General features: G+C 42.7%; 51 protein-coding genes and 2 pseudogenes (2 of these 53 cut by a window edge). 34 read left to right on the top strand and 19 right to left on the bottom strand.

Going from position 1 to position 57,671, the window contains the following annotated elements:
* The 7 genes from pcaC to F896_RS07665 form a co-directional block, all read left to right on the top strand.
* Nucleotides 1–194 carry the final stretch of a 4-carboxymuconolactone decarboxylase gene (pcaC, locus tag F896_RS07635; RefSeq protein ID WP_016164111.1) on the top strand. Its footprint begins 220 nt before the window's first position, so the window shows 194 of its 414 coding nt (coding positions 221–414); its start codon lies beyond the left edge, outside the window; the stop codon is at nucleotides 192–194.
* 10 nt (nucleotides 195–204) lie between these two features.
* Complete coding sequence (gene pcaH, locus F896_RS07640) at nucleotides 205–930, top strand: protocatechuate 3,4-dioxygenase subunit beta (RefSeq protein WP_016164110.1); 726 nt, start codon at nucleotides 205–207, stop codon at nucleotides 928–930.
* Nucleotides 931–942: 12 nt separating this feature from the next.
* Nucleotides 943–1,572: a protocatechuate 3,4-dioxygenase subunit alpha gene (gene pcaG, locus F896_RS07645; protein WP_016164109.1), complete on the top strand. Its 630-nt coding sequence runs from the start codon at nucleotides 943–945 to the stop codon at nucleotides 1,570–1,572.
* A 293-nt stretch (nucleotides 1,573–1,865) separates the two neighbouring features.
* Entirely contained in the window at nucleotides 1,866–2,705 is an 840-nt protein-coding gene (gene aroD / locus F896_RS07650; RefSeq protein WP_016164108.1) for a type I 3-dehydroquinate dehydratase, read from the top strand.
* Nucleotides 2,706–2,727: 22 nt separating this feature from the next.
* A complete protein-coding gene (locus tag F896_RS07655) occupies nucleotides 2,728–4,188 on the top strand; it encodes a right-handed parallel beta-helix repeat-containing protein (RefSeq protein ID WP_016164107.1) in 1,461 nt (486 codons plus the stop codon).
* Between the two features lie 45 nt (nucleotides 4,189–4,233).
* Nucleotides 4,234–5,535 carry a carbohydrate porin gene (locus tag F896_RS07660; protein WP_416201942.1) on the top strand — a complete coding sequence of 434 codons (1,302 nt, stop codon included), beginning with the start codon at nucleotides 4,234–4,236 and terminating at the stop codon, nucleotides 5,533–5,535.
* A 16-nt stretch (nucleotides 5,536–5,551) separates the two neighbouring features.
* Nucleotides 5,552–7,975 carry a glucose/quinate/shikimate family membrane-bound PQQ-dependent dehydrogenase gene (locus F896_RS07665; protein WP_016164105.1) on the top strand — a complete coding sequence of 808 codons (2,424 nt, stop codon included), beginning with the start codon at nucleotides 5,552–5,554 and terminating at the stop codon, nucleotides 7,973–7,975.
* Nucleotides 7,976–8,036: 61 nt separating this feature from the next.
* Here the strand turns inward: F896_RS07665 and F896_RS07670 are convergent, their stop codons facing one another.
* A complete protein-coding gene (locus tag F896_RS07670) occupies nucleotides 8,037–9,161 on the bottom strand; it encodes a linear amide C-N hydrolase (protein WP_016164104.1) in 1,125 nt (374 codons plus the stop codon).
* A gap of 346 nt (nucleotides 9,162–9,507) precedes the next feature.
* Between F896_RS07670 and uraD the strand changes: the two genes are divergently transcribed.
* The 5 genes from uraD (at nucleotide 9,508) to F896_RS07695 (ending at nucleotide 14,646) form a co-directional block, all read left to right on the top strand.
* Nucleotides 9,508–10,008, top strand: a complete 501-nt coding sequence (uraD, locus tag F896_RS07675) for a 2-oxo-4-hydroxy-4-carboxy-5-ureidoimidazoline decarboxylase (RefSeq protein ID WP_016164103.1) — start codon at nucleotides 9,508–9,510, stop codon at nucleotides 10,006–10,008.
* Entirely contained in the window at nucleotides 10,008–10,343 is a 336-nt protein-coding gene (gene uraH / locus F896_RS07680; protein ID WP_016164102.1) for a hydroxyisourate hydrolase, read from the top strand. Before uraD ends, uraH begins: the two co-directional genes overlap by 1 nt.
* 50 nt (nucleotides 10,344–10,393) lie before the next feature.
* Nucleotides 10,394–11,761 carry a nucleobase:cation symporter-2 family protein gene (locus tag F896_RS07685; RefSeq protein WP_016164101.1) on the top strand — a complete coding sequence of 456 codons (1,368 nt, stop codon included), beginning with the start codon at nucleotides 10,394–10,396 and terminating at the stop codon, nucleotides 11,759–11,761.
* Nucleotides 11,762–11,959: 198 nt separating this feature from the next.
* On the top strand, nucleotides 11,960–13,255 hold the full coding sequence (locus F896_RS07690) for an OprD family outer membrane porin (protein ID WP_016164100.1): 1,296 nt from the start codon (nucleotides 11,960–11,962) through the stop codon (nucleotides 13,253–13,255).
* 17 nt (nucleotides 13,256–13,272) lie between these two features.
* A complete protein-coding gene (locus F896_RS07695; RefSeq protein ID WP_016164099.1) occupies nucleotides 13,273–14,646 on the top strand; it encodes an 8-oxoguanine deaminase in 1,374 nt (457 codons plus the stop codon).
* Nucleotides 14,647–14,705: 59 nt separating this feature from the next.
* Here the strand turns inward: F896_RS07695 and hpxO are convergent, their stop codons facing one another.
* Together hpxO and F896_RS07705 are read right to left on the bottom strand one after the other, a co-directional pair.
* On the bottom strand, nucleotides 14,706–15,863 hold the full coding sequence (gene hpxO / locus F896_RS07700; protein WP_016164098.1) for an FAD-dependent urate hydroxylase HpxO: 1,158 nt from the start codon (nucleotides 15,861–15,863) through the stop codon (nucleotides 14,706–14,708).
* A 182-nt stretch (nucleotides 15,864–16,045) separates the two neighbouring features.
* Complete coding sequence (locus tag F896_RS07705; protein WP_016164097.1) at nucleotides 16,046–16,762, bottom strand: FadR/GntR family transcriptional regulator; 717 nt, start codon at nucleotides 16,760–16,762, stop codon at nucleotides 16,046–16,048.
* A 164-nt stretch (nucleotides 16,763–16,926) separates the two neighbouring features.
* Between F896_RS07705 and alc the strand changes: the two genes are divergently transcribed.
* The 3 genes and pseudogenes from alc (at nucleotide 16,927) to F896_RS0119935 (ending at nucleotide 19,455) form a co-directional block, all read left to right on the top strand.
* Nucleotides 16,927–17,931, top strand: a complete 1,005-nt coding sequence (alc, locus tag F896_RS07710; protein ID WP_016164096.1) for an allantoicase — start codon at nucleotides 16,927–16,929, stop codon at nucleotides 17,929–17,931.
* Nucleotides 17,932–17,998: 67 nt separating this feature from the next.
* On the top strand, nucleotides 17,999–18,535 hold the full coding sequence (locus F896_RS07715; RefSeq protein ID WP_016164095.1) for an ureidoglycolate lyase: 537 nt from the start codon (nucleotides 17,999–18,001) through the stop codon (nucleotides 18,533–18,535).
* A 149-nt stretch (nucleotides 18,536–18,684) separates the two neighbouring features.
* Nucleotides 18,685–19,455, top strand: a pseudogene (locus F896_RS0119935) (hypothetical protein).
* A gap of 73 nt (nucleotides 19,456–19,528) precedes the next feature.
* Here the strand turns inward: F896_RS0119935 and F896_RS07720 are convergent.
* On the bottom strand, nucleotides 19,529–20,542 hold the full coding sequence (locus F896_RS07720) for an isopenicillin N synthase family dioxygenase (protein WP_016164093.1): 1,014 nt from the start codon (nucleotides 20,540–20,542) through the stop codon (nucleotides 19,529–19,531).
* A 784-nt stretch (nucleotides 20,543–21,326) separates the two neighbouring features.
* Nucleotides 21,327–22,492 (bottom strand): IS3-like element ISAba21 family transposase gene (locus tag F896_RS07725; RefSeq protein ID WP_085940850.1). Its coding sequence is split into 2 segments (ribosomal slippage): nucleotides 21,327–22,234 and nucleotides 22,234–22,492, totalling 1,167 coding nucleotides; the frame shifts between segments, so codons are not numbered across the junction.
* Between the two features lie 45 nt (nucleotides 22,493–22,537).
* Here F896_RS07725 and F896_RS07735 point away from each other — a divergent pair.
* The 4 genes from F896_RS07735 to F896_RS07750 all read left to right on the top strand — a co-directional run bounded on the left by F896_RS07735 (nucleotide 22,538) and on the right by F896_RS07750 (nucleotide 26,616).
* Nucleotides 22,538–23,479 (top strand): ABC transporter substrate-binding protein, encoded by a 942-nt coding sequence (locus F896_RS07735; RefSeq protein WP_050576726.1) that lies wholly within the window; start codon nucleotides 22,538–22,540, stop codon nucleotides 23,477–23,479.
* Nucleotides 23,480–23,556: 77 nt separating this feature from the next.
* The gene (locus tag F896_RS07740) at nucleotides 23,557–24,378 is read left to right on the top strand and encodes an ABC transporter ATP-binding protein (protein WP_016164091.1); all 822 of its coding nucleotides are present in this window, start codon (nucleotides 23,557–23,559) and stop codon (nucleotides 24,376–24,378) included.
* On the top strand, nucleotides 24,371–25,165 hold the full coding sequence (locus F896_RS07745) for an ABC transporter permease (RefSeq protein ID WP_016164090.1): 795 nt from the start codon (nucleotides 24,371–24,373) through the stop codon (nucleotides 25,163–25,165). Before F896_RS07740 ends, F896_RS07745 begins: the two co-directional genes overlap by 8 nt.
* Nucleotides 25,162–26,616 (top strand): amidohydrolase family protein, encoded by a 1,455-nt coding sequence (locus F896_RS07750; RefSeq protein ID WP_016164089.1) that lies wholly within the window; start codon nucleotides 25,162–25,164, stop codon nucleotides 26,614–26,616. The genes F896_RS07745 and F896_RS07750 overlap by 4 nt, the downstream gene beginning before the upstream one ends.
* Nucleotides 26,617–26,899: 283 nt before the next feature.
* Here the strand turns inward: F896_RS07750 and F896_RS21385 are convergent.
* The 5 genes and pseudogenes from F896_RS21385 to F896_RS07765 form a co-directional block, all read right to left on the bottom strand.
* Nucleotides 26,900–28,073 (bottom strand): annotated as a pseudogene (locus F896_RS21385) (OmpA family protein).
* Nucleotides 28,074–28,207: 134 nt separating this feature from the next.
* Nucleotides 28,208–28,453, bottom strand: coding sequence for a zinc ribbon domain-containing protein (locus F896_RS20475; protein WP_016164086.1), 246 nt, complete (start codon nucleotides 28,451–28,453; stop codon nucleotides 28,208–28,210).
* A 224-nt stretch (nucleotides 28,454–28,677) separates the two neighbouring features.
* On the bottom strand, nucleotides 28,678–29,238 hold the full coding sequence (locus F896_RS07755) for a dihydrofolate reductase family protein (RefSeq protein WP_016164085.1): 561 nt from the start codon (nucleotides 29,236–29,238) through the stop codon (nucleotides 28,678–28,680).
* 100 nt (nucleotides 29,239–29,338) lie between these two features.
* Nucleotides 29,339–30,289: an allantoinase PuuE gene (gene puuE / locus F896_RS07760; protein WP_016164084.1), complete on the bottom strand. Its 951-nt coding sequence runs from the start codon at nucleotides 30,287–30,289 to the stop codon at nucleotides 29,339–29,341.
* Between the two features lie 128 nt (nucleotides 30,290–30,417).
* Nucleotides 30,418–31,350: a LysR family transcriptional regulator gene (locus F896_RS07765; protein ID WP_016164083.1), complete on the bottom strand. Its 933-nt coding sequence runs from the start codon at nucleotides 31,348–31,350 to the stop codon at nucleotides 30,418–30,420.
* Between the two features lie 164 nt (nucleotides 31,351–31,514).
* On the opposite strand from F896_RS07765, the gene F896_RS07770 reads away from it, so the two are divergent.
* From F896_RS07770 to F896_RS07810, 9 genes are all read left to right on the top strand, one after another.
* Complete coding sequence (locus F896_RS07770) at nucleotides 31,515–32,570, top strand: aromatic ring-hydroxylating oxygenase subunit alpha (protein WP_016164082.1); 1,056 nt, start codon at nucleotides 31,515–31,517, stop codon at nucleotides 32,568–32,570.
* A gap of 148 nt (nucleotides 32,571–32,718) precedes the next feature.
* Complete coding sequence (gene hutC / locus F896_RS07775; RefSeq protein WP_016164081.1) at nucleotides 32,719–33,471, top strand: histidine utilization repressor; 753 nt, start codon at nucleotides 32,719–32,721, stop codon at nucleotides 33,469–33,471.
* Nucleotides 33,468–34,049, top strand: a complete 582-nt coding sequence (locus tag F896_RS07780) for a HutD/Ves family protein (RefSeq protein WP_016164080.1) — start codon at nucleotides 33,468–33,470, stop codon at nucleotides 34,047–34,049. The genes hutC and F896_RS07780 overlap by 4 nt, the downstream gene beginning before the upstream one ends.
* Nucleotides 34,050–34,287: 238 nt before the next feature.
* On the top strand, nucleotides 34,288–35,964 hold the full coding sequence (gene hutU, locus F896_RS07785) for a urocanate hydratase (RefSeq protein WP_005204526.1): 1,677 nt from the start codon (nucleotides 34,288–34,290) through the stop codon (nucleotides 35,962–35,964).
* A gap of 84 nt (nucleotides 35,965–36,048) precedes the next feature.
* Complete coding sequence (gene hutH / locus F896_RS07790; protein ID WP_016164079.1) at nucleotides 36,049–37,587, top strand: histidine ammonia-lyase; 1,539 nt, start codon at nucleotides 36,049–36,051, stop codon at nucleotides 37,585–37,587.
* 64 nt (nucleotides 37,588–37,651) lie between these two features.
* Entirely contained in the window at nucleotides 37,652–39,064 is a 1,413-nt protein-coding gene (locus F896_RS07795; protein WP_016164078.1) for an amino acid permease, read from the top strand.
* 51 nt (nucleotides 39,065–39,115) lie between these two features.
* Entirely contained in the window at nucleotides 39,116–40,321 is a 1,206-nt protein-coding gene (gene hutI / locus F896_RS07800) for an imidazolonepropionase (protein WP_016164077.1), read from the top strand.
* Nucleotides 40,322–40,355: 34 nt separating this feature from the next.
* Complete coding sequence (gene hutG, locus F896_RS07805) at nucleotides 40,356–41,276, top strand: formimidoylglutamase (RefSeq protein ID WP_016164076.1); 921 nt, start codon at nucleotides 40,356–40,358, stop codon at nucleotides 41,274–41,276.
* 32 nt (nucleotides 41,277–41,308) lie between these two features.
* Nucleotides 41,309–42,580 (top strand): Glu/Leu/Phe/Val family dehydrogenase, encoded by a 1,272-nt coding sequence (locus F896_RS07810; RefSeq protein ID WP_016164075.1) that lies wholly within the window; start codon nucleotides 41,309–41,311, stop codon nucleotides 42,578–42,580.
* Between the two features lie 66 nt (nucleotides 42,581–42,646).
* On the opposite strand, the gene F896_RS07815 is transcribed toward F896_RS07810, so the two are convergent.
* Together F896_RS07815 and F896_RS07820 are read right to left on the bottom strand one after the other, a co-directional pair.
* On the bottom strand, nucleotides 42,647–43,474 hold the full coding sequence (locus tag F896_RS07815; RefSeq protein WP_016164074.1) for an SDR family oxidoreductase: 828 nt from the start codon (nucleotides 43,472–43,474) through the stop codon (nucleotides 42,647–42,649).
* A 36-nt stretch (nucleotides 43,475–43,510) separates the two neighbouring features.
* Nucleotides 43,511–44,227 (bottom strand): enoyl-CoA hydratase/isomerase family protein, encoded by a 717-nt coding sequence (locus F896_RS07820; RefSeq protein ID WP_016164073.1) that lies wholly within the window; start codon nucleotides 44,225–44,227, stop codon nucleotides 43,511–43,513.
* A gap of 118 nt (nucleotides 44,228–44,345) precedes the next feature.
* Here F896_RS07820 and F896_RS07825 point away from each other — a divergent pair, with 118 nt between their 5' ends.
* A complete protein-coding gene (locus F896_RS07825) occupies nucleotides 44,346–45,428 on the top strand; it encodes an AraC family transcriptional regulator (protein WP_016164072.1) in 1,083 nt (360 codons plus the stop codon).
* Here F896_RS07825 and F896_RS07830 read toward each other — a convergent pair.
* From F896_RS07830 to F896_RS07840, 4 genes are read right to left on the bottom strand one after another with little or no spacing between them, the layout of a single operon-like run.
* Entirely contained in the window at nucleotides 45,389–46,819 is a 1,431-nt protein-coding gene (locus F896_RS07830; RefSeq protein ID WP_032882264.1) for an aminotransferase-like domain-containing protein, read from the bottom strand. The genes F896_RS07825 and F896_RS07830 overlap by 40 nt on opposite strands.
* A 59-nt stretch (nucleotides 46,820–46,878) precedes the next feature.
* On the bottom strand, nucleotides 46,879–47,001 hold the full coding sequence (locus tag F896_RS21340) for a hypothetical protein (protein ID WP_004654187.1): 123 nt from the start codon (nucleotides 46,999–47,001) through the stop codon (nucleotides 46,879–46,881).
* Nucleotides 47,002–47,014: 13 nt separating this feature from the next.
* Nucleotides 47,015–48,019 (bottom strand): cytochrome d ubiquinol oxidase subunit II, encoded by a 1,005-nt coding sequence (cydB, locus tag F896_RS07835; protein WP_016164070.1) that lies wholly within the window; start codon nucleotides 48,017–48,019, stop codon nucleotides 47,015–47,017.
* Nucleotides 48,012–49,457, bottom strand: coding sequence for a cytochrome ubiquinol oxidase subunit I (locus F896_RS07840; protein WP_016164069.1), 1,446 nt, complete (start codon nucleotides 49,455–49,457; stop codon nucleotides 48,012–48,014). The genes cydB and F896_RS07840 overlap by 8 nt, the downstream gene beginning before the upstream one ends.
* 363 nt (nucleotides 49,458–49,820) lie before the next feature.
* On the opposite strand from F896_RS07840, the gene F896_RS07845 reads away from it, so the two are divergent.
* The 5 genes from F896_RS07845 (at nucleotide 49,821) to F896_RS07860 (ending at nucleotide 55,357) form a co-directional block, all read left to right on the top strand.
* Complete coding sequence (locus F896_RS07845; RefSeq protein ID WP_212750011.1) at nucleotides 49,821–50,639, top strand: hypothetical protein; 819 nt, start codon at nucleotides 49,821–49,823, stop codon at nucleotides 50,637–50,639.
* A 43-nt stretch (nucleotides 50,640–50,682) separates the two neighbouring features.
* Nucleotides 50,683–50,856 (top strand): cbb3-type cytochrome oxidase assembly protein, encoded by a 174-nt coding sequence (locus F896_RS21030; protein ID WP_016164067.1) that lies wholly within the window; start codon nucleotides 50,683–50,685, stop codon nucleotides 50,854–50,856.
* Between the two features lie 229 nt (nucleotides 50,857–51,085).
* Complete coding sequence (locus F896_RS07850) at nucleotides 51,086–53,494, top strand: FdhF/YdeP family oxidoreductase (protein WP_032882413.1); 2,409 nt, start codon at nucleotides 51,086–51,088, stop codon at nucleotides 53,492–53,494.
* A 78-nt stretch (nucleotides 53,495–53,572) separates the two neighbouring features.
* A complete protein-coding gene (fdhD, locus tag F896_RS07855) occupies nucleotides 53,573–54,331 on the top strand; it encodes a formate dehydrogenase accessory sulfurtransferase FdhD (protein WP_016164065.1) in 759 nt (252 codons plus the stop codon).
* Nucleotides 54,332–54,415: 84 nt separating this feature from the next.
* Nucleotides 54,416–55,357 (top strand): Dyp-type peroxidase, encoded by a 942-nt coding sequence (locus tag F896_RS07860; RefSeq protein ID WP_016164064.1) that lies wholly within the window; start codon nucleotides 54,416–54,418, stop codon nucleotides 55,355–55,357.
* A gap of 44 nt (nucleotides 55,358–55,401) precedes the next feature.
* Here F896_RS07860 and F896_RS07865 read toward each other — a convergent pair whose 3' ends face one another.
* From F896_RS07865 to F896_RS07875, 3 genes are all read right to left on the bottom strand, one after another.
* Nucleotides 55,402–55,797 carry an acyl-CoA thioesterase gene (locus tag F896_RS07865; protein ID WP_016164063.1) on the bottom strand — a complete coding sequence of 132 codons (396 nt, stop codon included), beginning with the start codon at nucleotides 55,795–55,797 and terminating at the stop codon, nucleotides 55,402–55,404.
* A 78-nt stretch (nucleotides 55,798–55,875) separates the two neighbouring features.
* Nucleotides 55,876–57,381 carry a flavin-containing monooxygenase gene (locus F896_RS07870; RefSeq protein ID WP_016164062.1) on the bottom strand — a complete coding sequence of 502 codons (1,506 nt, stop codon included), beginning with the start codon at nucleotides 57,379–57,381 and terminating at the stop codon, nucleotides 55,876–55,878.
* A gap of 55 nt (nucleotides 57,382–57,436) precedes the next feature.
* A protein-coding gene (locus F896_RS07875; RefSeq protein WP_016164061.1) for an alpha/beta fold hydrolase crosses the window boundary here: on the bottom strand, nucleotides 57,437–57,671 show its 3' end. Its footprint extends 662 nt past the window's final position; only the last 235 of its 897 coding nucleotides appear in the window; its start codon lies off the right edge, out of view; its stop codon occupies nucleotides 57,437–57,439.

The raw sequence follows: 57,671 nt of genomic DNA, 5'->3' as shown, positions 1-57,671 counted from the left end.
AAGACGAACTCAGAATGCATTTGCGTGCTTGCTTCAATAACGGTGTTACTAAAGATGAATTAAAGGAACTGATTTTACATAGTTCTTTATATGCAGGTTTGCCAGCAGCCAATGCAGCGATGCATATGGCCGAAGAAGTCTTTAAAGAACTTGGCATCGACGTGCAGCCCATTGCAGCACAACCACAGGATTAAGGAGACAGGCATGTTAAAGCATACATTAGGTGCATACCCACAACGTAATACCGATGATCATCCGCCAGCATATACACCTGGTTATAAGACCAGTGTATTACGCTCGCCAAAGAATGCATTGATCTCAATTAATGAAACCCTGACTGAAGTCACTTCACCGCATTTTTCACCGAGTATTTTTGGCCCTAAAGATAATGACCTGATCTTGAATTACGCCAAAGAAGGTTTACCTGTGGGTGAACGTATCATTGTGCATGGGTATGTGCGTGATCAGTTTGGCCGCCCTGTAAAAAATGCCTTATTGGAAGTGTGGCAGGCCAATGCATCAGGTCGTTATCGTCATCCAAATGACAAATTTATTGGTGCGATGGACCCTAACTTTGGTGGCTGTGGTCGTACTTTAACCGATGAAAATGGTTTCTATATTTTCCGTACCATCAAACCCGGTCCTTATCCATGGCGTAACCGAATTAATGAATGGCGTCCAGCGCATATTCATTTTTCCTTAATCGCAGATGGTTGGGCGCAGCGTCTGATTTCGCAATTCTATTTTGAAGGCGATACCTTGATTGATACGTGCCCGATTTTAAAAACCATTCCGTCTGAAGATCAGCGTCGTGCCTTGATCGCGTTGGAAGATAAAAGCAATTTTATTGAAGCAGATAGCCGTTGCTACCGCTTTGATATTCATCTTCGTGGTCGTCGTGCGACTTATTTTGAAAATGATTTGACTTAAGGGAGACCAACAATGAATGCATGGAATTTTCAAGAATTGAAGGAAACCCCATCACAAACGGGTGGTCCTTATGTTCATATTGGTTTACTACCGCAACAAGCCAATATCGAAGTGTTTGAGCATAATTTCAATCACCAGTTAGTCAATGAGCAAACGCAAGGTCAACGGATTCGTCTGGAAGGTCAAGTGTTTGATGGGTTGGGTTTGCCATTACGAGATGTATTGCTGGAAATCTGGCAGGCGGATGCCAATGGTGTTTATCCAAGTCAGGCAGACACCCAAGGTAAAACTGCCGATCCACATTTTCTTGGATGGGGCCGTACAGGAGCCAATTTTGAAACAGGCTTCTGGCGCTTTAATACGGTAAAACCGGGCGCTGTTGCTGGGCGTAAAGGTTCAATTCAAGCACCGCATATTGCTGTCGCAGTTTTTGCCCGCGGTATCAATATTGGTTTACATACCCGTATTTATTTTGAAGATGAAGTAGATGCCAATGCCAATGATCCTGTTTTAAACAGTATTGAATGGGCAGTACGACGCCAAACGCTGATTGCCAAACGCAGTGAGGTGGATGGTGAAGTGGTTTATCGCTTTGACATCCGTATTCAGGGTGATGATGAAACTGTGTTTTTTGATATTTAAATATATTAAAGAAAGGTATGTAGAAATTAGCTACTCGGGAATGTCATCTGCAACCTGAGCGAAGATAAACAAAGCAACGCTTTGTCTGAGCGCAAGACGAGTAGCTATGCTACGAATGTGGTATCAGAAGTGAACCTTACGGGATGACAATGCTTTTGCCCTTACGAAGCTTCAAGCGCTTCTCAGGGCGAAACCAAAGTAAGTCCAGCTGAAAGCTTATCCGAAAATTGGATGAGAACTTAGCAAGACGCCGCAGTGTAACAACACAATAATTTTGGCTAAGGAAAATATTCATGGATATGAAAACATTGGCAGCGTTAATGCTGTTGGTCAGCCCTTTATTTACGGTTCAAATGACCCAAGCGCAAGATCATCAGCAAAAGCAGGTTGAGTTAGCTGAACTGGCAAAGCTGCCTGTGAAAACCATTGTGCCCATTACTGCCAAAAACAGAGAGCAGGCGATTGCTCAGGCAAAAGTGATTGCAGCGAATCCAGATGCTGATCTCGCGGAGTTTCGGATTGATTTACTAAACTTTGCAAATGATAGCAAGCAAGTGATTGCCTTGGGCCAAGAGCTAAAACAGATTCTCGGTGCTAAACCAATGATTGCCACTATTCGTACTCATAACGAAGGTGGGCAATTAACAATTAGCGATGCAGATTATGGCAAGACCTATCAAGCGTATTTACAGCAGCCATTTATGGACATGCTCGATGTGGAAATGTTCCGTGATCAGCAAATTGTGAAGAATACCGTTAAATTGGCGCATGCGAAAAAAGTGCTGATTGTGATGTCCAATCACGATTTTCAAAAAACACCACCTGAGGCTGAAATCATCCAGCGCTTACTTAAGCAAGATGAGTTAGGCGCCGATATTCTTAAAATTGCAGTGATGCCGCAAAACAAACAGGATGTATTCACCTTAATGAATGCGACCTTAAACGTCAGTCAACAGTCCAAAAAACCGTTACTGACCATGTCGATGGGTAAACTCGGCACGATTTCCCGCATTGCCACTGCCAACATGGGCGGTAGCTTTAGCTTTGGCATGATTGGTGAAGCATCGGCACCCGGTCAGATTGACGTGACCCAACTGAAACAGTTTTTAAAAACGGTTCAACCGACACAATAATTTAAAAAGGATTTTTTTAGACATGAAAACAACTTATGTACGTTTAAGTACTTTAGCCATCGCTATGGCCGTTTCGGGTTGGGCAGCAGCAGAAACTTATATCGTCGATCGTTATCAAGATGACACGGATAAAGGCACTTTACGTTGGGCGATTGAACAAGCCAATAGCAAACCGACAGAAGCCAGTGAGATTCTGATTCAAGCGGTGGGGAAAGCGCCTTATGCAATCAAGGTCAACAGTCCATTACCTGAGATCAAAGCACCTGTAAAAATTATTGGGATGCAATGGGCAAAAACAGGTGAATTTATCGTGGTCGATGGGTCAAATTATATTAAAGGCACCGGGGTTGAGGCCTGCCCAGGTGCTGTCGAAGGACAATTCGGGACCAATGTCCGTACAACCACTTTGCCGGGTATCGTATTACGCGACATCAATGGAGTCACCATCCAAGGCTTGGAAATTCGTCATTTCTGTATTGGTATCTTGATGAACCGTGCCAGCAATAACCTAATTCAAAACAACCGTATTATGCATAACTATGGTGGTGCAGGGGTGATGTTGACGGGTGATGATGGCAAGGGCAATCCAACAGCGACCACGACCAATAACAACAAAGTATTGAACAACTATTTTCAAGACAATGGTGACGGGCTGGAACTGACTCGTGGCGCAGCATTTAACTTAGTTGCCAATAACCATTTTATTTCTACAGCTGCAAATCCTGAACCTTCACAAGGGATTGAGATTCTGTGGGGCAATGACAATGCGGTGGTGGGCAATAAATTTGAAAATTACTCAGATGGCTTACAGATCAACTGGGGCAAGCGCAACTACATTGCCTATAACGAACTGACCAATAACTCCAATGGTTTTAACCTGACGGGTGACGGCAACATTTTTGACAGCAATAAAGTACATGGTAATCGGGTGGGGATTGCGATCCGTTCTGAAAAAGATGCCAATGCACACATTACCCTGACCAAAAACTTAATCTGGAATAACGGCAAAGACATTAAACGTTGTGAGGCGGGTGGAAGTTGCGTACCGAATCAACGCGTCGGCGCGATTATCTTTGATATTCCAGGTTTAGAGCATGCACATTTTGTGGGTTCACGTGGTCATGGGGTCAAGATTGATCCTGCAAACTTGCAAAAGACCTGCAACAAACCAGATGAGCAAGGCTGTAATGCACAACCGAACCAGAATATTCAGGCACCAAAATTAACCTTGTCCAAAGGACAAATTGCAGTCGGAGTCAAAGGTCAGCCGAACCAACGTTATCAGGTCGAGTTTTTTGGCAACGCATCGGCCAATTCAAATGAAGCAGAGCTTTATTTAGGTTCAGCTGTTGCTGCAACCAATGTACAAGGAATCGCAACGCTGACTTGGAAACCAACAACCCAAGTGGCTTCAGTGACAGCAACGATCACTGACCGTGTAGGTGCAACATCTGAACTCAGTTCAGCTGTAAAACTGAAATAAACGGCAAGGAGGCCGAATATGAAGTCGAATGCATTATTGCTCAAAATGAGCTGTTTGGCAGTTACTATATGTGCTGCTCAATCTAGTTTTGCGGATCAGCCGTGGTCACAGGATCGTCAATGGCTACTCGGTAACTGGAACGGTCAGCGTCAACAACTGGAAAAAGAAGGCTATAAATTTACGGCCTCGATCATGAGTCAAGCTGCCACCAATCTGGATGGCGGCTATAACGATGACAATGCTTTTAAAAATGCTGCACAACTGTCGCTAGGTGCCAATTTCGATTTAGAGAAAATTGCAGGCTGGAAAGATACCAGTGCTAGCCTTTTAATCACCAAACGTGATGGTAATGCCTTAACCTTGGATCGAATTAAAGACCCGCGTTCTAGTGCGTTAAGCAATTCACAGGAAATCTATGGGCGCGGAAAAATCTGGCGTTTAAGTCAGGCATGGGTGAAAAAGGGCTTTGTTGATAATACGGTACAGTTCAAGATTGGCCGTATGGGTATGTCAGAAGATTTTAATGGCTCGCAATGCGAATTTCAGAACCTGTTACTGTGTGGTGGTCAGCTTGGGAAGTCGATTGGTTCAATCTGGTACAATTTACCTGTTGGATTATGGGGCGCCAATGTTAAGTATCAATTCGCACCTGAATGGACACTGGGCGTAGGTGTCTACGAAGTTAATCCAGATAATATTAAAACTGACCGCAATCGTGATGGTTTTAATCTAGATATGGATCATGTCAAAGGTGCGACCATTCCTGTCGAGCTGGCATGGCGACCAAAACTTGCAGCCTTTAATGGCTTATCAGGTGAATATAAAGTCGGTGCACTCTATTCAACAGCCGAAGCCAATGACATCGCCACAGTCGGCAAAGTACATGATGGCAAGCATAGTTTTTGGCTCAATGCACAACAACAACTCAGCCAAAAAGGCGACGATCCAAAACGTGGCTTGTACGTCAGTTTTAATGCCGTAGTGAATGATAAAGCCACTACAGCAGTCAACAGTACCCAGCAACTGGCACTTTGGTACAAAGGACCTTTTGATAGTCGTCCAAATGATTCAATTGGTTTTGGTATTGCCAATTATCTCGTCAATGATCGTTATAAAGATCGTCAAATTGCACTCAATGAAACTCGCGGTTATGGGCAATACGATGCGTTTGCAGTCGATTATGTTCCTGTCCAGCGTGATGAGCTCAATGTCGAATTGAATTACACCTATCAGTGGTCACCTGCGGTGATGTTAAGACCGAACCTGCAATATATCCATCAACCTGCGGGCGTTAAAGAAGTGGATGATGCATGGGTTGCAGGCCTGAGCATACGCGTGAATTTCTAATACAGGAGTATGACAGATGTCTGAATCTTCAAGCTCACAGACCATACTCAAAATATGGTGCTTTATTTTGGCCTTAGTTTTGTTGCTGACAGGGCTGTTTTTTACCATCGGTGGCGTAAAGCTGGCAACCTTAGGCGGATCATGGTATTTCGTGATTTCGGGTGTATTTACACTGCTTGCTGCTATTTTTATTTTTAAGAAAAAAGCATTGGGTGTCTGGTTATTCAGTCTGGTTTTTATAGGAACAATCATCTGGTCATTGATTGATGCAGGTTGGGAGTTCTGGCCTTTATTTTCAAGACTGATGTTCCCAGCAGGTTTATTTGCTGCACTGATGTTTACTTTACCTGCCATCCGTCGTTATCAATTTCAACCGAGTACTGATCTACCTGCTTATGGTTTGGGAATATTGACGGCTATCGGCATGGTAATCGGTTTTTATCAGATGTTCCAGCCACACCCAACGGTTGCCGCATCTGGGCAGGCCTTGCCTTTAATTCCTGTAAAAACCGATATGAAGCAGACCAACTGGCAGCATTATGGTCAGGATGCAGGCGGAAGTCGTTTTGCGGCGCTGGATCAGATCACACGGGATAATGTGCATCAATTAAAAGAGGTTTGGCGTTTCCGTACGGGTGATTTCACCACAGGTTCGGGAAATGGTGCAGAAGATCAAATGACGCCGCTACAAGTGGGCAATAAGATTTTCCTGTGTACCCCGCATAACAACATTTTTGCGTTGGAAGCGGACTCTGGTAAACAACTTTGGAAAGCCGAAGTCAACTCCAAGTCGGATGCTTGGGAGCGTTGCCGAGGGGTTGCTTATTTTGATTCTACCCAAGCCTTGGTGCAGCCAACCTTAGCAGGTGCGACACCTGTTCAAGCTGTCGCTAACAATAGCTCATGTCTGCGCCGTGTTTATACCAATACACCAGATGGTCGCTTAATTGCCGTTAATGCAGATACAGGTGAACGTTGTACAGACTTTGGGGTAAATGGCACGGTTGACCTACTCAAAGGTTTAGGTGAGGGAACCACTGCACCACGTTTTGAGGTGACTTCTGCGCCAACTATTGCGGGGACAGTGATTGTAGTGGGAAGTCGTATTGCTGATAACTTTGCTGCCGATATGCCGGGTGGGGTGATTCGTGCATACGATGTCATTACAGGTGAATTACGTTGGGCCTTTGATCCACGTAATCCAGATCCAAACCATGTGTTAAAAGAAGGTGAAACCTATAAGCGCAGTTCTGCCAATTCTTGGGCAGCCATGTCTTATGATCCGCAAATGAACACAGTATTTTTGCCAATGGGTAGTTCATCTGTGGATGTCTGGGGCGGTAATCGTCAACCCTTAGATCATAAATATAACTCTTCTGTTCTGGCTTTGGATGCAACCACAGGCAAGGAAAAGTGGGTCTATCAAACGGTTCATAATGACCTTTGGGATTTTGATTTGCCAATGCAACCAAGCTTGGTGGATTTCCCAATGCAAGATGGCAGCAATCAACCTGCTGTGGTGATTGGCACTAAATCAGGCCAGTTCTTTGTGTTGGATCGTGTAACTGGCCAACCACTGACTAAAGTGATTGAACAGCCGGTCAAACCTGCCGATATCAAAGGTGAGCAATACAGTCCAACTCAACCTCGTTCGGTGGAAATGCCGCAGATTGGCAATCAAACCTTAACTGAATCGGATATGTGGGGCGCAACGCCATTTGACCAGTTGATGTGCCGAATTAACTTTAAATCGATGCGTTATGAAGGTTTATTTACTGCACCTGGCAAAGATAAATCTTTAAGTTTTCCGGGTTCTTTAGGCGGCATGAACTGGGGTAGCATTGCCTTTGATCCAAGTCATCAATATATGTTCGTCAATGACATGCGTTTAGGACTGTGGATTCAGTTGATTGAACAGACCCCTGAAGACTTGGCTGTTCAAGCCAATGGCGGAGAGAAAGTCAATACAGGTATGGGCGCAGTGCCGATGAAAGGCACACCTTATAAAGTCAACAAAGATCGCTTCTGGTCGAAGTTGAATATCCCATGCCAAAAACCACCTTATGGCACCATGACCGCAATTGATATGAAAACCCGTCAAATTGCATGGCAGGTTCCAATGGGAACTGTGCAAGATACTGGTCCTATGGGCATCAAAATGGGGCTTAAAGCACCGATTGGAATGCCAACCATCGGTGGACCAATGGCAACTCAAGGTGGGGTGGTCTTCTTTGCTGCAACTCAGGATTATTACTTGCGTGCATTGGATTCATCCTCGGGCAAAGAGTTATGGAAAGCGCGTTTACCTGTAGGGAGTCAAGGCACACCAATCAGCTATGTATCTCCGAAAAACGGTAAACAGTATGTGCTGATTACTGCGGGCGGTGCACGTCAGTCGCCTGATCATGGTGACTATGTGATTGCATATCGTTTGAATTAAACTGCAATTGAAATAAACAAAACGGCAATCACTGAGATTGCCGTTTTTCATTGATTTAGTTTTAAGTTGCTGCAGTTAAAACAGGCATCTGTACAGCATCAGAAATCACGGCAAATTGTGGTTGAGCATTTTGCCCCAGTTGATAATCCGAGAAGTTAACTTGCCAGAAACCCAAGCTTGCGGTTGTTGCGATATAGAAAACCTGATTGCTGTGATCACGAACGATTTCCCATTGAGTATAGTCACCTTTGATATTGCCATTTTCATCAATACATTGTTCGCGAGTGACATAAATGCCTTTAATCACATTCATCACATGTGCAATCGCAGCAGTGTTACTTGGGCGTTGAGTTTGGTTTAACCAAGGAATTGAATAATTCAGGGTGAATGCTGTACGCAGGAATCGATCAGAAGGCAATGCGGAAGAAGAAAGCCCAATCGAACCACCACCATTACCAGCTTTACTTACATTTAAGCCAATGATGGTTTGATTGTCAGTTTCAACATTGGTGACCCCTAGATAATTTTCTAAGTTGGTACGATGCCATTCAATAAATGGCGTATTGGTCATGACACCAATATCGGTGTTGTCCGTAATCGACAATTGCCCATCACGAAACTCAAGTACCAGACTTGCCCCCGTTTTATCGTGAAATTGGAAATGAATTGGGATTAAGTTTTTGAGTTCATCCGTGTGATTAAACTCGCTGTGCTCAGAAAATTGTAGCGGATCCCAAAAATATAAAACTTCCCCCAGAGAAGTGGGCTGTCCTTGCTGAATGGCGTATAAATCCTTTTTTAAGGTTTCAACTGAATTGTAGTTAGACGCAGCCCAGCCACAAATATCCAAAGCTGAAATGAGTTTGGCATTTGGTGGCGCATCGGCTTTTTTAGGATAACGGGAAGGTGGTAACCATAGTGCAGCTGCCGAAAATCCTTCTGTATTCATGGCATCACATAATTTGGTATCAAACAGATTTAAAGGGAGCTTAATCCCGATCCCCATAAAACCATATTTTGCATTCCAGTGATAAGCAGGTGTATTCGAACTTAAGGTATCAATTGCCTTTAAGGGCGTTGCCAATGGGATTGCTGCCAGTTGCCAAGTAAATGTGGCTGCAAAATCCATAGTACGCCCAGAAATACGATAGCCTGTTGCTTGAGGTAAAATAAACTCGGTACACATATTATTTTCTCTTTTGATTGTTAAAATAAATCATGATTTTTGGTTTTTATTTGATCTTAAATTATTATGTAAGTGCTCTAAATATATAAGATCGTTTGAGCATATAAAAAGCTAGCAGAGGATATTTTGATAGTCAAATAGTTTTAATATAAATATAGGGTTCTATTTTTAAATATTATTTAAAATAAAAATAAATAATTAGATGCTGTATTTTCTAGTTTAAATCATTCGTACATCACAGTCAGAAAGTCGATATTGCGTGTGGGTAAGTAGAGTTGGCATATTCATTGCTTCATTTATGATATCTGGTCTGACCAGTCAGACAATGCGTTAAATTGGAGCAGCAATGCAACTCGAAACATTCAATCAGCTAGATTCAGGTGAAGCCCAACGGGTTTTGCAAAGCTGTGCGCACATTCCCACTTGGATTTCTGAACTGCTACAGCAACGTCCTTACAGCTCGAAAGAACAGCTTTATCAAACTGCGCTGGCACAAGCGCAAACCTGGCAATGGCCTGAAATTTCTGCGGCCTTGGAGCAACATCCACGGATTGGTGAGAAAAAAGCGGCAGCGGTGTTGTCTGAAAAAGAACAACAGTTTTCACAGCAAGAACAAGGGCAGATCCAAACCGATGCAGTCCTGCAACTGGCACTTTATCAGGGCAATTTAGATTATGAGCACAAATTTGGGTATATCTATCTGATCCGTGCGGCAGGGCGTTCAGGACAGCAGATACTGTCCGAACTGCAACGCCGACTCAAAAACACAGCAGAACAAGAGCAGGCCGAAGTGAAGCAGCAATTAGGGGAAATCGCACTGCTTCGTTTAAATCAGGAGATTCAATAATGGCGGGTGTCAGCACACATATTTTAAATGCATCACTGGGCCAGCCTGCATCAAAGGTTCTGGTGAAGTTACTGCAACAAGTGGATCAGGATTACATGTTATTGGATCAACAAGTTACCGATGCAGATGGTCGTATTAAAACATTCAACTTCGATGTATTTGTGCAGAGCAATTACCAATTAATTTTTGAAGTTGCCGATTATTTTCAAGCTTTAAATACCGAAAGTTTTTATCCACGCGTATGTATTGATTTTAAAGTCACTGATATTCAACAGCACTATCACGTGCCGTTATTAATCAGTCCGTTTTCATATTCAACCTATCGTGGCAGCTAAACCAACTCAAGCAATGTGGACATTATGAATTTAATTTGAGGAATTAACCCATGCAGCAAGACAACCTAGACCGTGAGGCTCACGGATCAGCAGAACATCAATATTTAGGCATGAACAAAAACCTCATTTATGGTTTGCAACATGTCTTGACCATGTATGGCGGCATCATTGCACCGCCGTTAATTATTGGCGCTGCGGCGGGCTTGCAAGCCTCTGAAATTGGACTATTGGTGGCGGCTGCATTATTTGTTGGGGGAATTGCCACCGTTTTGCAAACTGTTGGTTTCAAGCATTTCGGCGCAAAATTGCCGATTGTTCAGGGCGTCTCTTTCGCAGGTGTCGCCACCATTCTCGCTATTGTAACCACAGGTGGTGGTTTGGCATCGGCGTTTGGTGCTGTGATTGTAGCGTCGATTATTGGTCTGTTGCTTACGCCATTTTTCGCAAAAATTATCCGCTTCTTTCCACCCGTGGTGACTGGTTGTGTAATTACCATGATCGGTATTTCGCTGACGCCTGTAGCAATCCGCTGGATTATGGGCGGCAATCCAAAAGCTGAAAACTGGGGTGATCCAGCCAATGTTGGTTTGGCATTAATGACCTTAGCGATTGTGATTATTTTTAGTATGTTACGCAGTCAAATCTTGCGTCGGCTTGCGATTTTGATTGCCATTGTGTTGGGAACCGTACTGGCTTATTTTGCAGGATTCACTGATTTTTCCAATGTCGGTTCAGGTTCTATTTTTGCTTTGCCGAGCTTTTTCCACTTCGGTTCTCCTGTCTTTGAGTTTTCTGCCATTCTTTCCATGGTGATTGTGACATTGGTGGTGATGACGGAAACCACCGCAGATATTATTGCGATTGGTGAAATCGTGGGCAGCAAAGTCGATTCCAAACGTATTGGGGATGGTTTACGTGCCGATATGCTATCGAGTGCAATCTCACCGATCTTCGGCTCATTTATGCAAACGGCATTTGCACAAAATGTTGGACTGGTGGCGATTACTGGAATTAAAAGCCGATTCGTGGTGGCAACAGCAGGCGGAATTCTGATTGTTTTAGGTTTGCTGCCGATTGTGGGGCGTTTAGTCGCATCCATTCCGATGCCGGTATTAGGCGGAGCGGGGATTGTCCTGTTTGGAACAGTCGCAGCCAGTGGAATTCGCACTTTAGCGAAAGTGGATTATAACGAGCATAAGAACCTGATTATTGTCGCAACCTCATTGGCGATCGGCATGATTCCGATTGTAAATCATGAGTTTTATGCGCAATTCCCTGTTTCTGTGCAGATGTTATTACACTCTGGGATCAGTTCGACCTGTATTACCGCAATTTTACTCAACATCATTTTCAATCATCTTCCATTCACTAAAAAATCAGTTGAAGTGGCAAGCTTGCCCTTAAATTCAGGGCATTGATCATCACGGATTCAGACTTGAATATTCAAACTGAATCCTGCTTTTTACCTGCACATCGTTAAAAGTCGCTTATTTAATTTTGAATAGGTCTGGGGGCGTTTTGGCTTTAAAAAGTGCAAAGCACGATTTTTAAGGCATCAGAAGGTCAGTTTTAAAGGTTTTAAATCAATTTTTAGATCAAAGATCTAGGGGATATCTATGCAAAAAATTCGCTTAACATCGGTTGCTTTCGTAGTGGCTATGGGGACAACGCTACCTGCATGGGCTGCTGATACCAGCTTAAATGCTTTATTCAATTTGCAACAAGATTGTCAGCCTCAGGACAATTCAATTGAATCGATTTCCGCTGTATTTGCCTGTGGTAGCGTGCATGGTGTGGTCAAGTCTACGTATTATTCACTCAATAATGGTTATTTTGTGAATAATTTAAATCAAGATACCGCGGTGATTGGCGGTTATATCAAATATGAAACAGCGCCTTTTTATGGGGTACAGGCAGCGGTTGGTTATGATATTCAGCGTCGTTTAGATGAGAAAGATAATAAGGCTGAAGTCGATGAGCTCAAGGAAGATGGTGATGGTTTAGCAGAAGCCTATTTGACATGGAAAAATGATTTGGCTCGGGTGACCGTCGGTAATCAGCGTCTCAATTTGCCTTTTATGGGAGATTATGCGGACCGCCGTGTCTTGATGTTCTTATATCAAGCTGCAGATGTACAGATCGGGAATAACAATGATTTCCTGCGTTTGACCAAAGTGAATAAATATAAAAGTTATGCAGAAGATGAGTTCACCAAAAGCTCGCGTCAAAATTCAAATTTGCAAACCGATGGGGTTTGGTCATTTGGTGCAGGGAAACGCTTTGCATTAGCGGATGATAAGGCTCTAAAAACCCAACTGTGGTATCAGGATTATGATGACTATCTGCGTTTGATTTATACCCAAGCAGATCTGGCATTTCCAAAATTGAATTATTCCCCTGAGTTTTCACTGCAATATATGTCTGGCAAGGATCAGGGCAAAGCACTTGCAGGCGAGATCAATAGTCAGGTTTGGGGTGTCCAAGCTGCGTTTAAGGTTTTACCAGCTGCCAGTTTGAAGCTGGCCTATAACTATATTAAGCCCGATCAAAAGAGTTATCTAAATGGTGCGCTGCTTATGCCTTATGCTAGCCAAACCTCATCTGGTGAAATTTTTGCACAACCTTTTTTTACCAGTACCCAAGATCTAGGCGCGGGCAATGCCTTGATGCTGTCTTTGGAGGGCAAACTGACAGATCAAGTGATTGCTGGAGCACGTTATTCGTTTATGGATTTAAAAGAGGCTGAAAATGTCGCCAGTCGAAATCAATCTGAATACATGCTGTTTGGCATTTATAACTTCACGGGTGCTTTGAAAGGTTTTAGTGTCAGTAATTTTGCAGGGATTCAGACTTCTCCGCGCTATGACAAGAATTTCTTACAAAACCGTTTTGCACTGAGTTACAAATTTTAAAGGATGAGGTAATGACAATGATGGCCAGCTTAAATAGCCGTTCAAGAATTTGGATTAAACAACCACTCGCAATTTATACCGCGAATCAACTCGATGCGAGTAATGGCTTGGTGATTGAAAATAATAAAATCATTGAGGTTTTGGCAAAGGATCAGCAACCCAGTCAGCCCTGTGATGAGGTATTCAATGCCAAAGACTTGGTGGTGATTCCTGGGTTGGTGAATAGCCACCATCATTTTTATCAAACCTTGACTCGGGCTTGGGCACCTGTGGTTAATCTACCTTTATTTCCATGGTTGGTTAATCTGTACCCGGTATGGGCACGACTAAATTCAGAGCAGTTATATGTCGCGACTCAAGTGGCTTTGGCCGAGTTGTTGTTATCGGGCTGTACCTTTGCTGCAGATCATCATTATCTATTTCCGCAACAATTGACCGATGCGATTGATATTCAAGTCAATGCCGCGCAGCAATTGGGAATGCGGGTGATGTTAACCCGCGGTTCGATGAGTCTCGGACAAGAACAGGGTGGTTTACCACCACAGCATACCGTGCAAAGTATGGAGGTCATTTTAAAGGACAGTGAGCGCTTGGTGCAGACCTATCATCAACGCGGAGATAACGGCATGGTCAATATTGCCTTGGCTCCATGCTCTCCCTTTTCGGTCACACAGGAGATTATGCGAGAAAGCGCGCAACTTGCCCAAACACTCGATGTCAGATTGCATACACACCTTGCGGAAACCTTGGATGAGGAAAGCTTCTGTCTGGAAAAGTTTGGCATGCGTACGGTGGATTATTTAGAACACGTGGGTTGGTTGAATGAACGGACTTGGTTGGCACATGGCATCCATTTTAATGCAGATGAAATTCAGCGTTTAGGGCAGGCTGGAGTAGGAATTTGTCATTGTCCACATTCCAATATGCGCCTCGCTTCAGGGATTTGCCCAACCCTCGATTTAATGCAGGCAGGTGCCAAGGTGGGTATGGGCGTTGATGGTTCTGCCTCTGGAGATGCTTCAAATTTAATTTTGGAAGTTCGTCAGGCCATGTATTTACAACGTTTAAAATACGGTGCTGAAAGGATTACTCCTGAGTTGGCCTTGCATTGGGGAACCCACGGTTCGGCGCAGTTATTAGGCCGTGGACAGCATTTAGGACAATTTGCACCTGATTATCAAGCCGATTTAGCCTGTTATAAGCTCGATGAGTTGAAATTTTCAGGCAGTCATGACCCGATTGCAGCCTTACTCTTGTGTGGGGCAGATAAAGCAGAACATGTGATGGTTGCAGGTCAGTGGCAAGTTAAACATGGCGAGATTCAAGGATTAGATTTAGAAGAACTGAAAGCGAAGCATCGTGCTGCAGCAAAAGCCTTATTGGCGGCATAAGAAATAGCTGTTAATTTAGAATCAAAAGGAGGGGGCTGATAAGTACCCCCTTTAGGTATTTAATCGAGTGGATTGCCAATAATATTACTGATGATGCCTTGCATGATATGTGAGCCTTGTTCTTGGTATAGCGATTGATACCATTCTTCAGTCACTTGCGGATCTTTCATATGGGTGACATCGCAACGCTTACGAGCTCGAAGGACCATTTCTTTAGTACGATCATTGCGCTTGTTTTGATAACGTGCCAATGCATCCTCTAAACCAAAGGTATTGATTTGTAAGGCACGAGCAAGATAAATCGCATCCTCCATGGCTTGGCAGCCGCCTTGTCCGATATCTGGGGTGGTGCTATGCGCTGCATCACCGAGCAGCACTACACGTCCTTTATAAAAATCCATAAACGGTTCGATGTCATGAATTTCGACACGATTGGTTTTTTGTGTATCTAAACGTTCAATCAGTTTTTGTACAGGTTCACACCAGCCGCTGAAATGGGATTTGAGATCTTGCTTATACTGTTCACGTTGATTGGCCAGTCCAGCCGCTAATGGGACATCAAAGAAAAAATAAAAACGATTTTGGGCAACTGGCATCAGTGAAACACGCTTACCTTCACCGATATACGTCGTCCATTGCATGGCAGGCGCAATCGCTTCATCTATATCGACCAAACCATTCCAATTCACATAACCTGCATAGCGACGTTCAACCTGATAACCGAGGACAAATTTTCGGGTGAGAGAATGTGTACCGTCTGCGCCAATCAGTAAATCAGCTGTAATTTGTGAGCCATCTAGAAAATGAAGGGTGACATCGTCCTGATGGCTTTCAATCGCCGTCATTTTCATGCCTAGTTTGATATCTTCCAGACCAAATTGCTGCATTAATAATTGTTGTAGATCGGCTCGGGCGACAGGGTAGGCTCGTTGGCCGACTTCTTTATATAAAGGTGATAAGCTAAATTGAGTCATGGTTTGTTGGCTCAGTCCATCCACATAGGCCAAAGATTCCATTTGCCCACCAAGCGCCTGAATTTGATCGGTTAAGCCCAGATAATTGAGGCACTTAACCCCATTTGACCAAAGTGAGATGGCCGCACCGACGGGTAATATTTCGGCAGCTTGTTCATAGATCGTGACCTGATGACCAAATTTTTTTAAAGCGATACCAGCAGTCAAACCGCCCATACCTGCACCTACAATCGCAATATTCATCGTTCAGACCCTAAATATATAAATAAGTTTCTAAACAGTTCTAAGCGAGAAGTGTGCCAGTTTTAGCAACTGGTTTTACTGGTCATACCAGATAATTTGCTTTATTAAAAAGCAAAAATAGAAAGGCTGCATGGATATGGTTCAAAGCATGGGGCAAAGTGGTGCAGATGTGATTTTGGTGCTTAGATTGAGCTGTTATGCCGAGAAAAGTACACACCCGCCCGTTGCGCAGCACCAATAATATGCGCTTGCATGGCTTTTTCAGCCGCTGTTGCATCTTGATTAAATAAGGCTTGCAGAATTAACTCATGTTCTTGAATGGTTTTAAATGCCAGATTAGGTTGAACAAAAGGCAGGATCTGGCTTTTTTTAATCCATTCAGTATGCATTTTAAGTGTTTGAATAATCGATTGATTATGACTAAGCTCAATAATATGTTGGTGAAAAGCATAATCGAATTCAGAGGCTGCCTGCCAATTCTGTTCTTTAATTGCACTGGCAAGTGATTGGTAGTGTTGCTGGAGGGTCGACTTATCCTGTTCGGTTAAATATTCACATGCAAGCAGGGCGCAAAAACCTTCCAACACGTAGCGTAATTGGTAGAAATCTTTGAGCGAAACACGGTGCTCGCCATCCCATTGTTCTGCGGCTTGGCTATGCTGTGAAATCACATAAACCCCTTTACCCGCCTTGATTTCCAATAAGCCTAAAGCGGCAAGACGGGTTAATGCCTCACGTAAAGAAGCACGGCTGATTCCCAACTGGAGGGCAAGATCACGTTGCGAGGGTAAGGCAGAACCGACTGCATAAGTATTTTGTTGAATGCGTTGATGAATTACTTCCACCGCTTGCTCAGTCACCTGAGAGGATTTTCCATTGAGCATAGCCTGTGGACTCATCAGCAACGCACCTTAAATATAAAAATAAACAGTTTGATTCTACACAAAATTTATCTTTTTGTTGGCGCTGTTGATGAAAAATAGCTATATTTTTGATAACAGGTCAGACCAGTTGGACTGGATCTTGCATAATAGAATAGAAATGAAACCTTCAGGAATGATCAATGACAGTGCATGTTGCTAAAACCGTAGCTTTACCGACCCATTTGCAGGCGTTCACTAATCTTGCTGATGCCAGAATTGGTGCAACTATCGTAAGTTGTTCCGATGAGTTTTTTGCAGAAGCTGCAAGAATGTTGCAAAGCACACCGGCTCAATTCATTGAAGGAAAATATGATGACAATGGCAAATGGATGGATGGGTGGGAAACAAGACGTAAGCGTGAGTCTGGTTATGATTGGTGTATTGTTCGTTTAGGTGTGACAGGGCTTGTATCTGGATTTGATATTGATACCTCATTCTTTACAGGTAATTATCCAGCCTCTGCCTCCATTGAGGGTTGCTATGCGCCAGATAATCAATTGGAAGGGATCACATGGACTGCTTTATTAGAAAACTCAGTTTTATCTCCAGACCAGCATCATTTTTTCGACTGCGCTGCTCAAAAAATTACCCACATTCGCATTAATATTTTCCCTGATGGAGGTATCGCCCGTTTACGAGTCTATGGTCGTGTGCTGCTCGAAAATGTTGATACAACCCAGCAGATGGATTTGATTGGTTTAAAAAATGGCGGGCGTATTGTGGCCTTTAGCGATGCGCATTTTGGCCATCCGAATAATCTACTCAACCCTGATCGTGGTTTAAATATGGGTGATGGTTGGGAGACCAAACGTCGCCGTGCCCCTGGTTTTGATTGGTGCATTATTGCTTTGGGACAAACAGGACAGATTGAAAAAATTGACGTAGATACCGCCTATTTTAAAGGAAATTTTCCTGCATTTTGTTCGATTCAAGCTGCTTATGTTGAAGATGCGACCGATGCGCAACTTATTCCGCAGAGTATGTTTTGGCCCTTTTTATTGGAACAGCAACCTTTGAGCATGGACAATATTCACGAATATGTTGCAGAAGTGCTTCAACATCAAAAAGTGAATTATATCCGCGTCAATATGATTCCTGATGGCGGGATTAGTCGGATTCGTTTATGGGGGAAAGCGCTTAAATAATTTCTCATGAGTGAATAGCCTCATTGTGACCCAATGAGGCCAATAAGAAATTGAAGAGAATCAACCTATGCATGAAAAAAATATTGAAATTCGGCCTTTAACTCAAGAGAGTTTTGCGCCCTTTGGCGATGTGATTGAAAAGAGTGGTAAAGACTTTATCCCGATTAATCAAGGGCTCACTGAACGCTATCATGCCTTATCGTTGGCACAGGTGTCAGGCGATCAGGTCGCCGTAGGGATGAGCATTTTTCATAATTTGTTTGCGACACCAATTCCATTTAAGATTGAGATGTTAGAACGACATCCTTATGGTTCACAGTCTTTTATTCCATTACAGCAACAGAAATTTATTGTTGTTGTGGCGTTGCCATTTGACCAAACACGACCTGATGAGCAACGGATTCAAGCTTTTATCAGCAATGGGCAGCAAGGCGTTACCTATCATCAAGGGGTATGGCATCATCCTTTAATTACTTTGGAAGCAAATAGCGATTTTCTCGTGGTCGATCGTATTGGTGGTGGCAGTAATTGTGATGTCCATCATTTATCTCAACCGTGCTGGATCACTGAAGCTTTAGTACAGTCAGAAATCGTCAATCTCTGACTGTATAAATTTTATAAAAAGAATATATATACTTTAAAATATTGGAAGGTTACTCATTTTAATTTAAAATTCTCGATCCTATGAGTATTCGCTTATCTTTATTATTTTCTAATTAAGATTTTTATATAAAACATAAATATTGATTTTCTATGTCAACAAAACGTTATGTAGCAAGAGAGTTGCTTGAACAGCACACAAAGCAAAAGAAGCAAGAAAAACTAGAACAAAGACGTTTGGCGCTTGAACAACGAGCTAAAGAAAAAAGACAGGCGAAAATACATATTAGCCTTTTGATTATTGTATTTATTTTACCGTTATTTTTATTTCCAGCATATCCACGCAATCAGTGGCAGTATGAGATTTATCGTTATATCACAGAGCAGATGTTGATTACGGTGGGAACCAAAGGTCCATTGCCATTTTTTACTATTCTTTCAAGTATTTATTATACTATTGTAACCTCTGTTTTCGGCGGTTATTTGTGCTTCTTATTCATTAAGAGAGTCGGCGTGAGTAAGGCGTTTCAGGAAAAAATTTATAGTAAATTTTTTCAGGCCGAGTTTAAAGCATCAAAGAAATATCCATGGCTGGAGAAACCATTAATTAAAAAAATGATAGTTTCAGGTATATTTCTCTTATTCCTCTTAATCGGCATCCTACATTTTCTCCATGATGAAATTTCCTTTCAAGATGGTAGCCGTAGAGGTGCACTTATCTAGTTAAGTTATAATTATCGGATCGGCGTACTTTTTTGGGAAGCATGTATTAGTACTATTACGATCTTTCCATTTTTCTATTTCGGTTTTTTATTCATTTATCTTGTTAACTATTTTTTCCGAGGATTCGGTACTGGAAAAATTATTATTCCCCCAAAAAAGGTACATAAAAGAACCAAGAATAGATCTAGAAAAAGATCATAACCGAGAAAAATAAATCGATAATTTTTTAATAGCAGACAGAGACAATTTGCCTCTGTCTGCAATGAATCAACGATTAGTATTTCCCTTTAAAATTCGCACTAATTCGTTGTTTTAGATATTCTTTGGCTGTGATTGCAGGATATTTCTTTTGTGGGCTTTCAATCAGCACATCTTCATTGGCTTGGCAGAAGAAGGCTAGGCTATAACGTGCTCCTTGATACTCATCTGCTTCTGGATTTTTGACTCGGTGGAAATTAGAAGGTAATTGATCATCACTCCAACGCATCAACATATCGCCGATATTACAAGTGATCACATCATCCCGTGGTTCGATACTGGTCCATTGTTGTTGCTCCATATCTTTACCTGGACACACTTGCAGACCACTTTGACCGTTACGTTGGAACAATAAGGTTAAACAATCAAAATCGGTATGTGCGCCTGCACGCCATAGCCCCAATTGATCTTTTAAAGCTGGATCAATCGCATAGTAGTGCAGCATTCTTAAAGTACTTTGATAGCTGTCTTGTTCAGGATCATGGGCAAGGCTAAAGAAGTTATCGGCAAAACCCAGTTTATAAGCGAAGCAGGAGAGTATTTTCATACCCACGTGCCAACATGCCTGTTCAAATTCAAGCATGGTATTTTTAAAATCAGGTAGCTCTTGCTCGGTTGGATAAAGCCCATCCATACGTGGGCGAGTGATTTGATAGGATTCTTTCTGGTCAGGAGTACTGGTCGATGGACGAACCTGAGCCTTACTTTCCCAACCTGCATTTCGATTAAGTGGGTAGCGTGCTTTGACCGGTTCAGGCAGAGCAAAAAACTGTTGTGTCATGTCAAATGCAGTTTGAATCTGCTCAAGTGGAATACCATGATGCGAGACCTGAAAGAAACCAATATCAGTGGCGGCCGCCCAGAGTTGTTCCGCAATCTCATACTTACGTTGTTCAAAGTCAGATAAATCAATCACTCGAACTTCGCGTTCAAAGGTTTCTTGGCCCAAAGCTCCCATACGCGCTTCTTTTTGCAGTTCTTCTAAGCTGTAGTCATTTTCCGCTAATGCTGTCATGTTGGCGCTATTCATATTTTCAACCTCATCTTTTGGATAAACCGTGACCCAATCAAATAGATTGAAAGAGACGGGGTCACATTCAAAAAAGAGCCGCACTTTTTCCATAAGAGAAAGCTTGGTGGAAAAAGTGAGCTGATTTCTGAGCAATGACCCACATAACAGTCGATGTGACTAACTATGCTGAACGCTTCTACTCTGACATAAAGTCATAAGCATTTTTTATACCAGTTTATAAATGAAAGAAAATGGACGAATACACAGATAAGTTCTAAGGTTCACAAATGGTTTTCTTTTCATCAAAGTACAAATGATTCATTTCTGGGCATAAATTTGTTTTAAAACAGTGCATTTAGTATTCGATTTCATTTTTGATTGCGCACAAAATTGAAAAATCAATCTCGATGCTTTAGCTAAGAACAATTAAAAATAAAACCAACCTAGAGAATTGCTATAAAAAACAAGATCAGACCAATCTTGGCACAGAGCTTGCTAAATCATAATTGAGTAAAAGCGGTCAGTATGTTGTGAACATACGGGACATTGCTCTACAGCGTTTGCTGTTCCTCTTTTGGGGACAAAGCCAATTGATTTGGCTTTGAGAGAAATGTGTAACTTATACATTGATTGACCCCAAAAAAAGAAGAGCAAGATGAATCTATACAGATTTAGGGGTCTTAATATGAATATTCAGCACTATGTAGGCACAGGGCGACGTACTGTTATCGCGGGCGCATTATTGGGAGTAGGCACAGTTTGATATGTGCTGAATTAGCAGGAGACTTTCACTTGGGATATGCTAGGCAGCTAACCGATAAAAGTTCTCTGCTATTTGATTTGGCGTTTTAAAATCCAAACTCTTTTGAATTCTTCGCTGATTATAAAATAACACAATGTATTTTGTAATATCTGCTTTAGCTTCATCTCTGGTTTTATAGTTGCAATGATGCACTAATTCATTCTTGAGTATGCCCCAGAAACTTTCAATCGGTGCATTATCGTAACAGTCCCCACGTTTGCTCATTGAACCTTGAAAATCACATTTTTCCAGTATCTTTCGATATTCATGGCTGCAATATTGGCTGCCTCTGTCCGAATGAACAATTAAGCCTTTCGTTGGTTTTTGATTACGAATCGCCATAGTCAGTGCATTGCAAACAAGTTGTGCGGTCATACGCTCATTTAAGCTATAGCCAACCACTTGTTTCGTGTACAGGTCTTTTACTGCTGCCAAGTATAACCAACCTTCAGCAGTCCAAATGTATGTAATATCGCTTGACCATGCAAGATTGGGCTTAGTCATTGAAAACTGTTGCTCTAGTAAATTTGCGTAGATCGCTCGATTATGATCACTCTTCGTAGTTCTTTTGAAACGCTTATGACGCTTACAATACAGCTGGTTGAGCTTTTTTATTTGACGTACAGCATACGTACTGATTTTGATACCTTGCGCTTGTAAATGCTTAGTTAATCGAATATAGCCATAGCTTTGTTTAGTTTCCTCATGAGCTATTTTGACCAAAATTGTCTGTTGATTTCGCTGAACCAATCTTTTATTCATGCCTCGTTTTAGCCAATCATAAAATCGTGACACTGAAACGTGAAGTAATCTAGCCATAAAGCTAATCGGGAATAAATGTCTTTGCTGTTTCATATAGGCGTACCTTACTGACTTTCTTTCGCAAAGTACGCTGCTGCCTTTTTTAGAAATTCACGTTCCATTTCAGCTGTTTTGAGCTGTTGTTTGAGCTTTTTATTTTCTTCGAGTAAGGCATTTAGATCAGGTGAATATTGTTTAGTGCCTGCTAAGGTGCCAGTCTTTGCTTTATTATTCCAATTTGAAAGAGTTTGCATTGAAATGCCAAGTTGTCTGGCTGTTTCCGATACATTGCCTTGATTGGCTTCAATCAATTTTATTGCTTCAACTTTAAATTCTGCGGTGTAAGTCTTCTGTTTCTTGCTCATGGTAAACTCCTGATGAGTGTCTATAGTTTACCAAGTTAAAACCTCCTGTTTTCTCAGCACACATCAGTTCTCAGCTCAACCAGTTTTGCAGCCGATAAACTTGTTTTACAAACCACTTGGTTTGCACAAGCCGAGCAAGGGGGATATTACCAAGCACTGGCACAAGGAATTTATAAAAAATACGGCCTTGATGTTGATATTAAAATTGGTGGGCCACAGGTCAATAACATGACCTTATTATTATCAAAGCGTGCCGACATTATTATTAATTATGATCTACAAGTCTTAAAAGGCATCGAAAGTAACTTTCCCATCAAAGCCGTTGCAGCTCCATTTCAATTTGATCCGCAAGGCGTGTTAACCCACAGCGATGTAAAGTCTTTGGCCGATCTCAAAGGCAAAACCATTCTAGTCTCAACCAGCGGACAAGCAAGCTGGTGGCCTTGGTTAAAAGGCAAATATAAATTAGATGCCGCGCAGGCACGCCCTTATACCTTCAATATGCAGCCATTCTTAGCAGGTAAAAATGTAGTCCAGCAAGCCTATGCCACCTCAGAAGTCTTTCAGGCGAAAAAAGCAGAACCTTCGAGCAATTTCTTTTTATTTGCTGATGCGGGTTATCCAGCCTATGGCGGTATTTTAGTGACCCGCAATGATGTGATTCAAAATAAACCTGATGTGCTACGCCGTTTTGTTCAAGCATCGATGGAAGGATGGAAAAACTATTTAGCTGATCCACGTTTGGGCAATAGCATCATTAAAAAGGAAAATCCGAATATGAATGATGAACTGCTGACTTTTGCAGTGGGGCAAATGCGCAAATTAAAACTGATTGATGGTGGAGATGCCAAGACCCAAGGCATTGGCGTGATGACAGATGCACGTTGGAAAGCAACGCGAGATTTTATGGTGAACTCAGGTTTACTCAAAGCTCAAACCAATTGGAAAACCGCTTATACCACGCAGTTTGTTAAAGCTGCCAAATAGCCTGAGATACTTTCCTTAGAAGGAAGTCATGGTGAAAGGGTTAACAAAATAGGGCACTCGCACGAAGGGGAAACCACATGAATTCTGCTTTACCATTTGACACGCCAATACATGAATCTTCAACCTTTATCACGCCGATGATTATGGCTAGAGGAGTTGAAAAAACCTATCCCAATGGGACCAATGCTTTACAGCGACTAGATTTAAATATTGCCCGTGGTGAAATTGTTTCATTACTGGGACCGTCAGGCTGCGGTAAAAGTACCTTGCTAAAAATGTTTGCCGATCTGGAGCAACCTTCAGCAGGTTTGGTGCGCTGGAATGGCAAGGCTGAAATACAATCTCAATGCAAAATGGCCATGGTCTTTCAGGAAGCCACGCTAATGCCATGGGCTAATATCGAAGACAATGTGCGTTTACCTTTGGATTTACAGCATATTGCCAAATCGACCAGTACACCCAAAGTCCAAGCTGCTTTAAAAGCCGTTGGTTTAGAAAAATTCAGCGCAGCTTATCCACGTGAACTTTCAGGCGGCATGCAAATGCGTGCCTCATTGGCTAGAGCCTTAGTGACAGAACCAGATTTATTGTTGATGGATGAACCTTTTGGGGCGTTGGATGAATTTACCCGCCACAAACTCGACAGTGATATCCGTCAATTATGGTCAGAACGAGATTTAACGGTGGTGTTTGTCACGCATAGTATTTATGAAGCGGTGTATCTGTCTTCACGGGTCATTGTGATGGGTGCACGACCAGGACGCGTAGTGGCGGATCTAAACATTAAAGGGCCTTATCAACGTGATGAGTCTTTCCGAAGCTCAGACATTTTTATTCAACAATGTTCGCATCTATCACAATTATTGGCTGAGGCAAGTGAGGGGCATGCTCATGATTAAACCATTACTACAACATTCAATGGTACAACGTATTGCCGCGCCATTGGGACTCGGTTTGATCTTCCTACTGTTTTGGCAACTGAGTTTTCAACAACTGGAAGTGCCTGTTTATGTCGTGCCTAAACCCAGTGATATTGTCATGGCGATGATCAATCAGTCCAGTGTGCTATTTGGTAGTTTATGGGTAACTTTAAAAATCACCTTATTGGCTTTTGTCTGCGCCGTAATGATTGGCACATTGATCGCTTTTGTATTTGTACAAAGTCGCGTGCTCGAAGCCTGTTTTATGCCTTATGCCATTCTGTTTCAGGTGACGCCAATTGTTGCAATCGCACCCTTGGTTATTATCTGGATTCAAAATACAACTTTGGCATTGGTGGTGTGTGCCATGCTGGTTGCGGTTTTTCCGATACTAACCAATACCACTTTAGGTCTGCGGAGTGTCAATAAAGGTTTGCTTAACCTTTTTCAAATCAATAAAGCCAGTCGTTGGCAGATTTTGATGCGTTTACGTGTGCCGAATGCTTTGCCTTATTTCTTTGGTGGCTTACGGATTTCCTGTGGCTTGGCGTTGATCGGTGCGGTGGTTTCTGAGTTCGTTGCAGGTGCGGGTGGCACCAGTGCGGGCTTGGCCTATCAAATCTTACAAGCAGGTTTTCAGTTGGATTTACCCTTGATGTTTGCCGCACTATTCCTAATTACCTGCACGGGTTTGGGCTTATTTGTGTTGATGTCTTTATTAAGCCAGTTCTTTTTAAATAAATGGCATGAGAGTGAACAAGTATGAGTTCAAAGCAGTTAAATCAAAACTATTTAATTCAAAATGCCCATGCCATTTTGACGGGATTATCTGGGGATGCAGCACGTTGTTCATCCACTGATATCCGCATCCAATCAGGACAAATTACTGAAATAGGGCGGTTAAGTGCTCAGCCGAATGAACAGGTGATTAATGCCAAAGATTGTGTAGTTTACCCAGCATGGGTGAATACCCATCATCATTTATTTCAGTCTTTATTAAAGGGAGAGCCGCAAGGTTTAAATCAAAATCTGACCTCTTGGCTTGCCAGTACGCCGTATCGGTTCCGTGGCGCATTCGATGAAGCGACTTTTCGGGTTGCAGTGCGGATCGGTCTTATCGAGTTATTACGTTCGGGGTGTGCAACGGTAGCAGATCATCATTATTTATATTGGCCGCAGATGCCGTTCGATGGTGCTGCAATTTTATTTGATGAAGCCGAAAAATTGGGTATGCGCTTTGTGCTATGCCGTGGTGGCGCAACCTTAACGCGTGGTTTGGAAAGTGAGTTGCCACAAGCATTACGTCCTGAAAAGTTTGAAGACTATATGATGGATATTGAACATTTGGTGCAGCAATATCATCAGCCAGATTCAAATGCTTTCCGAAAAATCGTGATGGCACCGACTTCAACTTTGCATTCGACCACAGCACAGCAATTACGCGAAAGTGCCAAAATCGCCAGACAATTGGGGATTAGAATGCATAGCCATTTATCTGAAACAGTGGATTATCTGGATGCAGCTAGAGCCAAGTTTGGTATGACCCCAGTCCAGTTCTGTGCCGAGCAGGACTGGATTGGCAGTGATGTCTGGTTTGCCCATCTGGTGAAATTACTACCCGAAGAAATTCAGTTGTTGGGTCAGACTAAAACAGGCATTGCGCATTGTCCTCAGAGTAATGCTCGTTTGGGTAGCGGTATTGCTGATCTTGTTGCTCTGGAACAGGCAGGCATGACTATTTCGATTGGGGTGGATGGGGCGGGTTCCAATGAAGCCGCAGATATGTTGTCTGAAACTCATGCCGCTTGGTTGTTACAACGAGCCAGGAAGGGGATGTTGGCCACACCACAATATCAAGGAGGACTATTTGAAGGTGGTGCAGATGCTGCCAGTATTGAGGATGTGATTCGTTGGGGAACGGTGGGTGGTGCCAAGATATTGGGTCTTGATCAAGTCGGTACAATTGAGGTGGGGCAACAGGCTGACTTGGTCATTTATCAGTTAGACGATCCTCGTTATTTTGGCTTGCATGATATGGCGATTGGGCCTGTGGCAAGTGGCGGACGAGCGCATATTAAGGCGATGTTTATCGCAGGGAAAATGGTGATGGAGAATGATCAGATTCCTGATCTGGATATGATGGAGTTGGCTTGGCAAGCCAAGCAAGCGGTAAAGATATTACAACAGCGGAGTATGGAAATGGCGAAAATAGCCTAAGTTAAAGTTGAGAGCTGGCAGCAAGTGATGCCCACTGCATTTTCGGGCACCTTTATCGTGTCCATTCGGCCAATCTGTTAAGCCTGTTGTTAGAGCACGTTCGACATAATTTTCTGCTGTTGAATGCCGTATTTAATCATGCTGTGGGCGAGATCATGCGCCAGATTGCGTTCTATAAGACAATATCCAAGGTTTTACCGTTTATCAAAGGCGTATACATCACTGAGGTATTACAATGCGCCTGTGAGCATAAAACGCGGCCATCGTTGACTCGCTAGCATCATCAAGTGCGCACGAAGATTTCCACTCGCCGGTTCAACTGCCGGCCAGCAGGGTTGTCTTGGCCGCTGATTGCGTTGCGTGCTACTGGCTGCGACTCGCCGTAACCACGCGTGCTGGCGTTGGCTGCAGCGCCACGCTGGCGCAAGGCCATGCCCACTGATTTGGCACGGAGCTCGGACAAATTCAGATTGTATGCGTCACTGCCCTTGGCATCGGTATGACCGCGGATTTCTATTGCCTTGGCTGGCACTTTCTGCAAGGCCACGGCTAAGGTGTCCAGCACCTTGGCTGCGTCAGGACGAATATCCGACTTGTCGAAATCGAACAACACCTGATCATTGAGAGTGATGATGAACCCACATGGCACACCGGATGGAGCGAATTTTTTTAATGGCGGAAACTTGCCTGCTGGAGTGACCTTGGGAATTGGTGCCATTTTCACTTGATGTGCTGGTGTGCCAATGCTGCCATTGCCTTTACCGTCGTTGCTCACCAACCCGTGTGGACCGTTCCATGTACCGCTGCCGTCGGCGTTGATGGTGACGATGCCTTGCGGACCATTCCAACTGCCTGAACCATCACCTTGGTTGCGAATCACCCCGTGGTCGCCGTTCCAAGTGCCACCGCCTTTGCCATCCAGCGATGATGCCGTACTTGCCGTTATACGTGCCTGAACCGTCGGCTTCGACCGAGATGATCCCATCGTCAGCGCCACCGTCGCCATTGCCGTTGATTGTGCCACTGCCATCTGTGTTGACGACGATGACGCCACCTTCGTAGTTGGCGGTACCACTGCCGTCTGCGTCGATATGGAAGATGCCTTCATCACCGTTGCGCGACAGATTGCCTTGCGCATCCATGCTGGTAATGCCCACATCGTTGACTAATGCGCCGTCGGTGGCGCAGTTGGCGGGCTTGACACTGATGCCAGCCACTGGGTCAATGATATCTTGCATCGATGTTTCCAGCGCTCGCTGGGCTGGGCCAATACCGATGATCTCCGGCACGACGATTTGCGGGATCACAGGGAAGTCGATATCCCCAGCGGACTTCGCTGCTGATTTGGCTGTTTTCGCCGTGGCATTATCCTTATCTTCGTCAGCCGAGGGTGACTTCGTACAGGCGCAAGCGAGCAATGCTATTCCCAACATCATGAATCTGTTCATTGAAAACATGTCTAATCACTCTACTTATATGTTGACCGTATTTTGTTTTGACTGAGTCGTGTTAAGTCCTTCGAATGACTATCTTTGGCTACAAAAACACGTGTACAACCAACAAGGTTATGTAGTTCTTTAATTAAGCTTATTCATTCGCTCTTAAGTGAAAGATAGGCAAACACCAGCACCGCTAGTCCAAAGAGGAATCGCGCAATCCAGGGCGTGATCAGCCAAGCGCCGAGCGCCATGATGGTTCGGCTTAATACATGCGGTGATTGCAATGCTTTTGGCTCGGGCGCGTTACGTTGCGTCTGCAGAGGATAACCGCAATGGGGGCAGGAGTTTGCTTGGGTCGAAACCTGACGGCTGCATTCGGGGCATGAAATAAGCGCCATAAGTATTCTTCCTTTTTAATTTTTCCTATTTGGGGATTAAGAAATGTCGTATAAACGCATTTCGTCGATTCGCAATCAGGTCATAAAATTGTATCAGTTCAAAGATTGGAAAATTATTCCGAATAACCCATTTTGTTCAACAGAATGGGCTATTTAAATTGAGTTGAGGTTTTTGTAATTGCTTTACCAGTATTTACAGGCTAGTTAAGGCATTCACTGTTTGGCTAATTTTGTTTACGTTCAACGCTATAATGTAATTCAACCATACCTTCACCCATTGGATGAACAGAGATCAATTTAAGTGTTGGAGCAAGTACTCTTCGGGGGAAAAGTGCTTTTCCTTTTGCAAGGGTGACCGAGCCAATTTGTATAATCAGTTCATCAAGCAAATTTGCATCATAGAACTGACCCGCCAATTCGCCGCCACCTACAATCCAGATATTCTTATCCGCAATGACGGATTGTATTTCAGAATAAACAGGGCGGATTTCTCCTTGTACAAAATGGATATTTGCACCTTCAATCAAGGGTAGTTTGCGATTGGAAAATACCCAAGTTGGCTGAGTATAAGGCCAAGGTGAACCTGTTTCGGCAGCAACTTGCTCTGCGTTATTCAATATCCATTCATAAGTTGCCGAGCCCATGACCAAAGCACCAACATTTGCAATAAACGTAGGATAACTTGAGTTATCCAGTTCGCCTAAACCAAATAACCATTCTAAAGAATCGTCTTCGGTTGCAATAAATCCATCCAGCGTACTCGCTGCAAAATATTGTACTTTCATCCTGATCATCTCCTTATTCTAAAGGAGTATCTTAAAACTTATTTTGTTTGGATAAATTGTTTAAATCGAATATACGACACATTATGACGTTGTAATTATACTAAGCTTGAAAAGGATGATGCGTATACCAATGCTCGGCAATCTGTTGACGAGTGCAAATCCAGACCCGATCATGATTCTGTACATAATCTAGGAAACGTTGCAGTGCCTTAAAGCGGGCAGGTCGTCCTAAAATACGGCAATGCATGCCAATAGAAAGCATTTTGGGTGATGTTGCTCCCTCTGCATAGAGGACATCAAAAGCATCTTTTAAATAGTCAAAAAAATCCTCACTACGATTAAAACCAGTAGGAGAAGCAAATTTCATATCATTGGTATCGAGTGTATAGGGAATAATTAAATGTGGACGGCTTGCACCCGCTGCATTACTGAGTGTTGTCCAAAAAGGTAAGTCATCACCGTAATAATCACTGTCATATTGCACCTGATCATATTCCGCCAATAATTGACGGGTATTTGGGCTATCACGGCCTGTATACCAACCCGTTGGCATTTCACCAAATAAATCTTTGAGGATATGCATGGCTTCCGCCATATGCTGTTTCTCAGTTTCAACATCCATATTTTGATAATGAATCCAGCGTAAGCCATGTGACACCACATCGTAATGGTGTTGTTTGATCGCTTCGACCACCAATGGATTCCGTTGCAAAGCCATGGCAACGGCAAAAATGGTCATTGGCAATTGGCGTTTGGCAAATTCCTGCTGAATGCGCCAAAAACCGACCCGTGATCCATATTCATAAATCGAGTCCATCGAAAGGTGCCGTGCAGGATAACTTTCGGCACCGCTGATTTCAGACAAGAACTGTTCTGAGCCTTCATCACCGTGCAGGATATGTTTTTCACCCCCTTCTTCATAATTCAGTACAAACTGCACCGCGATTTTTGCTTGATTGGGCCACTGTGCATGCGGTGGTTGATCGGCATAACCAACCATATCGCGTGGATAGTCTGCTGTTAAATGAGCGTCTGTATTGGGCCAAACCATAGCAATGCCTGAATCGTGAAAAAGGTGAATCTTCACATCAACTTACTCGATTAAATCTTTGGGTGTCAAATATTATATTGATTTAAATCAATAACTTGTTTGTTTTATTTTGGTGCAAAAATACAATTTTATTGATGTATATTCTTTAGCATGCGCGATTTTAGTGCCTCCATCTCGATAATGATTTGATTCATCATTATTTGCGCAATCCGAGAAAGTTGCCGTTTTGGTGCAACACAAAGTGCAACTGTAATCGGATGTAGGCCATGGTCATTGATTGCTCTAAATTCAAACTCACCATTTTCAATATAAGGAGCAGCATCCAGATAACTCATGATGCTGATACCTAAGTTTTGTCTGAGTAATGAAATCATCATATGGATATCATTGCATTCGATGGTATGACGTGGATGAAAGTCCTGTTTTTTATATAAGGCCGTGACATGGTCATGAATAACCAAAGGCTCGGCGGGAATAATATGATTGAATTCCAGTGTATCGGAGAAGTAGATTTTTTCTTTATGGGCTAAAGCATGCTGTTTGGGAATCACGAAACCCAAGGGCATTTCAATAAAGGCACTGATCTGTAATTGGTGCTGATGTTTAGGATTCAGAATCAAGCCAAAGTCGAGTTCAGCATTGATCACCAGATCAGCAATACGGTCACTGTCCAAGACACGAACCTTAAAATTAATCCACGGATATTGCTGAACAATAGACTGCATTACGGCACTGACAAAGCTTTCACTGAGTGCTGCAATCATCCCAAAATCAATTGAACCGCGTTGTATGCCTTGGATTTCATTCAAACGTTTCTGTGTGATTTGAAACTCTTTTTGCCAGCTGCGTAGATCGGCATAGAGCAATTCGCCAGCCAAAGTTAGCTTGAGTCCACTGGGCAAACGTTCAAATAAAGCAACACCGAGTTCTTCTTCTGCCAAAACAATCTGCCGATGTACCGCGGAGACAGAAATAAACAGTTGATCGGCCGCTTTTCTTAAACTGCCTGTTTTGGCAACGGCAATAAAATAATCGGCAAAACGTGAAAATGGCAATGCCATTGCAAACTCACTTGAGATAAAGCAGGTTTTAATACAAAAGCAATTTTAGTGCCTAGGCTGTTCTAATTTTTAGAATGATGCATATAAATCATTCTAATAGACGAGAATATTGATCTATTCCACACTGCTCTTGAAGAGAAAAATCTTAAAAATGAGCATAGGATATGAACGCAATTCCATTCATCAATCTTCCAAATAAGCCATGTCATAGCCAATTTGATGATCAGGATTGGCAGATTCTTGCACAACATTGGTATCCCGTTGCACGTATCGAAGATGTGAGCAGCAAACCGCAGCAAGTGACCTTATTGGATATGAATCTGGCTTTGTATAAGACCGAAACAGGGCAGATTCATTTAGCTCGGGATATTTGCCCGCATCGCGGTGTGCCTTTGAGTAAGGGCTGGGTTGAGGGAAATACTTTGATTTGTCCTTATCATGGACTTCATTTTAATGAAGATGGCAAATGCTCTAAAATCCCAGCTCAGCCTGATTTAACTAAAATCTCAGAGCGCTTTTCGTTGACCAAGTTTCCCGTGGTTTTAAAATATGGATTGGTCTGGACCAGTATTCTCGGCAGAAATGAAAGTTTGGCGAATTTTCCTGTATTAGACACATGGGAGAGTGCGGCACATCAAGCCATTTTACCACCTTCTGTGGATATTGCAGGTTCAAGCGGTCGTCAACTAGAAGGTTTTATTGATGTGGCACACTTTGCTTGGGTGCATCATCAGGCCTTTGCTGATCGAGACAATCCTGTGGTACCTAAATATTCGACTGAACGTACCGATTATGGCTTGCATACAAACTACACCAGTAATGTCAGCAACTATCCGCATGGGATGCAGAATTTAGCGCCCGATGATTTTTTATGGGAACGGATCTTTGATGTTTATCCACCATTTTCAGCAGTGCTGACCATTCATTTTCCGAATAATGGGGTGTTAAAGATTTTAAATGCCTGTTGTCCCATCTCACATAACAAGACCCGTTTATTTGTACCGTTAACCCGTAATTTCGATACTACGGGTGATTTACAGGCTGTGTATGATTTTAATGCGCAGATTTTTGCAGAAGATCAAGAGATGGTTGAGGCGCAAAAGCCAGAAGAATTACCTTTAGATATTAGTATGGAAGCACATTTTGAAGCAGATCGTTCTTCGACCATGTACCGTCGTATCTTGGCTGAATGGGGGTTAAGCAAACGCTATACGGTATAGCTTGAATAGATTTTGGATATTTAAGAGATTAAATCGGAGTTCTTTATCCTTTATTAAGCCTAAATTGTTTATTTGTATAGGCTTGTATATACAATTTTGCTAAATTCAATATACAATGACTTATAGTATTTAGTATGAGTTTTAGCCAATGTCAAGAGCGGCAAAGCAAAACGATTTAGATTTGTCCTTAGAAGAAGATAGTCCTGTTCCTTTGTATTTACGTGTGAAACAAATGATTTCGCAAAAAATCTATGAAGGAACATGGACCGTCAATAAAAAAATTCCTTCAGAAAGTGAATTAGTCAATTTACTGGGCTGTAGCCGCATGACCGTGAATCGTGCCTTGCGCGAACTCACCAGCGAAGGTTTATTGGTGCGTATCCAAGGTGTCGGTTCTTTTGTTGCAGAAGGACAAGGTCGAACAGCTTTATTCCATGTCAATAATATTGCTGAAGAAATCATTGCCCGAAACCATAAACACCATGCCGAAGTCTTGGTACTGGAGCAGATTCAAGCCAATGCTGAACAAAGTATGCTGATGCAGATTCGAGAAGGGCAAAAGCTATTTCACTCAATCATCGTGCATTATGAAAATGATGTGCCTGTACAGATCGAAGATCGACTGGTTGATCCGATGTTGATTCCAGATTACTTGGCACAAGACTTTAAAAGTATTACACCGAATGCTTATTTAATGTCGAAAGCGCCCGTGACTGAAGGGGAACATGTGGTGACAGCAATTCTTGCGTCTGCACAAGAATGTAAATGGCTGAAAATTAATAAGACTGAACCATGTCTATTGATTCGTCGTCGAACGTGGTCGAATAAACAGCTGATTTCCAGTGCGCGATTGATCTATCCAGGTAGTCGTTATTATCTGGAAGGTAAGTTTACCCAATGATTCAACACTTAGACACGGCTGACTATAAACAGATGCTGTGGAAGAATGGTGCAGGTTATACCATTGAGCTTGCCCGAAGTGACGGTGACAGTCTGGATGCGTTTGATTGGCGTATTTCGATGGCGGATGTCAAAACTTCGGGTGATTTTTCCAAGTTTAATGGCATGCAGCGTATCCTCACGGTATTGAAAGGTGTTGGCATCGTATTGAATATTGACGATGATTCAGAGCATTTGAAAACCTTAGAATCTGCCCAATTCAGTGGGGATAGCAGTACCAGTTGTGAATTAATCGACGGGCCGATTCGGGATTTTAATCTGATTTATAATCCTGAAAAATGGCGTTCCCGCTATCAATGGATTTTTGAGTCAGCAAGCACTGAGATTTTCAGTTCAGCCGATCTAATTTTTATTTTTAATCAGAGTGTAGAACCATTAGAAATTGAAGTGGATCGGCAGGTTTTTTGTTTAACACACCAGCAAAGTCTTAAAATCGAGCAGCAAAAAGCATTGAAAAAACTGGTTTTAAAATCACAGCATTTAAAAAAAACTTGTCTGATCGAACTCACAAGAATCTAATTTTTTGCAAATTTTACGAAACACATATGACTTTAGGTTGTATGTGTTTTTTATTGCCGATCAAAAAATAAATCTATTTATTTCATTAGCTTGTAATTTATTTTCATAAAAGGATTGAAAAGCATCTTTTCAATATAAAAGTTTTGTGTAGTATATGGATGTATATACAAGTTAATACATTGCTATACAGTAAAGCAGGTTAATTTGCTGATTCAAACTCAATGGAAGGAGTCCGATTGTGACAACAACGACAACAAAATTTCGTGATGTAGAAATTCGCGCACCACGTGGTACAAAGCTCAATGCAAAAAGCTGGTTAACAGAAGCGCCTTTACGCATGCTGATGAACAATCTTGACCCTGATGTTGCAGAAAATCCAAAAGAGCTTGTTGTTTACGGTGGCATCGGTCGTGCTGCACGTAACTGGGAATGTTTTGACAAGATCGTTGAAACGCTAAAGAATTTAGAAACTGATGAAACCTTGTTGGTTCAATCTGGTAAGCCAGTTGGCGTATTTAAAACTCATAAAGACGCACCGCGTGTTTTGATTGCAAACTCGAATCTTGTTCCACATTGGGGAACTTGGGAGCATTTCAATGAATTGGATGCGAAAGGTTTGGCAATGTATGGTCAGATGACTGCTGGTTCTTGGATTTATATTGGTAGCCAAGGCATTGTACAAGGCACTTACGAAACGTTTGTAGAAGCAGGTCGCCAACACTATAATGGTGATCTCACAGGGCGTTGGGTGTTAACTGCTGGCTTAGGTGGTATGGGTGGTGCACAACCTTTAGCTGCAACACTTGCAGGCGCATGTTCACTCAATATCGAATGCCAACAAACCAGTATCGATTTCCGTTTACGTACTCGTTATGTCGATGAGCAAGCAACTGATTTAGATGATGCTTTGGCGCGTATTGAAAAATATACCAAAGAAGGTAAGGCAGTTTCGATTGCACTACATGGCAATGCAGCAGAAATCCTACCTGAATTAGTTCGTCGCGGTGTACATCCAGATATGGTGACTGACCAAACCAGCGCACATGACCCATTAAATGGTTATTTACCAATTGGCTGGACATGGGAAGAGTATCGTCAGCGCGCTAAAACTGAGCCAGAAGTTGTAGTTAAAGCGGCTAAACAATCGATGGCACAGCACGTTCAAGCCATGCTGGATTTCCAAAAAATGGGTGTTCCAACTTTTGACTATGGCAACAACATTCGTCAAATGGCACAAGATGAAGGCGTAGCAAATGCCTTTGATTTCCCTGGCTTTGTTCCAGCTTATATCCGTCCATTGTTCTGTCGTGGTGTTGGTCCATTCCGTTGGGCTGCACTTTCAGGTGATCCAGAAGATATCTATAAGACAGATGCCAAAGTAAAAGAACTCATTCCAGATGATGAGCATTTACACCGCTGGTTAGATATGGCGCGTGAACGTATCAGCTTCCAAGGTTTACCAGCACGTATTTGCTGGGTCGGCTTAGGCTTACGTGCAAAACTTGGCTTGGCATTTAATGAAATGGTTCGTAGTGGTGAGCTTTCAGCACCCATCGTGATTGGTCGTGATCACCTCGATTCAGGTTCAGTGTCTAGTCCAAACCGTGAAACAGAATCAATGAAAGATGGTTCAGATGCTGTATCTGATTGGCCGTTATTAAATGCCTTGCTCAATACTGCAGGCGGTGCGACTTGGGTATCACTACATCACGGCGGTGGTGTAGGTATGGGCTTCTCTCAACACTCAGGTGTGGTGATCGTGTGTGATGGTACAGATGAGGCAGCAGCACGTATTGCACGTGTATTGACCAATGACCCTGCAACAGGAGTGATGCGTCATGCCGATGCGGGCTATGACATTGCAATTGATTGTGCCAAAGAGCAAGGCTTGAACTTGCCGATGATCACACAATAAACAGACAAGGACATTACGATGCTTTTTGCAATTGTGTAAGCAGCATCGTAAGCGAACAATAGAGTGCAAAACAGGACGCCAATAATGGAACTTCTAATTCAACCCGGCAAACTTAGCTTAGCAGATCTGCGCCACGCTTATTTAAATTCAATCAAAGTGAAACTCGATGACAGCGCTTCTGCTGGGATCAATGCGAGTGTTGCTTGTGTCGAACAAATCGTCAATGAAGGCCGTACTGCTTACGGGATCAATACAGGTTTTGGTTTACTCGCATCAACTAAAATTGCACCAGAAGACTTAGAGCAATTACAGCGTTCTTTGGTACTGTCACACGCTGCTGGCGTGGGTGAGCCGCTTGATGATGCGATGGTGCGTCTGATTATGTTGCTCAAAGCAAATAGTTTGGCACGTGGCTTTTCTGGTATTCGCCGTAAAGTGATCGATGCGATTTTGGCGTTGATCAATGCAGAAGTTTATCCGCATATTCCATTAAAAGGTTCTGTTGGCGCTTCAGGTGACTTGGCACCATTAGCACATATGTCTTTGGTATTATTAGGCGAAAGCAAAGCTCGTTATAAAGGTGAATGGTTGCCAGCGGTTGAAGCACTTAAAATCGCGGGTCTAGAGCCAATTTCTTTAGCTGCGAAAGAAGGTTTAGCACTTTTAAACGGGACACAAGTTTCTACAGCATACGCATTACGTGGTTTGTTTGAAGCAGAAGATTTATTTGCTGCTGCAACGGTGTGTGGTGGTTTAAGTGTTGAAGCCATGTTGGGTTCACGTGCGCCATTTGATGCGCGTATTCATGAAGTCCGTGGTCAACGTGGTCAAATTGATGTTGCTGCTGCATATCGTGATTTATTGACTGAATCGAGTGAAATCTCTCATTCACATGAGGACTGTAGCAAGGTTCAAGATCCATACTCACTTCGTTGCCAACCTCAGGTGATGGGGGCGTGTTTGACTCAAATTCGTCAAGCTGCAGAAGTATTAGCAATTGAATCAAATGCGGTATCTGATAACCCATTGGTCTTTGCAGCAGAAGGCGATGTGATTTCAGGTGGTAACTTCCATGCAGAACCTGTGGCTATGGCTGCGGACAACCTTGCATTGGCAATTGCAGAAATTGGTTCACTGTCTGAACGTCGTATTTCTATGATGATGGACCGTCATATGTCACAATTGCCGCCGTTTTTGGTTGCCAATGGTGGAGTCAATTCTGGCTTCATGATTGCTCAAGTAACAGCCGCTGCGTTAGCAAGTGACAATAAAGCACTTGCACATCCTGCCAGTGTTGATAGTTTACCGACCTCTGCAAATCAGGAAGACCATGTTTCCATGGCGCCGAATGCGGGCAAACGTTTGTGGTATATGGCTGACAACGTTCGCGGCATTCTTGCAGTTGAGTGGTTAGGTGCATGTCAGGGTCTTGATTTCCGTGAAGGTTTGAAGAGTTCTCCAAAACTTGAGCGTGCGCGTAAAGTGCTGCGTGACCAAGTGCCTTATTACAGTGAAGATCGTTTCTTTGCGCCAGATATTGAGCAAGCGAGTGAATTGCTTGCAAGTGGCTGCTTGAACGAATTACTCATTCCACAGCTATTACCGAGTTTGTCTGAAGTGTGATCAATAAATCGGTCACATGGAGTGGCCGAATCAAACTAAATTTCCTCAAGGATTGGAGATTATAATGTCACAACACTCCACATTACAGCGGGGGTTAAACACCCGCCATATTCGTTTTTTGGCATTGGGTTCAGCCATTGGGACAGGACTCTTTTACGGTTCGGCAACAGCCATCAAAATGGCAGGTCCGTCTGTATTAATCGCATATATCGTTGCAGGGATTGCAATTTATATCGTGATGCGCGCATTGGGTGAGATGGCTGTACATAACCCAGTATCGGGTTCATTCAGTCACTATGCCTCACAATATATTGGTCCACTTGCAGGTTTTACCACAGGGTGGACCTACGTTTTTGAAATGATCATTGTGGCTTTGGCCGACGTCACCGCCTTCGGGATCTATATGGGGTTTTGGTACCCCGATGTGCCGCGTTGGATCTGGATTCTGTCACTGATCATGTTCCTTGGGGCAATTAACCTGATCCACGTCAAAGTCTTTGGTGAACTGGAATTCTGGCTTTCAATTGTCAAAGTGACTGCAATTGTTGCGATGATTATCGGTGGTCTAGGCTTAATGTTCTATGGCTTCCATGCTGATCATGCTGGCTTTACCACAGGTATTCAAAACTTATGGATTCATGATGGCTTTATGCCAAATGGCATAGCAGGTTTGGTTGCCTGTTTATCTGTGGTGGTATTCGCTTTTGGTGGTATTGAAATTATTGGGATTACCGCAGGTGAGTCGCAAGACCCGAAAACCTCGATTCCTAAAGCGATTAATGCGGTGCCAGTACGTATTTTGTTGTTCTATGTAATGACGATTTTTGTATTGATGTCGATTTTCCCATGGAATCAGATTGGTAGCCAAGGCAGTCCATTTGTACAGATTTTTGAAAATCTTGGGATTGGCTCCGCAGCTACTGTTTTAAATATTGTGGTGATTACTGCGGCAATCTCTGCGATCAATAGTGATGTATTTGGTGCTGGACGTATGCTGTATGGCATGTCGAACCGTGGGCAAGCGCCGCAAGTATTCCAAAAAATCTCCAAAAATGGCGTGCCTTGGATGACGGTTGTGGTGATGGCTGGGGTGTTATTGATTGGTGTATTGCTGAACTATCTGATTCCTGAAAATGTATTCATCATTATTGCTTCAATTGCGACCTTTGCTACGGTTTGGGTGTGGTTGATGATTTTGCTTGCTCAAGTTGCGATGCGTCGTAAGTTGTCTAAAGCAGAAATCAAAGCCTTGGATTTCCCAGTGATTGGCTGGCCGTATGCACCTGCATTTGCAATTGCGTTCATGTTGTTTATCTTGGCGATGATGGGCTATTTCCCAGACTCACGACCTGCAATTTATGTTGGCGCAACGTGGTTAGTTTTACTTTGGATTGCTTATAGCATTTGGGTGAAACCCAAGCAAAACACGGTAAAAGAAAACTCAAGCTTGCAACAAAATATCGAAATGGAAAGTTAAATATCAAACTGCTCAGGTGTTATCCCGCCTGAGCAGTGAGAGGAACTGTGAATGAAAAAGCTTTGGAAAAACTGTCATATCGCCACTATGCAAAATGGGCAATATTCCAGTATTGAACATGCTGCAATGGTCACTTCAGGGCAGCATATCCACTGGATTGGAACATTTGAAGATCTTCCTGCCGATGCTTATTCCGAAACCATTGATTTGAATGGCGCATGGGTCACACCGGGTTTGATTGATTGTCATACCCATAGCGTGTTTGGTGGCAACCGTAGTGTTGAGTTTGAAAAACGCCTGCAAGGCGTTAGCTATGCTGAGATCGCAGCCAGCGGTGGCGGGATTGCCAGTACGGTTCGTGCCACGCGTGAAGCCAGTGAAGAACAGTTACTTGCATCTGCTTTGAAACGAGTTCGCTGCTTGCTTAAAGATGGAGTCACCACCATTGAGATTAAGTCAGGTTACGGTCTGGACTATGTCAACGAACGCAAAATGCTGCGTGTGATTCGTCAAATTGCAGATACTTTGCCAATGACGGTTCGCAGTACCTGCTTGGCTGCGCATGCTTTGCCGCCTGAGTACAAAGATCAAAGCGATGCCTATATTGAGCATATCTGCAATGAAATGCTGCCAAAACTACACCAAGAAGGTTTAGTTGATGCCGTCGATGCCTTTTGTGAATATTTGGCATTTTCGCCTGCTCAAGTTGAACGCCTATTTAAAACAGCACAGTCTCTAAATCTACCGATCAAGTTACACGCTGAACAACTGTCTGCATTGGGCGGATCGAGTTTGGCTGCACGTTATCAAGCTTTATCGGCAGATCATTTGGAGTTTATGACTGAGGATGATGTTAAGGCGATGGCTGCTGCTGGAACGGTGGCGGTGTTGTTGCCGGGTGCATTCTATTTCTTGAGGGAAACCAAATATCCACCTTTAGACAGTTTGCATCAACATGGGGTGCGGATTGCATTATCCAGTGATTTAAATCCAGGCACATCACCAGCATTATCTTTACGTTTAATGATGAATATGGGCAGTACCTTGTTCCGTCTAACGCCTGAGCAGACTTTGGCAGGCGTGACAACGCATGCGGCGTATGCTTTGGGTCTGCAAGAGACTCACGGCACTTTAGAGACTGGTAAAGTTGCAGACTTTATTGCGTGGGATATTGAGCATCCATCTGAGATCGTTTACTGGTTGGGTGGCGATTTACCAAAGCGGATTATTCAGCATGGCAATGAAATCTCAATCTAACAGCGAAGCTCATTTTTAAAGGATGCTAGAGATAATGAATCATTCATTTATATGGCAAGGACGTAAAGATGGTGAGGGTGCTGAACACTTAAGAATTCACCAAGTCGTTAATACCACGCCAAGAGCTGATTATGCCCTCATTGGCTTTAGCTCGGATGAGGGCGTTAAGCGTAACAAAGGTCGGTTGGGTGCAGCAGATGCACCTGACAGCATTCGTGCACAGTTAGCCAATTTACCTGTGCATCAACCTGTCACGATTACAGATATTGGTACAGTAGTGTGTGATGGCTCAAAACTGGAACAAGCACAGGCTGAACTCGCAGAACAGGTTGAAAGAAGTCTAAAGCAAGGCATGAAACCGATTGTATTAGGCGGTGGTCATGAAGTGGCTTTTGGCAGCTTCTCAGGCCTGTTTCAATATCTGCAAAATCATGAGCCGAATAAGAAGATCGGCATTATCAATTTTGATGCACATTTCGACCTGCGTGAAGCTGAACAGGTGACTTCTGGAACACCTTTTTTAAATGCAGCAAAACTGTCTGAACAGCATCAGCAAGAATTTAATTATTTGTGCATTGGCGTAGCGAAACATTCAAACACCAAGGTTTTATTTGAAACCGCAGATCGGCTGAATTGTACTTATATTTACGATTATGAGTTGCAGCAACAAAATGTTGAAACTTTAATCAAAAAGTTGACAGCTTTTACCGGAAAAGTTGACTATTTGTATATTACAGTTGATCTTGATGTATTTAGTGCTAGCATTGCGCCAGGTGTAAGCGCACCTGCGGTTAAAGGGATTGATTTATCCGTCTTTGACCCATTACTAGAGGCCATTAAGGAAACCGGAAAGATTAAAGTTTTTGATGTGGCGGAATGTAATCCACGGTTTGATTTGGATAGTAGAACTGCCAAATTAGCCGCTTATATAATTTTTAACTACATATTTGATTGATGGATCATGTGAATTCATCAAAAGGTTAAAACATGTCTAATTTATCTTATGTCTCTCAAAATGACGGTCCATGGGCAACTTATCTTGAACAGATCGAGCGTGTTGCTCCATATCTAGATGGTTTAGAAGACTATGTGGACACATTAAAGCGCCCAAAACGTGCTTTGATTGTCGACGTGCCAATTGTTATGGACGATGGCACAATTCGTCATTTTGAAGGTTATCGTGTACAACACAACTTGTCACGTGGTCCGGGTAAGGGCGGTATTCGCTATCACCCAGATGTAGATTTAAATGAAGTAATGGCACTTTCAGCATGGATGACAATTAAAACTGCGGTGGTGAATTTACCATTTGGCGGTGCAAAAGGTGGCATCCGTGTTGACCCGCGTCAACTTTCACCACGTGAATTAGAGCGTTTAACACGTCGTTATACCAGTGAAATCAGCCATATCATTGGCCCACAAAAAGATATTCCTGCACCAGACGTGGGTACCAATCCAAACGTGATGGGTTGGATCATGGATACGTATTCATCTGGTCAAGGTCATACGGTGACTGGTGTTGTAACGGGTAAGCCTGTACATCTTGGTGGTTCTCTTGGTCGTATTAAAGCGACAGGTCGTGGTGTATTTATCACAGGTCAACAAGTGGCTGAAAAAATCAAATTACCTTTAGAAGGCGCGAAAATTGCGGTTCAAGGTTTTGGTAATGTAGGTAGCGAAGCTGCATATTTGTTTGCAGACTCAAAATCGATCATCGTGACGATTCAAGATCACACCGGTACGATTTTCAATCCTGAAGGGATTGATCTTGCTGCATTAAAAACACACATGCAAACTCATCAAGGTGTGGGTGGCTTTGCTGGTGCGCAAGTGATCAGTGATGAAGAGTTCTGGAATGTAGAAATGGATATTTTGATCCCTGCTGCATTGGAAAGCCAAATCACAGTTGAACGTGCTCAAAAATTAACTGCGAAGTTAGTGCTTGAAGGTGCGAACGGTCCAACATTCCCTGAAGCGGATGATGTTTTGGTTCAACGTGGTATTACGGTTGTGCCTGACGTGATCTGTAACGCAGGTGGTGTAACCGTATCTTACTTCGAATGGGTTCAAGATATGTCGAGCTACTTCTGGTCTGAAGAAGAAATTAACGAAAGACTGGATAAGTTGATGATTCAAGCCATTAACGATGTATGGCACAAATCAAGCGAAAAAGAATGTACTTTACGTACAGCAGCCTTTATTTTGGGCTGTGAGCGTATCTTAAAAGCACGTAAAGAGCGTGGTATTTTCCCAGGTTAATACTGGTTGAATATCATCAGAGCGACCTTAAGGTGTAAACTTTAAGGTCGTTTTTTTATTGCTGAATCAATCAAGAAAGAAATCTTTTTGTAATTCGGTATTGCCGCTGACACAGGCATATTGCGCAAAATCAGTCATTCCGATCCGTGCCAACGCTTGTTCATCGGTGAGGCTTTGCCCCGTGAGTTCACCTTTCGCCGTACTATAAATCGCAAAAGCTGCATCTGCCATGATTTCAGGTTTACGGCTGAGTTGTTGCGTATTTTCCTCACCTAAATTCTTCGAAACCGCTGCTGTTGCGATATAAGTCTCAGGCCATAGCGTATTACATGAAATACCGTAGTGACGGAATTCTTCTGCCATACCCAAAGTCAGAATCGTCATACCATACTTTGACAGCGCATAAGGCGAGAGCATCCCCAACCATTTCGGTGACATATTCACAGGTGGCGATAGACTCAGAATATGCGGATCTTTTGCTTGTTTGAGATAGGGCAAAGCGGCCTGCGCACAAATAAAGGTGGCACGGTGGTTAATGGTTTGGATCAGGTCATATTGTTTTAATGAAGTGGCTTCGACACCTGTGAGAGCAATCGCACCTGCATTATTTATTAATACATCAATACCACCAAAGTTCTTGGCTGCTTGTTGCATGGCAGCATTTATCTGCTGTTCATCGCGGACATCTAAAAGTAAGGGTAGTGCTCTGCCGCCAGCAGCTTCAATCTCTTCAGCTACACTATAAATCGTGCCAGATAATTTGGCTGTTTCCACTTCAGTTTTTGCTGCAATGACAACATTGGCGCCAGCTTGTGCTGCTTTCAGTGCAATGGCTCGGCCAATTCCTCGGCTGCCACCAGTAATAAAAATGGTTTTTCCTTGCATATTACTCATGTCGATGTCCTATATTTAATTTTTATCAATATGTCGTTAAATCATAAAAGGATGTGCAAATTTTTCTGGATTGTAGAGCTGTCGTTGTTTGGCAATCTCAACAATGCGATGGCGTAACTGACGTTTGATCACGGCATAGGTTAGGCGATGCTTTTGTGACATCTCTTCAGCAAACTTAAATACTTCCGCATTTAATGATTCGGCAGGATGAATCTGATGAACCACATGTGTATCTAAACACTCGAGGCCAGTCATAGATTTACCTGTTAACGACATCTCCCAAATTGCATGCTGATTGGGAAGGAGTTGCACAATTTCTGCAATACAGTCGGTAAAAGGAATGGTCAGTTTGACTTCAGGAAAGCAAAAACGTCCTTTGTCTGCGCGCATCAAGCGGAAGTCACATGCAGATGCCAAAATTGCACCACCAGCATAAGCATTGCCATTAATTTCAGCAATCACAGGGAGATTGAGCAAGGCCAAACGCAGCAGCATATTTTCCAGTTCTAAGGTAAAAGCTTTTTTATCTTGCATAGACTGTTGCATTAGCCAAGCGAGGTCTAAGCCATTGCAAAAAGTCTTGGGGTGGTCACTTTGAATCACTAGACAGGCGTTATGCGAATGGCGCTCGATTTCATCAAAGATCTCGATATATTCATTCAGCACATCTTGGTTTAAGACATTGTCCTGATCGCCATTGGTTAAGGTGAGAACATAAATAGACTGTTGCTGATCAAGCGTCATGGTGGTCATTGAAGCGCTTCCTGATTGTGCGTTAGTTTTTGATTGCAGTCATTATTCCCAATAAAACACTCGCACAATAGGTGGGACTATGCCATATTGATGATCATTTTAGGACAGTGGATGTTCGATGCGAGATCCGTTTGGATTGTTTCAGGAAACCATTTCCGTTTCTTATGCACATTTATTATTAGAAATTGTGCATGATTATGCCATTGATACTGAAAAAGTTCTGTCTGGTACGGGATTAATGCTTGTAGAAATGAAACAAGCCGATGCCAAAATGAGTGCGCACCAATGGTCAAAACTGGTGGTCAATGCCTTAAAGTTGACTGGGAATCCGCGTCTAGGCATTGAATATGGCTTTAAATTACGGCCGACGTCGCATGGGGCTTTAGGTTTTGCATTCCTGAGTTGTACTGATGTTGAAACTGCATTAACACTGTGCCAGCAGTATTTCTGTACCCGTATTCAAAACTTTATTCCTGAATTGAAGATTGAGGAAGATTTTGTCTATGTGTATTTGGATGATGTACATCCTGTGAAATTGGGTGGGGCAGAACAATCTGATCAATTAAGATCCTTCTTAATTGAAAGTTTGCTTTTTGGCGCAATTCATTTTCTCAGCATATTTTCTGAAAAAATTGTTGAAAGCTGTGAGGTCTTTGTGGATTGGGCTGATGCACAGAATTATAAAACTATCGATTTATCTCAGATCAAGATTCAATTTAATCAGCAACGCAATGGTCTGAGGTTTCCCAAGCAATATCTGCATTGTAAAAATCCAAATGCAGACCAAATGGCCTTTCAGCAAGCGCTGCTGTATTGTGAAAATGACAAACTGAAACTACTCAAAGAAGCGACGCGCGACCTACAGAAAAGTATTCGTTCTGAGTTGCTATATAAAGCTGGCAATACTTATCCGACATTAGCGTTGATTGCACAGCGTTTGAATATGTCTGAACGAACCATCAAGCGGCATTTACAGGCACAAGGAACTACTTTTTTACAGATTTTGGCTGAGGTACGTTTTAGTCAAGCCAAGAAGTTACTGCAACAACCACAATATAGTATTCAGGATGTTGCAGCTTTGGTGGGTTATGAAGAAGCCACTAATTTTATTCGCGCTTTTAAAAAGATGTTTGGGGAAACACCCAGTCAGTATCGGAAAAGCTATTTGTCCAAGGCCGATTCATCCGACATCACCAACTGAATCGTTTTAATAAAGCGTTCCAGCGAATGCTGAATTTGATCGGTCCATTCAAAGGAACAATTCATCCGAATAAAATGTTGATGTGAAGGCAGTACATTAAATAACGGACTTGGCGCAACACCCACCTGTTGCTGAATCAGTTGTTCATAGACTTGCATGCTGCTGACTTTTTCAGGCAGTTGAATCCAGAGAAAATAGCCACTTGGATAGTTATACACCTTACAGTCTTTCGGCAGGTGTTGTTTGAGATATTGAAAGAATTGTTTTTTATTCTTTTCCAAAGCCCGTCTAAGTGTTCTTAAATGTTTTTCATAATGATGATGGGAGAGGAACTCCACCAGTGCATTCTGGATCAGGGCATTGGCTGAAATGGTGCTCATCAACTGTAGATGCTGAATATGTTCGGAAAATTTTCCGGCATAGACCCATCCCATACGAAACCCTGAACCCAAGGTTTTGGAAAAAGAAGAGCAGTGCAACACCAGATTCTGCTGATCAAAATACTTCATTGGCAGCGGTTTTTGATTGCCATAAAACAGTTCTTCATAGACATCATCTTCGATCAAATGAATTTGATGTTCATGCAACAGCTTGGCAATTTTATATTTGATGTCATCGCTGACGGTAAAGCCAATCGGATTATGTGCATTGAGCATAAACCAGCACACTTTGATTGGATAGTTTTTAATGACTTGTTCAAAAGCTTCAATATCAAAGCCATGTTGTGGATGCTCTGGGAGGGTAATCACCTTGAGCCCCAAACGTTCAGCTGCCTGCCATGCGCCATAGAAGATGGTTTGCTGCAATAAAATATAATCGCCCGGTTGAGTAATCGCTTGTAAGGAAAGGTTCAAGGCTTCTAAGCCACCCGATGTAATGACAATATCATCTGCATCAGTTGGAATACCCTGCATACAATAGCGTTGTGCAATCAATTTTCGGAGGGCTAAATTCCCTGGTGGTAGGTTGGTGGTCTGATCATAACTATGTCGATTACGGGAAAGTTGCCCCATGATCTGAATCAGTTTGGGCGGATAGAGTAACTGACTATCTGGAAATGCAGAGCCTAGTGGGCTGACTTGTTTAGATTGAATCGACTTGAGGTATTTAAACACCAAGGAGTTGATTTCAATTTTTGGATTTAAGGACACCACTGAATAGGCTTGAGGAATCTGGATATTATTTTGCTCAGCCACAAAATAACCTGACTTTTCTTTTGAATAAATCAATCCTTGCGCTTCCAGTTCCTGGTAAGCGTTCATTACGGTAATTAAGCTAAACCCTGATCGTTGCACTTGCTCACGTAAAGAAGGAAGTTTGCTGTGCGGCTGCCATGACCCGTTCTCAATGAGAAGTTTCAGGTTCTGCGCTAATTGTTCTGATTTATACATAACGTAAAGTGAATCCATCTTGATGGAACAGCTTTTATGCAAGCTGTTCCATCTCTTTTTTAATAAGCAAACATCAATAACAGTCTAAATAGGCCGGCAATGATGGCGAGTGCAAAAAATCCAAGTAACCACAGTATTATAAACCATTGCGTTTGGCTTAAATGCAGAGATTTAATTTTCATGCAAAGCTGCTCCTTAGTGATAACCCGTATCTCCAACCCGTACTTTATCTCTAAATACCCAATACGACAGGATGGTATAGGCGATAATGATCGGGATGAGAATTACCGCGCCAACCAATGCAAATTTCTGACTTGAATGCGGTGCTGCTGCTTCCCAAATCGTAACCGATGGTGGAATGATATTCGGCCAGAGGCTGATCACAAATCCAGTAAAGGCCAAGAACACGAGTGCCAAGGTATAGATAAAGGGCTTAAAATCATGACGCTCTTTACATGCTTTTAAAATCAAGAATGTAAATAGCAGTACCAAAACTGGTACAGGGCTAAAATACAGTAGATTTGGCAAAGCAAACCAACGCGCTGCAATTTCAGGATGGGTCAGTGGGGTATAGAGACTGACACCAGCAAAGACCACAAACAAAACAATGATCAGTTTAGGCATTAGTGCATACATCTGATCTCGTAGCTCATGGTCGGTTTTCATAATCAGCCAACCACAACCAAGCGCTGCATACATGGCAACCACACCCAGTCCGGTAAATAAGGCGAAAGGAGTCAACCAATCTAAACCTGAACCTGAGAAAATACCATTGGTGGTTTGAATCCCTTGAATATAAGCACCTAAAATAACACCTTGCAGGAAACTAGATAGAATTGAACCCCAGATAAAGGCTTGATCCCATAAATGTTTGGTGCGATTCGCCTTAAAACGAAACTCAAAGGCAACGCCACGGAAAATCAATGCAATCACCATCAGGGTAATCGGCATATACAGTGCTGAAAGAACGGTTGAATACACCAGAGGAAAGGCTGCAAATAAACCTGCGCCACCGAGCACCATCCATGTTTCATTGCCATCCCAGACAGGCGCGACGGTATTCATCATCACATCTCGTTCTTCGCGGCTTTTGATGAAAGGGAACAGAATTCCGATCCCGAGGTCGAAGCCATCCAAAATGACATAGATTAGGACACCGAGACCGATAATGCCGACCCAAATCAGAGATAAATCAATCATGGTGCTTCTCCTTATTTGGGTCTTGCTGATCAATGCTTTCATCAACGGCACTTAAAGGACGCATTGGGGTCTTGAAATGCCCATGGCCTGCTGGCTCAAGATCAATCGCTTCAATAAATTCAGGACCTTTTTTCAGTAGTTTCAGCATGTAGTAAATACCGCTACCAAACACGATGGTATAGACCACCACGAAAATGATCAAACTGATACCGACTTGATCGGCGGTCACCGTATGCGACAAACCATCTTTGGTACGCATCACCCCATAAATCACCCAAGGTTGACGGCCTACTTCAGTCGTCACCCATCCAGCTAGTAAGGCGATATAGCCTGTAGGGCCCATGACAAAAGCGAATTTATGAAACCAAGATGAACCATAAAGTTTGCCTTTTTTGCGCAGCCATAAGGCAACGAAAGAGAGCAGTACCATTAACATGCCAAGTCCGACCATGACACGGAAACTCCAAAACACAATGGTTGAGTTTGGTCGGTCTTCTGGGGCAAAGTCTTTTAAGCCTTTGACTGTACCATCCATAGAATGAGTCAAAATCAGACTACCTAGATTTGGAATCGCAATCGCGTATTTGGTGCGTTCCTCTTGCATGTCTGGAATGCCAAATAAGTACAGTGGCATACCTTCATCATAATTGGTTTCCCAATGACCTTCCATTGCAGCCAATTTCGCGGGCTGATGCTTCAAGGTATTTAAGCCATGATTATCACCAATCACCACTTGTAAACATGAAGTGACCAGCACCATCCATAGACCCATTGAAAATGATTTTTTGATCAGTTCATCACGACGACCTTTGATCAGATGCCATGCAGCAGTACCCACCACCAGTAAGGAAGACACTAAAAATGCCGCAGCGGCCATATGTGCAAAGCGATAAGGGAAGGAGGGATTAAATACGATCGCCCACCAATCGGTTGGAATAATGATGCCATTCTCGATCGTAAAACCTTGCGGTGTCTGCATCCAACTATTGGAGGAGAGAATCCAGAACATGGAAATACAGGTGCCAATGGCAACCATCAAGGTGGCAAAGAAATGGGCTTTGGGGCTGACTCGTCCCCAACCAAACAGCATGATGCCCAAGAAGCCCGCTTCCAAGAAGAAAGCACTCAATACTTCATAAGTAAGCAAAGGGCCAGTCACGCTTCCCGCAATACGGGAAAATTCACTCCAGTTGGTACCAAACTGGTAGCTCATCACCACGCCAGATACCACACCCATCCCAAAGGCCACGGCAAAGATTTTGATCCAGAACTTGAATAGATCTTTATAAATGGGGTTTTGAGTACGAAGCCATTTCCATTCCAGCATGGCAAGAAAACAGGCGAGACCAATCGAGGTGGCTGGAAAGATAATGTGAAATGAAACAGTAAACGCAAACTGTATTCGGGCTAATTCTAAAGCAGTGAGACCGAGATCCATATATCCTCTCCTATAACAGACCAGCAAAAGCAGTCGCTAGGAAAATGTGAAAGAACGGACTTAAATGTTTGAAAATAAGCAGAACCTGAAAAAACTGTGGCTTGGATATTTAAAAGCGATTTAAGTTTTATTCATCATCCAATCTTCTGTTGTATATGAGTAGGTACAATTTCTTTTTGTTTTTTTATAACAGATGGGGTGTCCATAAATGATCTGTTATATTTTTTTAGCGAAACTCTGTAGCTATTCAGTTGTTTGTACCTGATTCAAAATAGCACCAAGCAACGATGCAGTGTGTTAAATATTGATCAAGCATTGTAAGTCGTTTGAATGACACTAATTCGGACTGAATGGCGTATGACTATGTTTATCACCAAAGAACTTAATGCGTTGACTCAGCTTTTTCAAAGCAAAGTCCCATCGCAAGCAGTACAACAACAGCTAGGTCTTGAATATGTAAATCTTGAAGCAACTTTATTAAGAGGTAAGGTGCTGAGAGATTTTTCTAAGGAGAAGGTTGCTTATATTGCTCAAGCTGAAATTGTGGAAAATGACAATAATCTCGCCTATTTATTTGCACCATTTATGATTGCCAATTTAAATCAGCCAGTGATTTATACCACGCCAGTCTCGTCCTCTGTACTTAAGATATTGAATCAATACTATCAAGCTGAGAAAAGTGTCAATCTTAAAATCGAAGATGTGATTCATAGCCTCAAGCTTTATATCGAGCTGGTCGATGATGCAAAAGCAGAGCAAGATTTTCTGTTTCACTGTTTAGTTAAGGCACTGTGTCGTACAGATGTTTTTCATATTTTTTTGGTCACGCATTTATCCTTAGATCAGCAACAGATTCAGATTTTAGAAGATTATTTTGATGTGAAAATTGATGTGATTCATGCTGATAGCAGGCCGAGTATGCTCAATGATGAATTGATTAATACGCGTAGGCTGCTATTTAAAAACAAAGATGAACCACATAAAAACCTGTGTACTTTGTTTTCTAGTCTAAATGCAAACTTGGTTGCGAAGATTGGTCAGTTTAGTCCAGCCCAAGCGGCTCATTTAATCGAGGATATGTTCTATTCGGAACATATTTTTGAAAAGTTATCGGTCTATGCCGAATATATGCAAACCCGTATTCAAAATGGCGCTAGTTTTAAGGCTTTATCCACCATGTAATTGTTATGAATTAAATTTTAGTCTTTCAATAGGAGCAGAGCTCATGTCTCAACAGCAATCAAAATTCCCATACCTTGCGGTTGGAATCAGTATTTTATTAGGTTGTTTATTCTTAGTCTTTTTCTTTCTGGCTGTGAGCAATCAACCCGATTATATGCCATCGCAACAGAAGCAAAATGCTGCCCATGTACAATCAACAGTTCAAGCGAATAAATAACTATTTTTTAATCCGAAGCTTATTTTTTTCTCTCTTACTGGTGATTTTGAGCACTTGCCAGTAAGTTTTTTTTAAATGCTAGAAAAGTTTTATCACTATCGCTGATTGTGAATGATTAGACAAAAATTTCATTTATAGAATTAGACAAATCAAGAATAGAAAAGAAGCACAATTCATGTTAATCCTATCTGTAGCCAATGTTAAAAATAGCTCAGATGAGGGCAGCGTGATGGATAACTCAGAACAACCCATTCATAAGCAAGAAAATACCAGTTTTGCAAGAATTGAACCCTATACCCAACCTGCGGGTGGATGGGGCGCATTACTGAGCGTTGCCCGAAACCTAAAAAGGCAAGACATTTTAAAAAAAGGTTCAATCACCTTACTTAATATTAATCAGCCGACTGGTTTTGACTGTCCGGGCTGTGCATGGCCTGAGAAGAAAGATGCGCATGCCTTTAACTTCTGTGAAAACGGTGCCAAGGCTGTGGCTTTCGAAGCAACCAGTAAAACGGTAACACCTGAATTTTTTGCACAGCATACCGTGAGCTGGCTCGCTGAACAGAATGATTTCTATCTGGAAGATTTGGGTCGTTTAACTGACCCGATGCGTTATGACCCTGTGTCAGATAAATATGTGCCGATTTCTTGGGATGAAGCTTTTCAGTTGATTGCCAAACATCTACAAGCACTTGATCATCCTGATCAAGCTGCATTTTATACGTCTGGTCGCGCCAGTAATGAAGCGGCTTTTTTGTACCAATTATTTGTCCGTAGCTTTGGGACCAATAATTTTCCAGACTGTTCCAATATGTGCCACGAAACCACCAGTGTTGGCTTAAAAGATGCGATTGGTTTGGGTAAGGGCACCGTCATTCTGGATGATTTCGATCAAGCAGATGCCATTTTTAGCTTTGGGCATAATCCAGGTACCAACCATCCAAGGATGTTGGCAACCTTAAGAGAAGTCTCTCGAAGAGGTGGTAATATTGTTGCCATTAACCCAATCAAGGAGCGTGGGCTGGAACGTTTCCAAGATCCGCAAGCCCCATTGGAAATGATGACCAATGGCAGTACCCCAATTAGTCGTTATTATTTCCAACCCAAAATTGGTGGGGACTATGCCCTGATGTTTGGGGTGATGAAGCATTTACTGGAATGGGATAAAAAGGCACTCGCGAAAGGAAAAGCAAGCGTTTTTGATCGTAGCTTCATTGAAATGAATACCATTGGTTTTGATGAGATGCTAGCGGAGATTGATGGTACAGCGTGGTCTGAAATTCATAAGCATACAGGACTTTCACCTGAGCATTTAGAATCGATTGCCAAGATGTATCTGGATGCAAAAACCGCTATTTTCTGTTGGGGGATGGGAATTACCCAACACCGTCATGGTACAGCCAATATTCATATGTTGGCGAATCTGATGCTGGCACGGGGACATATCGGTCGTCCGGGAGCTGGCCTTTGTCCAGTACGTGGGCACAGTAATGTGCAGGGCGACCGAACCATGGGGATTAATGAAAACCCAAGTGATAAGTTACTTGATAGTATTGATCGGGTATTTGGTATCAAGTCGCCACGTAAACATGGCTTTGGCGTTGTCGATACCATCAAGGCGATGTATGAAGGTGATGTAAAAGTCTTTATTGGTTTGGGTGGGAACTTTGCAGTTGCAACCCCTGATACACCTTATACTCAAGAGGCATTACGCCGTTGTAATTTAACCGTCAATATTACTACCAAGTTGAATCGTAGCCATCTGGTCTGTGGCAAAGATGCGTTGATGCTACCGTGTCTAGGGCGTACTGAAGTTGATATGCAGGTGCATGGGCCACAAGCAATTTCGGTGGAAGATTCGATGTCGAATGTGCATCTTTCGGCTGGGCGTAATCCGCCTATTTCAGAGAACCTTCTATCTGAACCCGATATTGTGGCGCGTATGGCAGAAGCAGCCTTACCTAACAGTTCGGTGAAATGGCGTTGGTATATCGATAGTTATGACCGTATTCGTGATTCAATTGCCGATGTCTTTGATGAATTCCATGATTTCAATCAACGTGTCTATCAACCAAGTGGCTTTCATTTAGAGCATCCAGCCAATCAGCACGTTTGGCATACGCCTAGTGGCAAGGCCCAGTTTTTGATTACACCTTTGACAGAAGTCTACGAAGACGAAGAAAATCAATATGCAGCGTCCTATACGGAGCAACAAGTTTATACCTTGATGACCACACGCTCTCATGATCAATACAACACCACCTTATATGGTTTAGATGACCGTTATCGTGGGGTATTCGGACAGCGTCGTGTCCTGTTTATGAATCAAACTGATATTGATGCAGCAGGCTTCGTGGCTGATCAATGGGTCGATATCGAAAGTGTGTTCTCGGATGGTGTGAAACGGATTGTACATAGTTTCCGTATTGTGCCGTATAACATTCCGCAAGGCAGTCTGGCGGCTTATTATCCAGAAACTAATCCCTTGGTTGCTTTGGGTAGTCATGACAAATACGCCAAAATTCCAGCGTCTAAAAGTATTCCTGTGATTTTGCATGCGGGTAATGCACCAGCACATTTTAATTTGAATATTGAAGTTGATCCTGAGCATGCCAATGAACGCGTCAGTAGTGTATAGCTGATTGGAAATCTATTTTTCAAAACAGTTATGCGAATGAGGTAAGTTGTGGACACAAAAACACGAGGTTATGAAACGATGCAAGTGCATCGTTTCCATCGCGATATCTCTGAAAATGAACTGGATTATATTGTCCAAGAGTATCCTGTTGCCTTAATTTATAATGGTATTTCTCATGCGGTGATGATGGCAACACCTGCAGATATTGAAGTCTTTGCTAAAGGTTTTAGTTTATCGGAAGGGATTCTGCATAGTTTAAGCGAGCTGTATTCACTGGAAATTCGTCAAAATGAACTGGGGGTTGAAGTGGATATGACCATTTCATCCCGTGCTTTTATGGCTTTAAAAGAACATCGAAGAATGATGGTCGGACGCACAGGCTGCGGTTTATGTGGTATTGAAAGTTTAAAGCAACTCTATCTAAATCTACCTGCGGTGAGTACCCATGTTTCTTCAACATGGTTAAGCCAAATTCCAAATGCGATTGCACAATTAAAAGTCAGACAAAAAATCACTGAGCTAACCGGAGGTGCACATGCGGCAGCATGGGTGGTGAAAGGGCAAATCGTGGCTTTGTTTGAAGATGTTGGTCGGCATAATGCTTTGGATAAATTATTGGGTTACTTGGCTGAACAGAAAATGGATGTTACGGACGGTTTTGTGGTGATGACCAGCCGTGCCAGCTACGAACTGATTCGTAAATGTGCGCAATATAATATCGGTCTATTGGCAACCATTTCTGCACCAACCAGTATGGCGATTGAGATGGCAAAACAATTGAATCTTACATTAGCCAGTTTTTGTCGTGGTGATAGCTTTGTTTTATATACCGAATAATGGTAAAAATTTGTGATTTGTCTGATCTCTAATGCATTGATTTGTGTAGGATATGAGCATTAATTATTTTTATTCCCAAATATTATGAATACACCTTTAAGACCTCAGCCTGTGATCAATAATCTTTCAGGTGAAAATGCCTTATTTATCGTGCTTGGAATCAATACTAATCCTGATCATTCAGGAGTGATTGATTTTCTCGCTAACTTTTCAGCATTGGTACGCAGTCTGACCAACCGTTTTCCTCAAGGTAACTTTAGTGCGTCTGTCGGCATTGGTTCCAATGCTTGGGATTTACTTTTTCCAGAAACGAATAAACCAAAAGAGCTTGCACCATTTCAGGAAATTAAAGGGCCTAGACATACGGCTGTTGCAACAGCGGGGGATTTGTTCTTCCATATTCGTGCTAACCAAATGGCAATCTGCTATGAACTAGCAGCAATTCTGCATGAGCAGCTCAAAGACGATACCTATTCGATCAGTGAAACCAAAGGTTTCCGATACTTTGATGGTCGTGCCATTATTGGCTTTGTGGATGGGACGGAAAATCCTGAACATGAAATTGCCAAAGAGATTGCCTATGTTGGCCAAGAAGATGCCGAGTTTCTTGGCGGCAGTTATGTGTTTATCCAAAAATACTTGCATAACATGGAGATGTGGAAGGGCTTAACTACCGAAGAACAAGAAAAAGTCATTGGTCGAAAGAAATATGATGATGTTGAACTTGGCGATGATGTGAAACCGCAAAGTGCACATAATGTGGCAAGTAAGGCGCATGATGCTGACGGCAATGAGCTCAAAATCTTAAGAGCCAATATGCCATTTTCCAATCCAACAGAAGGAGAGTACGGCACTTTCTTTATTGGCTATTCGCGTTCTTTTAATATCACTAAAACCATGCTTGAGAATATGTTCCTTGGTAAGGAAACGGGACATGTTGATCGCTTACTCGACTTTAGTACTGCCGTTTCAGGCAGTTTATTCTTTGTGCCCACCTTTGATTTTCTCGAAGATTTAGGCGAATAAGTTTAATCCGCTGAAATAAATCAACTTATTTCAGCGGTCAATGCTTATTGGCTCATCAGATATTGTTGTAACTGTTCACGGAATTGATTTGGAATACGACCAGATTTCTGTGTGCTGAAATCAAAATACACCTGAACGGCCTTTCCACGTGCAACGCAGTGATCATTTTGCCAAGCTTCATGTGCGACAATAAATGAAGAATTGCCGATATGCTCAATCCACGTTTTGATTTCAATATCAGCACCGTAATAGATCTGCGCTACAAAATCGACCTCAACACGCGCCAAAATCAAAGGCAGATTTTTGATTTCCATACTCGGATTAAACAGACGAAAAACGGGTTCGCGTGCGGTTTCAAACCAACCTGTAATCACGGTATTGTTAATATGCCCAAAGGCATCTGTTTCATAGAATCTTGGGGTAATCGAAAGTGTGAACATAGTGAAGTAATTATTTTCTCATTTAAACGCATCTACTATAAAGGCTGACGCTTGCATACGTCAGCCCTGATAACAGACTTAGGCGACTACTTTAATCACTTTACTTTCGATACGGTAATCCTTCAGATTAACATGGTGCAGCTTATGCTTAATCACAAAACCAAATTCAGGCCAGATGATATGATTACGACCCGCGTCATCTAAATAATAGCTCTTACAGATATCAGCTCTGACAGGCATTTTCGCCAAACGTTTATCAATGCGGGCATTAAATTGTTTTTGCACGGCTTCTTTCACTTCAATGTAGTCGATACGCCGTTGTTGCATGAGTTTAATGGCTTTGGAAATATAGACAGACTGTTGTTCTGCCGTCCACATCACTGAGCCGACTGTATTTTGCGAATTAGGACCGAGCATCATAAACATATTGGGAAAACCATAAATCGACATCCCCATATAGGCACGAGGTTGGCGCTGCCATATCTCGCTTAAGCTACGACCATCAACACCTTTAATTATTTTATATATGGCAGGTTCGGCAACCGCATAACCTGTACCAAAAATAATAGTATCCACTTTGATTTCTTTACCATCTTCACCGACAACACCATGTTCAGTGATATGTGATAGGCCTTGAAACAGCACCGATACATTGGGTTTAACCAAAGCAGCATACCAGTTGTTGGAGAACATAGGACGCTTACAACCCAAGGTATGTGTAGGTGTAACTGCCTGACGTATTTCAGGATCTTTAATGCTCAGGTTGATATTGAGTTTACCCAGAGCATGCAGCTTTTCCATGATCTTGATGTTCATGAAGACGGGTAACGATGGCTCCAAACTCCACAATGCACTTTCACGAATAATTTTCTCTAACAAAGGTGCTTTTTTGAAAACCGTTTTCACAATATTTGGCACAGCAAAATCAGGTTTAGGTAGTACCCAAGATGGGGTGCGTTGGAAACTGTATAAATGCCCAACTTTTGGCTGAATCTCAGGTAAGAATTGAATTGCTGATGCACCGCTGCCGATTACGGCAACACGTTTACCCGTTAAATCGTATTCGTGGTTCCATTTACCTGAATGGAACATAGTGCCTTTGAATTGATCTTGTCCTGGAAAGCTGGGCATTTTAGCTTCGCCAATGAAGCCCGTTGCAGGAACAAAAAATTTAGCACTATAGCTTTTACCATCCGCTGTACTGATCATCCAACGATTCAGTCCTTTGTCCCATCGTGCTTCGGTCACTTCAGTGCCAAGCTGAATCTGGGGAACAATATTAAACTTTTGTGCCACATCTTCTAAATATTGGCGAATCTCAGCCTGTGGGGCGTAAGTTCGCGACCAATTGGGATTAGGTGCAAAGCCCAGAGAATACATTTCACTTGGAACATCACAAAACAGGCCTGGGTAATCATTCAATGCCCATGTACCACCAATACGGTTGGCCATATCCAGAATCACGACATTGTTAATGCCTTGCTCCTTTAACTTTATACAGGTACTCAATCCAGAGGGACCTGCGCCAATAATCAATACATCAACCAGTTGAGTTGGTTTGGATGGTTTAACTGCTTTATTCATTGGAAAATCCTGAAATGAAAAACGGAGATACCTAAAAAATGGTTCGAATCCTTGCTTAGACGGCGTGCTGTTGAAAATGTTCAAGCAGCAGCTCGGCAACACGCTGCGGTTGCTCTGCCTGTAAGAAATGCCCACAATTAGGTAAATAAAAGCGATTCAAGCCTTTAGGGAAATGCTTGGATTGAGCCAAAGCTTGATGTAATTGAATACTCATGCAACCGTCATCCAGTCCAGCCAAAGCCAATGTTGGAAGCTGGATTGGGCGGAGTAAATCTCGGTTGGCTTTGAAG

It is taken from the genome of Acinetobacter genomosp. 15BJ (genome assembly GCF_000400715.1).
Taxonomy (GTDB): domain Bacteria; phylum Pseudomonadota; class Gammaproteobacteria; order Pseudomonadales; family Moraxellaceae; genus Acinetobacter.
This window is presented reverse-complemented; position numbering and strand designations above follow the sequence as displayed.

Excerpts from the sequence above, each read along its gene's own strand:
- pcaH (WP_016164110.1), top strand. The coding sequence starts at position 205 with ATGTTAAAGCATACATTAGGTGCATACCCACAACGTAATACCGATGAT.
- pcaG (WP_016164109.1), top strand. The coding sequence starts at position 943 with ATGAATGCATGGAATTTTCAAGAATTGAAGGAAACCCCATCACAAACG.
- aroD (WP_016164108.1), top strand. The coding sequence starts at position 1,866 with ATGGATATGAAAACATTGGCAGCGTTAATGCTGTTGGTCAGCCCTTTA.
- F896_RS07655 (WP_016164107.1), top strand. The coding sequence starts at position 2,728 with ATGAAAACAACTTATGTACGTTTAAGTACTTTAGCCATCGCTATGGCC.
- F896_RS07660 (WP_416201942.1), top strand. The coding sequence starts at position 4,234 with ATGAGCTGTTTGGCAGTTACTATATGTGCTGCTCAATCTAGTTTTGCG.
- F896_RS07665 (WP_016164105.1), top strand. The coding sequence starts at position 5,552 with ATGTCTGAATCTTCAAGCTCACAGACCATACTCAAAATATGGTGCTTT.
- F896_RS07670 (WP_016164104.1), bottom strand. The coding sequence starts at position 9,161 with ATGTGTACCGAGTTTATTTTACCTCAAGCAACAGGCTATCGTATTTCT.
- uraD (WP_016164103.1), top strand. The coding sequence starts at position 9,508 with ATGCAACTCGAAACATTCAATCAGCTAGATTCAGGTGAAGCCCAACGG.
- uraH (WP_016164102.1), top strand. The coding sequence starts at position 10,008 with ATGGCGGGTGTCAGCACACATATTTTAAATGCATCACTGGGCCAGCCT.
- F896_RS07685 (WP_016164101.1), top strand. The coding sequence starts at position 10,394 with ATGCAGCAAGACAACCTAGACCGTGAGGCTCACGGATCAGCAGAACAT.
- F896_RS07690 (WP_016164100.1), top strand. The coding sequence starts at position 11,960 with ATGCAAAAAATTCGCTTAACATCGGTTGCTTTCGTAGTGGCTATGGGG.
- F896_RS07695 (WP_016164099.1), top strand. The coding sequence starts at position 13,273 with ATGATGGCCAGCTTAAATAGCCGTTCAAGAATTTGGATTAAACAACCA.
- hpxO (WP_016164098.1), bottom strand. The coding sequence starts at position 15,863 with ATGAATATTGCGATTGTAGGTGCAGGTATGGGCGGTTTGACTGCTGGT.
- F896_RS07705 (WP_016164097.1), bottom strand. The coding sequence starts at position 16,762 with ATGAGTCCACAGGCTATGCTCAATGGAAAATCCTCTCAGGTGACTGAG.
- alc (WP_016164096.1), top strand. The coding sequence starts at position 16,927 with ATGACAGTGCATGTTGCTAAAACCGTAGCTTTACCGACCCATTTGCAG.
- F896_RS07715 (WP_016164095.1), top strand. The coding sequence starts at position 17,999 with ATGCATGAAAAAAATATTGAAATTCGGCCTTTAACTCAAGAGAGTTTT.
- F896_RS07720 (WP_016164093.1), bottom strand. The coding sequence starts at position 20,542 with ATGAATAGCGCCAACATGACAGCATTAGCGGAAAATGACTACAGCTTA.
- F896_RS07740 (WP_016164091.1), top strand. The coding sequence starts at position 23,557 with ATGAATTCTGCTTTACCATTTGACACGCCAATACATGAATCTTCAACC.
- F896_RS07745 (WP_016164090.1), top strand. The coding sequence starts at position 24,371 with ATGATTAAACCATTACTACAACATTCAATGGTACAACGTATTGCCGCG.
- F896_RS07750 (WP_016164089.1), top strand. The coding sequence starts at position 25,162 with ATGAGTTCAAAGCAGTTAAATCAAAACTATTTAATTCAAAATGCCCAT.
- F896_RS20475 (WP_016164086.1), bottom strand. The coding sequence starts at position 28,453 with ATGGCGCTTATTTCATGCCCCGAATGCAGCCGTCAGGTTTCGACCCAA.
- F896_RS07755 (WP_016164085.1), bottom strand. The coding sequence starts at position 29,238 with ATGAAAGTACAATATTTTGCAGCGAGTACGCTGGATGGATTTATTGCA.
- puuE (WP_016164084.1), bottom strand. The coding sequence starts at position 30,289 with ATGGTTTGGCCCAATACAGACGCTCATTTAACAGCAGACTATCCACGC.
- F896_RS07765 (WP_016164083.1), bottom strand. The coding sequence starts at position 31,350 with ATGGCATTGCCATTTTCACGTTTTGCCGATTATTTTATTGCCGTTGCC.
- F896_RS07770 (WP_016164082.1), top strand. The coding sequence starts at position 31,515 with ATGAACGCAATTCCATTCATCAATCTTCCAAATAAGCCATGTCATAGC.
- hutC (WP_016164081.1), top strand. The coding sequence starts at position 32,719 with ATGTCAAGAGCGGCAAAGCAAAACGATTTAGATTTGTCCTTAGAAGAA.
- F896_RS07780 (WP_016164080.1), top strand. The coding sequence starts at position 33,468 with ATGATTCAACACTTAGACACGGCTGACTATAAACAGATGCTGTGGAAG.
- hutH (WP_016164079.1), top strand. The coding sequence starts at position 36,049 with ATGGAACTTCTAATTCAACCCGGCAAACTTAGCTTAGCAGATCTGCGC.
- F896_RS07795 (WP_016164078.1), top strand. The coding sequence starts at position 37,652 with ATGTCACAACACTCCACATTACAGCGGGGGTTAAACACCCGCCATATT.
- hutI (WP_016164077.1), top strand. The coding sequence starts at position 39,116 with ATGAAAAAGCTTTGGAAAAACTGTCATATCGCCACTATGCAAAATGGG.
- hutG (WP_016164076.1), top strand. The coding sequence starts at position 40,356 with ATGAATCATTCATTTATATGGCAAGGACGTAAAGATGGTGAGGGTGCT.
- F896_RS07810 (WP_016164075.1), top strand. The coding sequence starts at position 41,309 with ATGTCTAATTTATCTTATGTCTCTCAAAATGACGGTCCATGGGCAACT.
- F896_RS07815 (WP_016164074.1), bottom strand. The coding sequence starts at position 43,474 with ATGAGTAATATGCAAGGAAAAACCATTTTTATTACTGGTGGCAGCCGA.
- F896_RS07820 (WP_016164073.1), bottom strand. The coding sequence starts at position 44,227 with ATGACCACCATGACGCTTGATCAGCAACAGTCTATTTATGTTCTCACC.
- F896_RS07825 (WP_016164072.1), top strand. The coding sequence starts at position 44,346 with ATGCGAGATCCGTTTGGATTGTTTCAGGAAACCATTTCCGTTTCTTAT.
- F896_RS07830 (WP_032882264.1), bottom strand. The coding sequence starts at position 46,819 with ATGTATAAATCAGAACAATTAGCGCAGAACCTGAAACTTCTCATTGAG.
- F896_RS21340 (WP_004654187.1), bottom strand. The coding sequence starts at position 47,001 with ATGAAAATTAAATCTCTGCATTTAAGCCAAACGCAATGGTTTATAATA.
- cydB (WP_016164070.1), bottom strand. The coding sequence starts at position 48,019 with ATGATTGATTTATCTCTGATTTGGGTCGGCATTATCGGTCTCGGTGTC.
- F896_RS07840 (WP_016164069.1), bottom strand. The coding sequence starts at position 49,457 with ATGGATCTCGGTCTCACTGCTTTAGAATTAGCCCGAATACAGTTTGCG.
- F896_RS07845 (WP_212750011.1), top strand. The coding sequence starts at position 49,821 with ATGTTTATCACCAAAGAACTTAATGCGTTGACTCAGCTTTTTCAAAGC.
- F896_RS21030 (WP_016164067.1), top strand. The coding sequence starts at position 50,683 with ATGTCTCAACAGCAATCAAAATTCCCATACCTTGCGGTTGGAATCAGT.
- F896_RS07850 (WP_032882413.1), top strand. The coding sequence starts at position 51,086 with ATGGATAACTCAGAACAACCCATTCATAAGCAAGAAAATACCAGTTTT.
- fdhD (WP_016164065.1), top strand. The coding sequence starts at position 53,573 with ATGCAAGTGCATCGTTTCCATCGCGATATCTCTGAAAATGAACTGGAT.
- F896_RS07860 (WP_016164064.1), top strand. The coding sequence starts at position 54,416 with ATGAATACACCTTTAAGACCTCAGCCTGTGATCAATAATCTTTCAGGT.
- F896_RS07865 (WP_016164063.1), bottom strand. The coding sequence starts at position 55,797 with ATGTTCACACTTTCGATTACCCCAAGATTCTATGAAACAGATGCCTTT.
- F896_RS07870 (WP_016164062.1), bottom strand. The coding sequence starts at position 57,381 with ATGAATAAAGCAGTTAAACCATCCAAACCAACTCAACTGGTTGATGTA.